The sequence below is a fragment of the Robiginitalea aestuariiviva genome (assembly GCF_029537735.1).
GTDB classification, from domain to species: domain Bacteria; phylum Bacteroidota; class Bacteroidia; order Flavobacteriales; family Flavobacteriaceae; genus Robiginitalea; species Robiginitalea aestuariiviva.
In genome coordinates, this window is the sequence record NZ_JARPUQ010000002.1 from 243,462 (window position 1) to 301,132 (window position 57,671).

Genomic DNA, 57,671 nt, shown 5'->3' on the forward strand with positions numbered 1-57,671 from the left:
ACGAGGACTTTATCCCCGGCGGGACCAACGATGAGATTGGGGTTATGAAATACCGCAAGGTGGGCCCGACTATCGCGGACGACATCAAGAAAAATGCCGTCTGGGCGGTATTAGGTTCCCTGGCAGTGGTGTTCCTGTACATCCTGTTGCGTTTCCGCAGGTGGCAGTTCTCCCTGGGTGCGGTGGTTGCCGTCTTCCACGACGTAATGATCGTGCTAGGGGTCTTTTCGGCTACCAGTGCGCTGATGCCGTTCAGCATGGAGATTGACCAGGCTTTTATTGCGGCCATCCTGACGGTGATCGGGTATTCCCTGAACGATACCGTGGTGGTGTTTGACCGTATCCGCGAGATTATAAACGAACGGGGCTGGCGTTCGGGCGAAAATGTGAACCTGGCGCTCAACAGCACCCTGAGCCGGACGCTGAACACCTCCCTGACCACGTTGGTGGTACTGCTGTCTATCTTCATCTTTGGAGGTGAAACCCTGCGCGGGTTTATGTTTGCTATGATTGTAGGGGTTATAGTGGGGACCTACTCCTCCCTGTTCATCGCCACCCCGGTGATGTTCGATACCCTGGAGCGCAAACTTTCCCGCGGGAAGAAGCAATAAAATTCCTATCGGAAATGAAAAAAGCTGCATCCCCCGGGGGTGCAGCTTTTTTTTATGCTGTACTCAGTCCTGCTCCTGCAGCCATTTACGCGCTGTGCGCCTGCTGCTAAAAACAGCAACTTCATAACCCAGGTGTACCATAAACGAGCGGACCAGTTGCAAGGTCATCTGGTTGTCCGAAGCGGTCACAAAGGCCAGTTTATAATTCGGACTCCACCCGGCCTTTTGGGCGTTGCGGGCAATATCCATACTGTATCGGATGGGGAGGGGATGCTGCAGCTGCATGCGGGCAAGCACCCGGTGCTGTTTTTCCTGCCGGCAGATGTGGTCCATCTGACCCCATAACTTCCGGCTTTCACTTACGACATATTCTGCCGTGCCTTTGCCGGAAATTTCCAGGTCCACATAGTTTTTAACAACCTTATACTTTACCTGTGTAGGCATATACCAAGAATAATACCGGCCAGCGGTGCATTTTGGTTAGAAGGTTGTTTGGCGCCTTATTAAGGCTATTAGAAATATACTAAATATTACGAATAAAAACCATAAAAAATTAAAGGTTAATTCATTATGATTAACATAAAAATATTTAATATGTTAAAATGATGAAAAAAACTTAAACGACAATGGCTTTAGATCCCAGGGGTCCGGGTTGAAGTTCCAGTACTTGCTCGGGCAATAGTCCAGGTTCCTTTCGGTGGGAGACAAAAACAATAGCTGTTTCACTCTGCGAAGCCATCTTGGCGATCAGGGCCGCCACGCCGCGTGCTGCCCGGGTATCCAGGCCGGCAGTAGGTTCATCCAGGATCAGCAAGGGGGGATGCTTGATCATGGCCCGAGCACAGAAGATCAGGCGCTTATCCCCTTCGGTAAGGTCGCTAAAGCGTTCCTGTCCGCGCGTTTCCATTCCCAGGAACTTCAGCCACTGCTGAGCCAGCAATTGCTGGGCATCGGTGGGTTGAACGTACAGACCTATGGAGTCCGTAAGGCCTGAAATCAGCATATTTTCCAGCGTATGATACCCCCGGAACCGATCTGACATGGCCGGCGTAAAATAACCCAACAGGGATTTGATGTCCCATACGCTCTCTCCGCTGCCTTTTCGTTTTCCGAAAAGGTACATGTTCTGCCCAAAGGCCTTGGGATTGTCGCCGCTGATCATGGTAATCAGGGAAGACTTCCCGCTGCCGTTTGGCCCGCGCAGTTCCCAGAAATCTCCCTTGCGGATTTCCCAGGTTATCTGATCCAGCACGGGGGTTTGGCCATACGTCAGGGTTACCTCCTGTAAGGATACCAGGGGATCCGGCAACTCTGGCCAGGACCTGGGCGGGGGAGGTACGGTGCCTGTAAACCGTTGCTTTCCATGAACTTCGGGCTCATAACCGGGAAACCCAACCAAGGCTAAGCCGTCCAGAAATGCACCCTGTCTGATGCAAGGCAATCGGTCTTCCGCCCGGCTGATCAGTTGTATAAAACAAACGGAATTTTCCTGCTCTGCCAGGAGGTTGTACAGGGCTTGCTGATATCCCTGGTCCAGGTTGTCGAATGGGTCGTCCAGGATCAGGTACTCCGGTTTCCCGGAAAGGAGATAGGCCAAAAGCGCCTTTTTGCGTTCGCCACTGGAAAGGGTGCGAAGGGGCCTTCCGGCGTATGGTGTTAAGGCAGAGGTTTCGTGCCGGGCCTCCTCCTCAAGGAATTCGGCTATTCGCGCATTGGAAAACCATCTGCCCTGCCGCCCTTTCAGGAAATTAAGTTCCTGGGGCGGGTCATCCGAAAGCAGGCGTTGAGCCAGGGCCGTCTTTCGGGAGGCATTGTCCGTGTAAATAGCGGTATGCAAACAAGGTGACATCGGCTTTTCTTTGCGAATTAGAGGTTTAAAATTATGGGAATCACGGCTTCGCGCCCCTGAAATATGACTTTTGTTACATTGGAATTAAATTCGAATTGGTACCTTGAAAGGCAATAATGCGCCACAAGATATTGAAATTCATCCTGGTTTGCCTGCTCTGCATAGGGCTGGTTTCCGGGTTGGTGTGGCTGATTATCGAATTAACAAAACACTAGACCAATGAAAAAAAACATGGGAATGGCGGACCGCGTGATCCGCTTTATTGTAGCGGCCATTTTTGCGGTCCTTTATTTTACAGGAACGGTAACCGGCACCCCTGGCATTATCCTGCTGGTACTGGCCGGCGTTTTTTTGCTAACCAGTTTTGTGAGCTTTTGCCCCTTGTATGCCCCCTTTGGCATCAATACCTGCCCAACAAAACACGAATAACCCGTATTTTGGATAAATGCGTTCAGGCGCCCCGGCAATACGTCCGGGGCTTATGCTTTCGCGTGATAGCAAAACACGCCCACAGGGTTGCCTTTGAAGATTGTCTGTGTTTCCAATTGCATACCCAGCCGGCGGGCTACCTGGATTGAAGGGGTGTTCTCAACGGCAATAATTGAGATCAGCCGGGTGGCCCATCCCTGCTGCAGGGCGGTGTCTCGGCAATGCAGGGCCGCCTCCGTGGCCAGACCCTTGCCACGGGCCTCCGGGAATAGCGCATATCCCAATTCCCATTCCATCCGGCCATCTACTTCCTGGCGGGTGATCCCGCACATCCCTTGGAGTTGTCCGGTTTTCAGGCATATCAGGGCATTCATGCCGCCCAACCCCGAGCGGTACCGTTCCAGATTTCGACCGTACAGGGCTTGCCAGGACGCCTCCGGCGTGGCCGGAGCCCCCTGCCAGTACTTACGACTTTCCGGGTCGTTAAAGAAAGCACGCCAGGCCATGGAGTCTTCGGCCTGCAACCGACGGTAAGCAAGTCTGGGGCTGCGCGTGCCTGCCAGCAATCCAAAACCAGGAGTACCCGGAGTCAGGTTCATGGCAGGCGTTCAAAACGGATGGCATCGCCTACGGCTATCCCCCAGCGGTCGGATAAACCACCTTTAATTTCCAACACGTATTGTACCGGCGCCCCGGAAGGGATACCGGATTCGTCCAGGGGTGCGGCGTTTTTTCGGATGGTTACGATTTTCAGGCTATCGTCTATAAAGAGGAGATCCAGTGGGATCAGCGTGTTTTTCATGTAGAAGGAATGCACGGCCGGGGCCTCGAAGATAAAGAGCATGCCCTGTCGGTCTTCCATGGTTTTCCGATACATGAGCCCGGTTTGGGTTTCGTATGCCGTTTCGGCAATTTCGATATCCAGGTTTACACGAATGGAATCCGTGCCGGCCTTCAGGATTTCCAGTGCCCCTTCGTGGGTAAAACCTACTTCCCGGGTTTGCAGCGGGATTTTGTCCCCGTCCTTACAGGCCCAACCCAGTAAGAGAAGCCCCAGGGCAAGGGCCGGGAGCCATGTTTTAGATTGTACCTTAAGCATGGCCCCTGGGTTTACGGAACATAAAGTACAAGCCCAGGAGAATGAACGGGATACTGAGCCACTGGCCTGTAGAGAGGTAGCCCAGGGCCTCTTCGAAGCCCCCCTGGCTTTTCTTGACAAACTCGACAAAGAAGCGGATGCCCCATAAAGCAATCAGGAACAGCCCGAAGAAATACCCGGGGCGGTCCTTTTTATCGGTCTTCTGATACAGCCAGAACAGGAGTAAAAAGAGCAGCAGGTACAGGGCCCCTTCGTAAAGTTGGGCGGGATGCCGGTAGGGGATGCCCTGGAGGTATTCCGAGAACTGGGGGTCTTGCGCCAGGGCCTTGTAAGCGGCATCCGGGTTGTTGATCCCGGTAATCTGCATGGCCCGGCCCGCTGGCATATCGTCTGAATCCCGGACAAAGCGTGTAGCCAGGAAAAAGGAAGACTCGGTTACTTTCCCGTTGATCTCGGAGTTGAAGAAATTCCCGAGGCGGACCATAAAAGCGCCCAGGGAAATGGGTATGACCAGCCGGTCCAGCACCCACAGCATTTTAAATTCTTTGTATTTCCGGGTGTAGAGATAGATCCCGATCAGGATGCCAATGGCCGCCCCGTGCGAGGCCAGGCCCAGGAAGCCGGTAAATTCGTATCCGTTGATCAGCCCGAAAAGACTGCTCCCGGCAGATTCCCGGATAGGCATCAAAATTTCCACCAGGTGTTCCCGGTAGTAGTCCCAATCGTAAAAGAATACATGCCCCAGACGGGCCCCGAGCATGGTGGAAAGCACCACATAGATGAACAGGGAATCCAGGTGCTCCCGCGTTTTGCCCTCCCTGGTGAAAAAGCCTTTCATCAGGTACCAACCAGCGGCAAAGGCGATGATCCAAAGCAGGTTGTAATACTTAATCTGCAGTACGCCCAGGCTAAAAAGGGTGTCGTCCGGATTCCAGGTAAATCCCAAAATAAACATAGGGTGAGTTTTGAGGCTAAGATACTAAATCCAGAGGCCAGGGCAGGCCCCGATGGTGGTAAAATGTCCGTGTGGAAATGTTGCCGCCAGGCGAAAGTGGGCGTTTGGTCTGGGGGTCACCCCCTTCCCCCGGTTAAAAGTTAAGGGGTAGTTCTTAAATCTTCTTTCAGCTTAAAAATTCTCGTGGATACCATCCTCAAACCCCGTCCGTAAAGCACGCCTTGCCTGGGGAAAGCAGCTTGCAGGGGCAATTCAATTCCCAGGCGCGAAAAGCCCGTACGCCAAAAATCAGGGTACCGGGTCATAGCCGGAACCGCCCCAGGGGTTGCAGCTCAGGATGCGTTTCAACGCCAGCCACCCGCCCTTAAAAACCCCGTGTTTGCGAAGGGCCGTAACGGTATATTCCGAACAGGTAGGGGTGTAGCGGCAGGTAGGCGGGGTAAGGGGCGAAATATAGCGTTGGTAGAACCGGACCAGGCCGATGAGGACACGCGACGGGAAGGCAGGTTTGGGAGGAGTCATGGCGAATAAAATCCCTCTAAGGTACGCCATTTGGAAAGGTTTTCCGAACCATACTGAGAGAGGAAAGCCGCCACGGCCGCTGGTACTAACGGAATCCAAGGGACGCAGATTCCCAAAACAACCAAACTAAGTAACGAAATTGCGGATGGCGTGACGGCTTTAATTTCCTCTTTCCAGTAGTTAATGGTATCGAATAAGTCTCGTGTTTATGTGTGCTTTCAGGTATGTGAAAACCGATTGACACCGGACACACACCACATCCCTAAATTAGGCGAAGAGGTTTCAAAGGGGTTGCAATATGCTGCCATAAGTGTGACCGATCCTATCACGAATCAGAATTTTCTGTATCTTGGAGTCATATACACTTGCGTTTCTTTTACCAAATCCTTGCTATGCAATTGCCACCCGAATTCCTGGAAACCCGTAAACTCCAAACCCTGGTCGAGAATCAGACCAGTTATACCTTTAAGGATGCCATCCTCCATATCTTCGAAACCTATGAGCGCGCCAGCCAGGTACAGGTGTCTTTTGAGCTGCCTGCCCTGCTCAGTATGATTGAAGGCCGAAAAACCGTCTTTTTAAGGGATTACGAACGCTTTCCCTTCCTGCCCGGGGAGACCCTGATCATTCCCAAAGGGGAACCGCTTACCATCGACTTCCCGGATGCCAGTATGACGCGCCCGGCCCGGTGCATGACCATAGAGATCGAACAGGCGAAGATTGGGGAGGTGCTCCTCTGGATGGACCGGAAGATGCCCCGGCCGGATGGGGAAGCCTGGGCCTTCCCCGGGGGCAACTTCCACTTCGTAAACGACCGGGCCTTCCATCAGATCCTGCAGCGGTTTTTATTCTTGCTCACCGAAGAGCACCCCAATCGGGAGTTATTCCTGGATAATATGCTGCAGGAGCTCATTGTGCGCATTGCACAGGCTCAGGAACAGCCCCACTATCGTCTGGGGTTTGTGCGTCTGCAGGAAGGGAGCCGGCTCACCGGCACAGTGCGCTATATCCAGCGCAATCTGGGGGAAAACCTGGACGTTCCGGCCCTGAGTGAAATGGCGTGTATGAGTGCTTCCCATTTTCACCGGGTCTTCCGGCAGGAGCTTGGGGTTTCGCCGGTGGAGTTTATCCGGAATGAGCGGTTGCGACTGGCCATGAGTTTATTGCAAAATCCCAAGGTGAGTATCAAGGAGGTCTACCTGAGAAGCGGCTTTGAAAGCCGGTCCTATTTTAACCGGGCATTCAAGAAGAAATACCACCTCACCCCGGGGGCCTACCGGAAGAAATACGTAACGCGGAGTTTGTGACTAATAGGTAAAGGAGGTGCCGTCCTTGCCGTCCTTCAATTGAATGCCCAGGTCTGTAAGGGCATCCCGGATCTGGTCGGCGGTGCCGTAATCCTTGTTGGCGCGGGCCTGGTTGCGCAGGTCCACCAGCAGTTCCAGGGTGCCGTCCAGTTTTCCCGTATCCCCGGATGCACCACGGGCTTTTTCCAGCCCCAGTACCTCATATACAAAGGCATCCAGGGTTTCCCCCAGGAGTTGCAGGTCGGCTGCATTAAGGTGCTGGCGTCCTTCCCGGATTTGGTGGATCCATTTTACGGCCTCAAACAGCTGTGCAATGAGTACCGGGCTGTTGAAATCGTCATTCATGGCATCATAGCACCGCTGCCTCCAGGCAGCCACGTCCAGGTCGCTGGCCTTGGCGGTGGGCAGGGTGGGCAGCAATTCCAGGGCGTCCATCAGGCGGTGATATCCCTTTTCGGCGGCCAGCAGGGCATCATCGCTAAGGTCCAGGATGCTGGTGTAATGGGCCTGCATCATAAAGAAGCGTACCACGGTTGGGGCAAAGGCCTTGCTCAGGATGGGGTTGTCCCCGCTGAAGATCTCATGCGGCAGGAGGTTGTTGCCGGTAGACTTGGCCATCTTGCGCCCATTCAGGGTCAGCATATTGGCGTGCAGCCAGTACCGTACCGGGGGCTTGTCATTGCTGGCTTCGGCCTGGGCAATTTCGCACTCGTGGTGGGGGAATTTCAGGTCCATCCCGCCCCCGTGTATATCGAAAGTTTCCCCCAGGTATTTGGTGCTCATTACCGTACACTCCAGGTGCCAGCCCGGAAAACCTTCACCCCAGGGGGAAGGCCAGCGCATGATGTGCTGGGGCTCCGCTTTTTTCCAAAGGGCAAAATCCTGCGGGTTGTTTTTTTCGTCCTGGGCGGTAAGCTCCCGGGTATTGGCAATCATGTCTTCCAGCTTGCGGCCGCTTAGCTTGCCGTACTCGTAATCCTCATTGAATTTCAGGACGTCAAAATACACCGAGCCGTTTTTCTCGTAGGCGTACCCCTTGTCCATGATCACCTTGATGATCTCGATCTGCTCCACAATGTGGCCTGTGGCCGTGGGTTCAATGCTGGGGGGGAGCAGGTTGAATTTCTGAAGGGTGTTGTGGAAATCCACGGTATAGCGCTGTACTACCTCCATGGGTTCAATCTTCTCCAGGCGCGCTTTCTTGGAAATCTTGTCTTCCCCCTGGTCGGCGTCGTCTTCCAGGTGGCCGGCATCGGTGATGTTGCGCACATAGCGCACTTTATAGCCCAGATGCTGCAGGTAACGGAAAATCAGGTCGAAGGACATAAAGGTCCGGCAATTTCCGAGGTGGACGTTGCTGTACACGGTAGGGCCGCAGACGTACATGCCCACATGGCCTTCGTGAAGGGGGGTAAAAACTTCTTTTTCCCCGCTCAGGGAATTTTGTAACCTCAGGGTTTGCTCCGTATACAATGCCATGGGCCTGTGCTTAGAATTCAGTCTCCAGGTTGATGTAATCCAGGAATTCGCGGCGGACGGCTTCTTCCTTGAAGCGCCCCCCATATTCGGCTGTTACCGTGCTGCTGTCTACATCGCGGATGCCGCGGGAATTCACGCAAAGGTGCTTTGCGTCAATCACGCAGGCCACGTCCTGCGTGCCCAGCACCTTTTGCAATTCCCGTACGATCTGGATGTTCATCCGTTCCTGTACCTGGGGCCTTTTGGCGTAGTAATCGACAATCCGGTTCATTTTGGACAACCCCACTACTGAGCCGTTCGAAATATAGGCGATATGGGCCCGGCCCACGATGGGCAGCAGGTGGTGTTCGCAGGTGCTGTATACCGTGATGTTTTTTTCCACCAGCATTTCGCCGTATTTGTACTTGTTGCTAAAGGTGGAAGACTTGGGCCTGCGGTCCGGGTGGAGCCCGCCGAAAATCTCACGGACAAACATCTTGGCAACCCGGTTGGGGGTGCCTTTCAGGCTGTCGTCGTCCAGGTCCATCCCCAGGGTCAGGAGGATGTCGCGCACATTGCTGCTGATGCGTTCGATTTTTTCTTCGTCGCTCAGCACGAAGGCATCGGGCCGGAGCGGTGTTTGCTCCGAGCTCGAAATGTGGTCGTCCCCGTAGAGGTCCTGAGAGGATTCCAGGGCAGAATCGGTATGAGCCATTTCGCTACTTTTCAAGTGGCAAAGATATACATAAAATAGCACTTAATGGCCCGAAGCCCGGGGTACACAACATAAATTCGTGTTAAGGCAAAGGCGCGTTTTACCTTTAGGGGAACCCATGGTTAACATGCGTATACCTAAGCCGATTGACCTCTTGCTAGCCGGCAGCCTATGGCTGTGCGGGGCGGTGCTTTGTGCCCAGGTGGCCCCGGACTGCGGGCAGGCGGTGCCTATATGCAGCAATACCCCGGTAAACGGGGGGACTACCGGTTATGGGATAGACGATTTCGGGGGCGCAGCAGCCTCCGGGTGCCTGGAACGAACCACCAGCGGGTACATCGAATCCAATTCGGCCTGGTACCGCTTCCGTACCGGGGCTTCGGGCCAGTTGGGCTTTAACATCGCCTTTGACGCCTCGGAAGACTGGGATTTTGCCCTGTATCGGGCATCGGATTGCAATACCCTGGGGGATCCGGTGCGATGCAACTTTTACGACAACCAGGAGGGAGCCAGCTATATGGGGGTAGGGGAAGACCCTACCGGCAATACGGAGAGTTATCAATACGAACCCTGGCTGGACGTGCAGGCCGGGGAGGACTACTACCTGCTGATCAACAACTTCAGTAATACCAATTCCGGGTTTTCCATTCAGTTTTCCGGCCAGATCTTTACGGATGCCCCGAATACGGCCCTGGATTGCTCCATAGTAAGCAACCTGCTGGGCCCGCCCGTGGCTGCTTGCCAGGGGGATACGGTGCCCCTGGATGCTTTTACGCCCACAGCTACGGCCTATGCCTGGTTCCTGGATGCCGGTTCCGGATTTTTGCCGTTGTCCGGGGAAACCAACCCGACACTTAACGCCACCCAGGCAGGGATGTATCGCGTACAGGTGTTTATGCCGGACGGATCCCAAATCATCAGCGATGTACAGGTGGGCTTCAGCCCCGTGCCCTATACCAACCCCCTTGCGGATCTTTTCTATTGTGACCAGGGGCAGGGTCTTAACCTGCACCAGTTGGATGCGGCTGCCCTGGGGGTGCAGGCGCCTTCCGAATTCCGCGTCAGTTATTACACCGATCCGTCAGATGCCGGGGCAGACCGCAACCCGCTGCCGGGGCTATGGGAGCCTGCGGCAGGGATGTATACCGTCTACGTCCGCACCACCTCGCTGGCCAATCCTATTTGCTATGATGTTTCCGTGTCCTTTCAGGTAACCAGCGCAGCCCAACCCTTGCTGGATTTTCCGGAAGAAGCTTTTATCTGCGGCGATGGCACCGCTGTGACCATAGGCCAGGCCACGGCCGAACCCGGGGTGGAATACCTCTGGGACCACGGGCCTACAGGCCCGGAAGTGCAGGTCAATGCCCCCGGCACCTATACCCTGACCGCCAGGGCGGGCGGCAGCGGGTCAGGATGCGAAACGGTGCGCAGCGTTCAGGTACAGGTCTCCACGCCCCCGGGGATAGGTTCCATCCTCCTGGAAGATGTGCAGGCCAACAACCGCATTACGGTGGTGCCGGTGGCGGAAGGAGATTTTCGCTATGCCCTGGATAACGGTCCGTTTCAGGAATCCCCCGTCTTTGAAGGGGTGACCCCGGGTACCCATCAGCTTACTATGCGCGACGCCCTGGGTTGCGGACAGGTCACAGAAACGATTACCGTGGTGGGTTTCCTTCCCTTTTTTACCCCCAATGGGGATGGCATCAACGACCTGTGGCATGTGCAGGGGCTGGAGCAGCTGGAAGCCCCTGTGGTTTTTATTTTCGACCGTTTCGGGAAGCTCCTCAAACAGTTGGACCAATCGAGCCCCGGCTGGGACGGTACCTTTAACGGGGTTAACCTGCCCGACAGTGATTACTGGTTCCGCCTGGAGTATACGGACCCCCGGGGGCAACGGATACAAGACCAGTTCCTGCAGGCCCATTTTGCCCTGAAACGCTGATTCCGGCAGGGTTTGCGGTTGGTCGAAATCCCTTCCGAAATTCCGGATAGAACATACTAAACCCAGGGGCTTCGAGTTATAGTAAGAGTAAAAAAGCACCCTGCTTTCCATGAAGTACGCCGTTTTGTTCTTTTTGGGCTGGTTGTTGCCCTTGCAACTGCTCCAAGCTCAGAATGCCCCGGATTGCCGTTCGGCTATCCCGGTTTGTGCGGATACCGTCATTACCACTTTTGCTGACGGGGGTGGGGATATAGACGACTTTGACCCGGATGTGATCCGGCAATCGGGCTGTCTGGAGAAGGGGTCTATTTCTTCGGCCAATATTGAACACAATACCTCCTGGTTTGTCTTTCGCGCGGGTACCGGGGGGCAGATCGGTTTCGATATTGAAGCCCTGAGCGATACGGCTGAGTGGGACTTTGCCCTGTATGGCCCGGATGTGGACTGTGGCTCCATTAGCAATGGAACCGCCCAACCCATTCGCTGCAATTATGAGGTAAATGATACCCGTTATACGGGGATAGGGGTAAACCCGGAGAACGGGCAGGTAGGCCAGCCCTTCGTGAAGGGGAGCCAGAATACTTACGACGAGTTCCTGGAGGTGCAGCCCGGGGAACTGTATTACCTGCTGATCAATAATTACAACACCAATTTTGACGGGGACCCGGAGCCCTTTTCCCTCACCTTTACCGGGAATTCGGTTAACCAGGACCAGAATACGGCCCTGGACTGTTCCCTGAGGGATGAATTTCTGGGGTTGGACATTGTGGCCTGCGAAGGGGACCCGGACATTACCCTGTCTGCCCTGAATTCCCCGGCCGGCCCGGATATTGCCAACGTGACCTGGATTGTGGATTACGAGGACGACGGGGTGGTGGACGCCATCCTGGCCAGTGGCCCGGCCCAAACTGAATGGGTGGTTTCCAGCCCGGATTCCGGCCGGTACTTTGTGGAGATTGAAACCAACCAGGCTACGATCATCACAGATGATGTCCTGATTACCTTTTACGGCCCCCCTGTGCTGGATCGGATTGACGTGCTGGAGGACCTTTCCGACAGCAATACCATAGAAATCTTTATGCAGGGGGACGGGGATTACGAATACGCCATTAACGGAGGCCCATTCCAGGATTCCCCCATTTTTACAGATGTTCCCCCGGGCCAGAATACGCTGGTCGTAAATGATACCAATGGCTGCGGCACCACAGAGCCCATTCCCTTCCTGATGGTGGGCTACCCCAAATTCTTTACTCCCAATGCCGACGGCATTCACGATACCTGGCATATCCTGGGGATCGAAACCCTGACCGACCCGGTGGTTTTTATCTTTGACCGGTATGGGAAACTCCTCAAACAAATCGACGAGACCAGCCTGGGGTGGGACGGCACCTTTAATGGCCGCCCCATGCCATCTTCGGATTACTGGTTCCGCCTGGAATACGAGCGGGACGAAGACGGGATTCTGGTGGCAAATCTGGTGCGTACGCACTTTACGCTGAAGCGGTAAGATGTTCCTTAAGGGACCCACCCGCCCGCCCGGCAACAATTTCGCTCATAGCCCTGCAATCCCATTGCGGCAGGGCATAAAAAAAGCCCCTGCAAAAGGGGCTTTTCTTCTTGTATAGGGGAAGCCTAAAAGTTCAGCGAATAACTCAGGGTCAGGTAATTCCGGATTCGATTAATCAGGGCGTCGTTCAGCCCCCCGTCGTAAAGCGCCTCGCTCACGTCCTGCTCGGTACGGGTGTAGGCCAGGTCCAGGCGGTTGGGTCCCCAGCTATACCCGATACCACCGGAATAACCCTGCAGGTCCCCCCAGGCACTGTTATTCTGGTAGGGGCTCTGGCGGAAGCGGTACCCGCCCCTCAGGCTCACCTGCTCAATGCGGTATTCCCCGCCCAGCCGAAAGCCGGAGGCCCCGCCCAGTTCCTGGGAAATAAACTCGTTTTCGGAGCTAAAGGACGGGTCGGATGTAGGCCTGAGCTGCGCCTTGGAGAAATCCTGATAGTCGTAATCAAAACTCACCAGGCCCTGTTTTCCAAAGACCAGGGCAACTGAACCGGTCCACTTGCCCGGGGTTTTTACAGTGTAGTCCTCAAAGAGGTTGACCACCCCAAAATCGATGTTGGTGATATTTGGGTTTTTGTCCGCAAAGTCGGTATTGGCCCGCTGGGCAAAATCATCCGCCAGGTTATACCAGGTGGGGGATTGGTAGCTGCCGCCCACCCGTACATTGTCATTGACACGGGCAATAGCCCCCAGGCTGAAGGATACTCCGGAGCCTTCTGTATGCAAGAAACTGTCGAAGGTGGAGGATTGTATGGCCGAACCGGCATCGTACCCGGTCTCATCCATGAAGGTTACACGTTCGTACAACACGGAATGCAGGTTCACAGAGGCGCCCAGGAAGAGGTTGTCTTCGTACTGGCCCGAAAAATTCACCGTAAAGCGGCTGTCATATCCGTTAGTCTGCTGCAGGTAATCCTGATTTACCGTAGCATAGGAAGCGTTCGAGAAATATTGGGTATTGCCATCGTCGTCCGGGTTTACCGGGTCAATAAACCCGGCCTGGAAGCCCAGGAAGGCCTGCTGATCTGCAAACCCCAGGCTGGACCCGATATCGAAATAGGCGTCTACAATGCTCTCGCCCTGTTGGACGCGCAGGGGCCCCAGGGGCACCCCCTGAGCAAAATTCAGGAAATAATTGTCTAATCCAACGCCCGTGGTCCCCACCACGCGGAATTCGTCATCAAAATTCTGGACCAGGTCGTAGTTCAGGGCCAGGGCCAGTTTTTTCCATCCGGACCCACCCAGGCTATTGAAGACAAAAACGCCCCCCACCTGGTTGAGTTCCACTCCACTAAAATTGGTGGCTGTTCCGTAACCGGAGAAACCGGCCCGGTTATCCCGGTTGTAGTGCCCCCCCGTTACGCTAAGGAAGCCGTTTTTGAAAACCGCAGAGCCGGCTGGGTTAATATTCAGGGCAGACAGGTCTCCGCCCAGGGCGCCAAAAGCGCCACCCATGGCCTGGAAACGGGCTGTGCCCATGGTTTCGTCCAGGCTGTAGCGAAGGGCATCCCCAATGGTTTGGGCACTGGCCCCTGCGCATAACCCGAGCAGGATGAAAGTGAAAATACGTTTCATAGAATAGGGTTTAAGTCCGAAAAGATTTTAGGCTGGATTAGCCGTTGGAACGCCCGCTGCGACCGCCGGAAGACCGTCCGCCACTACTGCGGCTGCCGCCCCCGCTGCTGCGCATACTGCCGCCTGAAGACCTGCCGCCGCCCCCGCTGCTGCGGAAGGAACCGGAAGACCTGCTGCTGCCGCCGCTGCTGCGGAAGGAGCCTGAAGACCTGCTGCTGCCGCCGCTGCTGCGATAGGAACCTGAGGAGCCTGAACTGCCCCGGTAACTGCCTGCAGACCGGGAGTTGCCGCGGTATACGCCACTACTTCTGCTGCCGCTGTATGAGCGGGAACTGCCGCTATAGGATCTGGTGGCGCGGCTGTTGCCGGAATAGGTGCGGTTTGAACTGCTCCGGTTCGGGGTTCCGTAGTTGCCGTAAGTGCGGTTACTGCTGCGGGAGGCCGAATTGTTGTAGCCCCGGTAGCTCCGGTTACTATACGACGGGCTGGTCCTGGAGCTCCTGCTGGAGCGATAGGCCTGGTTCCGGGCTACGGCATCGGAGTTGATCCGGCTACGGCTGTAACGGGAGGTAGCGTTGCGGTTGCTCCGAATACCTGTGTTAGACCGTCCGCTGTTGGTGCGGTATCTGGAATTGGTAATGTTGCTCCGGGCTGCCGTATACCGAATGCCCTGAGGGTTCAGGTTGCTGCGGGTATAATACCCGCGACGGCCAATGTTATATCCGGTGGCATACCCACGGTATCCGACATAGGGAGAATTCCAGCCCCAGCCGTAGTAGGGGTTATTCCAGCCCCATCCGTAGTTCCATGCCCAGCTGTTCCAACCCCAGTTGTTCCAACCCCAGCTGTTCCAACCCCAGTTACCCCAGCCCCAAAAGCCGGTTCTCCATGGGCGATACCATCCCCAACTGTTATACGGGTAATTCCATCCCCAGGGGTCGTACCATCCCCAGGTACCCCAGCCCCAGCCAGGATTGTTGTAAAAATTAATGGAGACGTTCTGCCCGCTGTCTCCCCATCCGGGGTAGCCGGCATAGTCGTTGTTGTAGTTGTTGAAGTAATCATCCGGGTTGCCGATCAGGCTGTCCCGCGCCATGGCCAGACTATCCTGGTACATCCGAATACTATCTTGTGCCGTACTGGAATATCCTTCGATGTCCGTAAAAACGTCGTCTTCCATGATCCGGTCCAGTTCCTGAGCGCGCTGGGCGAAATAATCCTGGTAAAAGGCATTGTCCTGGTTACGGGCCGGACGTTGCGCAGGCGCCTGGTAAGGACGTGCCGCTACCCGTTCGGTTCGGGGGGTATCGTCGGTGGCGTAAATGCCGTCGCGGTCGTAGTAGGAAGCCTGCTGGTAGGATCCACAGGAGGCGGTCAGGACCGCAAGCAGCCCGATCAACGGGGTAAACCGGAATTTCGGGAGGGGTGTGCTTGGATTCATGGCTGCAATTTTATTGTTGAACATACTAAAAATAGTTAGCTTTGGCGAATGATTTCCGTTAATATTTGCACAAGATTTGTGCCAAACTAGGGTGAATGGGAAAAAATCTAACGAAGCGCAGCGAAGACTATTCGAAATGGTATAACGAACTGGTCGTGAAAGCCGACCTGGCCGAAAACTCCGGTGTCCGCGGATGCATGGTGATCAAGCCCTATGGTTTTGCCATATGGGAAAAGATGCAGGCAGGCCTGGATAAGATGTTCAAGGATACGGGGCACCAGAATGCCTATTTTCCCTTGTTTATCCCGAAATCTTACCTGAGTAAGGAAGCCAGCCACGTAGAGGGTTTTGCCAAGGAATGTGCCGTTGTAACCCATTACCGCCTTAAGAATGCCGAGGACGGCAGTGGGATTGTGGTGGATGAAGACGCCAAGCTGGAAGAGGAGCTCATTGTGCGGCCTACCTCCGAAACCATTATCTGGGATACCTACCGCAAATGGATACAGTCCTACCGGGATCTGCCCCTGCTGATTAACCAGTGGGCCAATGTGGTGCGCTGGGAGATGCGGACGCGCCTGTTCCTCCGGACAGCCGAATTCCTCTGGCAGGAAGGGCATACCGCCCACGCCACCGAGGCAGAGGCCATTGCGGAGGCCGAAACCATCCTGGACATTTACGCCACCTTTGCTGAAGAACACATGGGCGTTCCGGTGATCCGCGGAACCAAGACCCCGGGCGAACGGTTTGCCGGGGCTGTGGAAACCTATTGTATCGAAGCGCTAATGCAGGACGGCAAAGCCTTACAAGCCGGGACATCCCACTTCCTGGGCCAGAATTTTGCCAAGGCTTTTGACGTGATGTTCGACAACAAGGAAGGCAAGCAGGATTATGTTTGGGCCACCTCCTGGGGCGTATCTACCCGCCTGATGGGCGCGCTGATCATGACCCACAGCGACGATAACGGCCTGGTGCTGCCCCCCATGCTGGCCCCTATACAGGTGGTGATTGTACCTATCTACCGCGGGGAGGAGCAACTGGAAACCCTGCGTGAAAAAATCAATCCCATTGCCAAAAGCCTCCGGGCCCGTGGCATTTCCGTGAAATTCGACGACCGGGACACCCACAAACCCGGGTTTAAGTTTAACGAATATGAGCTAAAGGGCGTTCCCGTACGCCTTGCGGTAGGGCCCAGGGACCTGGAAAACGGTACCCTTGAAGTGGCCCGCCGCGATACCCTGACCAAGGAAGTGGTGCCAATGGAGGGGATCGAAGCCCATGTAGAGGGCTTGCTGAAAGAGATCCAGGAGAATATATTTGAAAAAGCCCGCGCCTTCCGCGATGCCAACATCACCGAGGTGGATACCTATGAAGAGTTCAAGGCGGTGATTAAAGGGAAGGGTGGTTTTGTGAGCGCCCACTGGGACGGCACCCCCGAAACCGAAGAACGGATCAAGGAGGAGACCAAGGCCACCATCCGCTGCATTCCCCTGGACCCACAACCCGATCCGGGATCCTGCGTGCGCACGGGTAAACCCTCTCCTTACCGGGTACTTTTTGCGAAGGCTTATTAAGTGCGAAAAAATCGTTTGTACCTGTTGTTAGGGAAAAAAATAATTGTATTTTTGCAGGCGCCTAAATGGGAGGTGGGGTAACCCCTTCTCAGGTATGGCCCGTTCGTCTAGGGGTTAGGACGCCAGGTTTTCATCCTGGTAGCAGGGGTTCGAATCCCCTACGGGCTACAAGAATAACGGAGGATGCCAAACGGGCATCCGGAATTGAAATAACGGCCCGTTCGTCTAGGGGTTAGGACGCCAGGTTTTCATCCTGGTAGCAGGGGTTCGAATCCCCTACGGGCTACTAAGAATTGATTATACAGGAATCCGGGATTAATTGAGGAATCACCCGGTCTTTAAGTAAACAAATATGGCAAATCACAAGTCCGCACTGAAGAGAATCCGCAGAAACGAAGCCGTACGCCTGCGCAACCGTTACCAGCATAAAACCACGCGTAATGCTATCAAAAAGCTGCGTAATGAGACCGACAAGAAAAAGGCCGAAGCACTGCTGCCTTCCGTTGTGGGAATGATCGATAAGCTGGCCAAGCGCAATATCATCCACAGCAACAAGGCTTCCAACCTGAAGAGCAAGTTGATGAAACAGGTGGCCCACCTGTAAGCGCATTATTTGATATATAGAAAACCCGGCAGGTCATGCCGGGTTTTTTTATGTCCGATTCCCGGGTTACAGCCCGGGATTTTTCATGCGGTGTAACCTTAACAGTCCGATCAGGAAACAGCCGTACATAAAAAGGATCAATCCCAGATGCAGGGGCCGGATCAGTTCCGGCATACTAAACATCTCCAGATTGGCTACCGAAGCGCGAATGTATTTGATCGGGAGGTACCCTATATAAAAGACCAGGATCCCCAGGCTAATCCACACCAGCAGGTTGCCATGCAGCGGGATGCGTTGCCGCAACCGGAATTGCTGACGCAGGTAGGCCCAGGCCAAAACGATCATCAGAATTCCCCCTACGGTATAGGCATACAACTGGCTAAAGACCCGGAAATCTTCCAGAAAGGCATTCACCACGCTGCTTGCCAGAAAGAGCACCAGCCCTGCGCGGGCTGCTTTCTTCCACCCCGGAGCCGAGAGATACAGGCTGTAGACGTATCCGAAATACACGAAAAAGATCAGGTTATAGATGTTGAAAATCAACCAGTTGTTGTTGTAATAGAATTCGGAGAGGTTGATGCTGAAATTATTATCGTCCCGGATAATGGTCCCCATAACTTCAGTGAGCAGGGTATACATGAGCAGGATGGGCAGGTACCTCAAGGGGGTGTCGTAATACCTGGGATACTTCCACAGGGACGCTACCACCACCAGGAGGTACAGGAGCAGGAAAGGCTCCTGCCAGATGACTGCTAGGGACCCGCTTGGCATGAGCGCTTAATTATAAGGAGGTGGGGCGGAAGAGCCTTCGTTCAGGATCAGGCTGCCATCACCCTGCATCAGGAGGTTGAAGGCCGGGAGAAAACCGGCTTCTTCCCGTTGCTGGGTTTGTTGTTCTTTAGGATTGGTAGGTCTGAGATCCATACTCAGGTATCCCACCTGCCCGTTGTTGATATACAGGCCCCATTGTTCATTGCTCTGGGGGTCTGCCTTCACTGCGGGTACCAGCATCACGGTATTCTGGCGGGGGTGCATAGGCCCGGGGTTGGCTGCATTGTTGCCAAAATAGACCCGCAGGCTGGTGATATCTGCATTCACCTTGCCGGCTTCCTGTTCAATGTAGGCGATATAGTCCTTCAGGGTCTTATAGTCGAAGGCCACATAGCGGGCTGCGGTAAAGGGTTTTTCGGCTTCCATGGCCAGGTTTACGGAATCTTCGTATTTCCGGATGATGGGAACCCGGCGGGCGCTGTAGCGCCGGTAGGACTGCTGTGCCTGGTTCAGGGGAATAATGGTAGAAGGACGGGTTGCTTCCGTTTGTGCGGTTTGGGATTCCTGCTCCCCGTTTTTTCCGCCTTGTTGCCCGCAGCCGGACAACAAAAGGCTGCCGCTAAGCAGGGCAGCGCTAAGGATTACACTACGTTTCATAGGTGTAGATTTAAGGTTTAGAAGGTTATTGAACCGGGGAACGTACGTTAAAAGTAACATATTAATCCGTTTCCTTTCCCGCCAGGGGTGCATAAGGGGTGTCTGGAAAATAAAAAACCCGGCCACAGGGGCCGGGTTTATATTGCCTTAAGGAGGCGTTTTAATCGTTCATGGTCATGAGGAATTCCTCGTTGGAACGCGTCTGTTTGATGCGCTGCTCCAGGAATTCCATGGCTTCGATGGGGTTCATGTCCGCCAGGTATTTCCTCAAGATCCACATGCGCTGCAGGGTTTGCTCGTCCAGCAGCAGGTCGTCCCGGCGGGTACTGGAGGCCACCAGGTCGATGGCCGGGAAAATCCGGCGGTTTGCAATGCGTCGATCCAGTTGGAGTTCCATGTTGCCTGTACCTTTAAATTCCTCGAAGATCACCTCGTCCATTTTGGATCCGGTTTCGGTCAGGGCCGTGGCGATAATGGTCAGGGAACCACCGTTTTCGATGTTACGGGCCGCCCCGAAGAACCGTTTGGGTTTATGCAGGGCATTGGCATCCACACCCCCGCTCAAGACCTTCCCGGAGGCAGGCTGTACGGTGTTGTAGGCCCGTGCCAGACGGGTAATACTATCCAGCAGAATCACTACGTCGTGCCCGCATTCGGTCAGGCGCTTGGCCTTGTCGATCACAATATTGGCCACCCGTACGTGTTCGGAAGCTTCCTTGTCGAAGGTGGAGGCCACCACTTCCCCGCGTACGTTCCGCTGCATGTCGGTTACCTCTTCCGGGCGTTCGTCAATCAGCAAGATAATCTGGTATACCTCGGGGTGGTTGGCAGCAATGCCATTGGCAATGTCTTTCAGCAACATGGTTTTACCCGTTTTGGGCTGGGCCACGATCATCCCGCGCTGTCCTTTTCCGATGGGGGAGAACAGGTCGATAATGCGCGTGGAAATGTTACTGGATTTATCTGCCAGCTTGAATTTTTCCTTGGGAAACAAGGGGGTGAGGTGCTCAAAGGCCACGCGGTCCCGCACCACGGCCGGGTCCAGGCCATTAATCTTGTTCACCTTGATCAGCGGGAAATACTTTTCCCCTTCCTTCGGGGGGCGTACATTCCCCAAAACGGTGTCTCCGGATTTCAGGCCAAAAAGGCGAATCTGGGACTGGGAAACGTAAATATCGTCCGGGGAAGAGAGGTAATTGTAGTCCGAGGAACGCAGGAAGCCGTAGCCGTCGGACATGATGTCCAGTACGCCTTCACTCGCAATAATACTGTCGAATTCGTACTCCGGCTGCTTGTACTTGTTCTTCTGGTTGGAATCGAAATTGCCGTTCTTTTTATCGGCGTGTTGTTCTTTCTTGTGCGGTTTGCGCTTCTGGTGATCGGTACTTCCGGAATCCTTGCGCTGATGGGAACGGTCGTCTTTTTTCGGGCCGCGGTCGTCCTTGCGGGTGTTGCGGTCGTCTCGTTTCTGACTCCGGTCGTCCTCTTTTTTCGGGCTGCGGTTGCCTTCCTTGTTCTGGGAAGCCCCGGCCTCTTCGCGGGTATCCTTGTTGTCTTCGCCGTTTTGCTTGTGCCGCTGTTGTGTGTTGCGGTTGCTCGGGCGGCCCCGGCCGCGCTGGGGTTTGTTGTCTTTGCTGTCCTGCTCGAGCTTTTGCGGCTCGGACTCGCCGCTCTCCTTGATTTGTTCGCGTACTGCAGCAGGGTTGCTGGCCTGCAGGTCCAGGATTTGGTACACCAGGTCCAGTTTTTTCAGGGTGCGGTATTTCGGGACATTCAATTCTTTAGCAATGTCCTGAAGTTCAGGCAATTTCTTTGCCTTTAATTCGGAAATCTCAAACATGAAATGTTAGATAATACGTGTTAGAAGTAAGGCTGTGTGTTTCAGGGTCGGTCTTTAAACCAGTAAACTTGAAGAAATGTTATCGGGATAGCGCGTGGGAACGGAAACGCCCGTTTTTGGCAAGTGCTGCAACTAATAACGGTACAAGTATACGAATAAATTTCGAATTTGCTTTCGGGCACATGCTTAATTTTGGGGTGCAATCCTTTTGAAACCACCCGGTTGCGGCTGCCGGGACTAAAATGCGCGTAAGGGGTTGGGCGGTCCGCCTTTTTCTCATTATTTTTGCTTTCCGATTTTGGATAAATGATTCAGCGCATTCAAACCGTATACCTCCTGTTGGTGGCCCTGGCTGCCGGGGTCCTGCCGTTCTGGCTGGCCCTCTGGACCGACGCTTCCGGCGCCCCGGTTTACGCCAAACAAGAGCTGCTTATCTCTGCCGGCTTTTATGCCTCGGCCCTGTTGGCAGTACTTGCGGTGTTGCGCTATAAAGACCGTAAACAACAGTTCGTATTGAATCGCTTCAATATGCTGCTGCACCTTTTTATACTAGGATTTTTCGTGTATCGCTCCCTAAGTTTATCCGGAGAGGCGGGTGCCTCAGAGAAGGGTATTGGGATGCTCATTCCTGTTTTTTCTATCGTGTTTTTAGTGCTGGCCAATAAGGCCATTAAAAAGGATGAGGACCTCGTAAAATCTGTGGACCGATTGCGATAAGCCTTATATCTTAGTAGTATTAGTGCGATGAACCCCGGCCCAGGCCGGGGTTCTTGCATGAAAGGAATCTGCTTTTTCTTGTGCGTATATACAGAAATGTAAGAATGGATTTCAGTTGGGGACTGGTTTACACTGTAGTTGCCCCTCCAGAGCAACACAGGGAAATCTGAAGCCTTTTATCTTTGTGCAAATATAGAATTGGTATGACCCGCATCCTCCTGCTCTCCGATACCCATGGCCATATAGACGATCGTATCCTGGAATACGCCAGGCAGGCCGACGAGGTCTGGCATGCGGGGGATATCGGCACCCTGGAGGTGGCTGATGCCCTTGCAGCGATTAAGCCGCTGCGGGCGGTTTACGGGAATATTGACGGGCACCGGATCCGGCAGGAGTATCCGCTGGACCTGCGCTTTCGCTGCGAGAATGTGAGCGTTTGGATCACCCACATTGGGGGGTATCCCGGGCGATATGAAAAACGGGTGCGGGAGGCCTTTGAACAGTCGCGCCCGCGCCTGTTTATCTGCGGGCACTCCCACATCCTGAAGGTGATGTTCGACAAAAAGCACAACCTCCTGCACATGAACCCGGGTGCCGCCGGGAAACAGGGATTCCATAAGGTACGAACCATGCTGCGGTTTGCCGTAGACGGCTCGGATATCCAGGACCTGGAAGTAGTGGAATTAGGGCAAAGAGGATGAAGAAAAGGGTCTGCCGGCCTGTAGGGCTCGTTTTTACATTATGGGGAAACACCCCCCGGCTACCCCCGCGGTGAATACAGGCGTTGAATCGGCAAGGCATTTTCAGGATTTTCAGTCCCGGATTTTTTTATTCGCTACCATAAAGGGGAACCACCCCCTGCTACCCCAGTAGCCAAGATAGTCCTGCAACCTGCAATTCCTTTTCAGGCCAAACCTGGGGTAAAAAGCAAATTAGGGTCGGCTCCATAAAGGGGAACCACCCCCTGCTACCCCCACGGTCAAAATACCCCGCCAGCCCGCAACGGCATTTCAGGCATTCCCATCTCCCAAAACTCCGGATTCAGGACCTCCCGAAGGGCATACCCCTGGGGCCGCCGAACTTCTTATCTTTGCGGTTCAAAGTTCCGGCATGCGCTATTTTATTGAATTTTCCTACCTGGGAACCGCCTATCACGGGTGGCAGCGCCAACCCAATGCCCTGGGGATCCAACAGCTTATGGAGGAGCGCCTGGCCACCCTGCTGGGGGCGGATCACCTAGACCTGGTGGCTGCAGGGCGCACGGATGCCGGGGTGCATGCCCGCCAGATGTTTGCCCATTTTGACTGGGATGCGCCCCTGGCCGTAGACCTGGTGCACCGTCTGAACAGCTTCCTGCCGGACGATATTGGCATCCACAGCCTGCAGCAGGTTACAGCTTCCGCCCATGCCCGCTTCGATGCCCTGGGCCGGACCTATGAGTACCTGCTGATTCAGCAAAAGGACCCTTTTTGGCTGGAGCGGGCGCACTGGGTGCAGGCGCCCCTGGATTTTGAGGCGATGAATCAGGCGGCAGCCCTGATGCTGGACTTTGAGGATTTTAAATGCTTTTCCCGCTCCAAGACGGATGTAAAGACCTACACCTGCGACTTGAGGGAAGCCCGGTGGGATTACATGGATGGGCGTTGGGTATTTACCATAACCGCCAACCGCTTCCTCCGGAATATGGTGCGTGCGGTGGTGGGGACCCTCCTGCTGGTAGGTCGCGGGCAGCTGGACCCGGAGGATGTTAAGACTATTATAAAAAGCCGGGATCGGCGGCGTGCCGGGGCCTCTGTACCTGCAAAAGGGCTATATTTGACCCGGATTGAATACCCCCCTGGGATTTATGTCAATGGAGAAGGAAAACAGCGGTAAAGCATTCGACCTCTTTTTATTCCGACGGGTGATGGCCCATACCCGCCCGTACCGGATTACCTTTTACGGGACGGCCCTGGCGGCCATCCTGCTCACGGTTTTTGCGGTGCTCACCCCCGTGATTCTGCGGGAAACCATTGACAAGGCGATTACCCTTAAGGATGAGGCCTACCTGCTGGACCTTTCCCTGGCCATGCTGGGGGTGCTTATCGGGCAGGTGGTGTGCCAGCTCCTTTTTACCTATTACGCCAACTGGCTGGGCGAATCCGTGATCCGGGACCTGCGGACCAATTTGTTCCGCCGTATGATCGGGTTTCGGATGCAGTACTACAACAAATCCAGCATAGGGGTGCTGGTTACCCGTGCGGTTGCGGACCTGCAACGCATTGGGGAAATTTTTTCCCAGGGTTTCTTTACCATTGTAGCGGATCTGCTCAAAATGCTGGCGGCTTCGGCCATCATGCTGATCTGGAACTGGCGCCTGGCCCTGATTGTCTTTGCGATCCTTCCCCTGATCCTGTATGCCACCCGGGTATTCCAGCAGAAAATGAAAGTGGCCTTTACCGAGGTTCGCGCCCAGGTGGCCCAATTGAATTCCTTTGTACAGGAGCGGCTTACCGGGATGAAGATCGTGCAGTTGTTTACCCGCGAAGCTACTGAAAGCCGCAAATTCCGGGACATTAACGAAAAACACCAGAACGCCTGGCTTAAAACGGTCTGGTACAACTCCTTTTTCTTTCCCATTGCCGAAATCGTGACCTCCATTGCCATTGGCCTGGTGGTCTGGTACGGGGGGCTGCAGGATATTACCAGTTTGGGAACGGACAACAAAGGGGTAATCTTCGGATTTATCCTTTTGATCGAGATGTTGTTCCGCCCCCTGCGGCAGATCGCAGATAAGTTCAACACCCTGCAGATGGGGATGGTGGCTGCAGGCCGGGTCTTCCGGATCCTGGATACGGAAAGCCGCATTGAGGACGCAGGCAGCCTGGAAGTGCCCCATATGAATGGGGCTATTGCCTTCCGGGACGTACATTTCAGCTATACCCCGGAAGAGGAAGTCCTGCACGGGATCTCCTTTGCGGTGGAACCCGGGCAGAAAATTGCCATTGTGGGGGCCACCGGGGCCGGGAAGTCCACCATCATTAACCTGCTGAACCGTTTTTACGATATCGATTCCGGGCAGATTTTGCTGGACCAGACCGATATCCGGGAGTACCGCCTGGCCTCCCTGAGGCGTAATATTGCCGTTGTGCTGCAGGATGTTTTCCTGTTTGCGGACACCATTGCAGCCAACATTACCCTGCACGATCCCGAAATCCGGCAGGAAGATATAGAGGCTGCAGCCCGGGCCATTGGCGTACACGAATTTATCAGCAGCCTGCCCGGAGGGTATCAGTACAACGTTAAGGAACGGGGCACGATGCTCTCCAGCGGGCAGCGGCAGCTGATCGCTTTCCTGAGGGCCTATATGCGCAACCCCAGTATCCTGGTACTGGACGAAGCCACTTCCTCTGTGGACACCTATACCGAACAGCTGATTCAGGAGGCGACCGAGAAGGTTACTGAAGGCCGTACCTCCATCATCATTGCCCACCGCCTGGCCACGGTCAAAAAGGTGAATACCATCCTGGTGATGGACAAGGGCCATATCGTGGAAACCGGATCTCACCAGGAATTACTTCGCAAAAAAGGGTATTACCACAAACTGTACGAAGCCCAGTTTATGGCGGAGGAAGAACTCGCCTAGGCCTGGGGTCTGAAATCTTCCAGGTTAAAATATCCCAATGCCAACAGCAGTAGCATCAGCCCGATAATCAGCAGGAAGAAGCCCATTACCACCAGGATCAGATACACGGCAGACCGCCACGTAAAAGCCCATTTCCCGAAGCCGTTAATGCGGTACAGCACATAGAGCACATACACCAGGGTTACCGCCAGCAGGGGCTGGCTGTAGCTTACATACGCTTCCGGATACCCGAGAATGACGATCAGGCTGATCGGGAAGGTCACCAGGCTTACCTGGGCCATGGCGTAGAAGAGCGCTACAAAATACTCCGCCAGGTTATACCGGACCTTGTTGAGCAACAGAAAGGCGGGTACCACCAGCACGGGGAGGTACAGGAAAAAGAAAAAGGCGTTGTAATCAAAGACGAACTCGGACCACTTCCGGTTGAATTCGGGATTGACCGACTGGGAGGCCTGGGTAAAATCCACCGCCTCGCTCTGAAATTTCTGGATGATAAACATGATGATCCCGGACAGGGTCAGGGCAATTCCCAGGTAACTGATGGGGTTGAGATAGCGTTTGCGCAATCCTTTGATATACCCGTCAATAACGGCTTCGGGCCTGATCAGCAGGCCGGTAAAGGTCCGAACCACGGAATTGTCCAGGTTAAAGAGCCGGTCTACAAAATCCTTAAGCAGGGCCCTGAAGGTAATCCGGCGTACCTGGGTCTTGGCCCCGCAGGTGGGGCAGAACCGGTAATCTAGCCGGAGGGAGGTATCGCAGTTGGGGCACTTCACTGGCTCAGGTCCTTGCGGATCATCCGACCCAGTTCCTCCGCGTCTTTAAAGAGCACGAATTCCCCGTTTTTGATATAGGAAATCAGCCCGGTTTCCTCGCTGACCACCAGGGCCAGGGCGTCGCTACGCTCCGTAATGCCCACGGCTGCACGGTGCCGCAGCCCGAACCGCTGGGGGATGGAACGCTCCCGGGATACCGGCAGGATCACCCGGGTGGCTACAATATGGTTGCCTTTTATGATGGCCGCCCCGTCGTGCAGCGGGCTGTTCTTGAAAAATATACTTTCCAGGATGGGCTGGTTGACCTCAATCTGCATGCGGTCCCCGGATGATTTAATAAAGTCGAGGGAAGTATCCCGCTCAATAACCAGGATAGCGCCCGTACCGCTCTTGCCCATGTTCTGGCAGGCGCCCAGCAGGGCGTCAATATCCAGGGCCAGGCTAATACCTTCCTGCCGCAGGAATTTGAAGTGTTTGATAAACCGCCTTTTGTTGGCGATGTTGGTAGAGCCGATCACCAACAGGAATTTCCGGATCTCCTGCTGGAAAACGATGATCAGGGCAATCAGGCCCACCTGCATAAAGCCGCCCAGCATACTGCTGGTCATCCGCATGTCCAGCAACTGGGTCAGTTTCCAGAAGGCCCAGACAAAGACAATACCCAGGAAGATGTTAATAGCCACCGTGCCGCGTATCAGGCGGTAGAAATAAAACAGCAGGATGGCCACTAATAGGATGTCGATCAGGTCGGTTACGCCAAAATCCAGAAAATCGAGAAAGTCCAATCTGATCCGCTTTCTGTAAAAGTAGAAAAATTAACAGAATCCCGCCGGGTCCGTACCGGGAAACGCTTCCCAGAGCCGGATGCATTCCACGGCCTCACGCACATCGTGTACCCGGAGGATGTTGGCGCCCCGTTCCAGGGCCAGCATATGCAGGGCCGTAGTCCCGTTCAGGGCCTCCTGGGGGCGGATGTTCAGGGTTTTCCAGATCATGGATTTACGGCTCAGGCCAACGAGCAAAGGTGCTTCCAGCTCCCGAAATGCCGCCAGCCCGGCCAGGAGTTCAAAATTCTGTTCCCGGGTCTTTGCAAATCCGAAGCCGGGGTCGGCAATGCAATCGGCAATCCCGAGGTCCCGGGCTGCGGCCAGGCGTTCGGAAAAATATTTCAGGAGGTCTACCAGCAGGTTGTCGTACGCAGTCCGGGAGGTCATGTCCTGGGGGGTGCCCCGCATGTGCATCAGGACATAAGGCACACGCGCCTCAGCCACCAGGGGCAGCATTTTTGGGTCCAGCTGGCCGCCGCTGATATCGTTTACCAGGGCTGCCCCGGCCTTGAGGGCCGCCTCGGCCACCCCGGAGCGGAAGGTGTCTATTGAAATCCGGATTTCAGGGAATTCCTTTACCAGGTCTGCGATCAGGGGTACTACCCGCTGGTGTTCCTCGGCTTCGGGGATGTCGCTGGCCCCCGGTCGGGAGCTGTACCCGCCCACATCTATAAAATCGGCCCCGGCCCCCAGCATGCGGCGCACCTGCTCCACGGCTATCTCGCGGGCGTTGTACCGGCCGCCGTCGTAAAAGGAATCCGGCGTCACGTTCAGGATGCCCATCACCCTGGGGGTTGAGAGATCCACCAATTCGCCTTTGCAACAAATGGTCATAGGCTTGTGCTTTTTTGCAGGCCCCCCGGTAAAAATCCGTTTAAAACCCTACTTTTGACAGGGGAAATCCCGCGGGAAAATACGCAAATTCCACCACTCATGACGGACACTTCCAAAGCTTACGACGGCGTGATCGGCGAATGCCGGGAACTTTTCCGGCGCAAGATGAACGACTATGGGGCAGCCTGGCGCATCCTGAGGTTGCCGTCCCTGACGGACCAGATTTACATCAAGGCCCAGCGCATCCGCAGCCTGCAGCAAACCGGGCAGCGAAAAGTAGCGGAGGGGGAGCGCCCTGAGTTTGTCGGCATCATCAATTACGCCCTGATGGCCCTGATACAACTGGAACTGGGGGTGGCCGAAATGCCGGACCTGGATGCCGAGCGCGCCCTGGAGCACTACGACCGGGAAGTGGCGCAGACCAAGGCCCTGATGGAAGCCAAAAACCACGATTACGGGGAGGCCTGGCGCGATATGCGCATCAGTTCCCTGACGGACCTGATCCTGCAGAAACTGCTGCGGGTAAAGCAGATCGAAGACAACCAGGGCCGCACCGAAGTCAGTGAAGGGGTGGATGCCAATTACCGGGATATGATCAACTACGCCATCTTTGCCCTGATCCATATGGGGGAAGAGGTTAATTCGCAAGCCTCATGAAAATAGCCGTCCAACTCGCCCGTATCCTGGTAGGGGTACTCTTTATCATTTCAGGGTTCATAAAGCTGAACGATCCGGTAGGCTTTTCCTTTAAGTTGGAGGAGTACTTCAGCAGTACGGTGCTGAACCTCCCCCTGCTGGAACCCTATGCCCTGGCCATCGCCCTTTTTGTGGTGATCCTGGAGGTGATCCTGGGGGTAACCCTCCTGCTGGGCTACCGCATTCGGCTCACGCTCTGGACCCTGCTGGGTATGATTGTATTTTTCACCTTCCTGACCCTTTACTCCGCCGTAACCGGCAAGGTTACGGATTGCGGGTGTTTCGGGGATGCCCTGAAACTTACGCCCTGGCAATCCTTCTATAAAGATGTGGCCCTTTTGGTGCTGATCCTGGTATTGCTCTGGGGACAACGCCATTTAAACCCTCTGGGGCGTGCAGGCTTGCGCCTGGGTGCCACCCTGGCCAGTTTGCTGGCGTGCGTTTTGTTTGCACGCTATGTGCTGAACCATCTGCCCTGGATCGATTTCCGGCCCTACCATGTGGGGGCCAGTATTCCGGATGGGATGACCATCCCGGATGACGCCCCGGGCCCCATTATGGAATACGACTGGAAATTCCTCATAAACGGGGAAGAACGCATCCTTACCACGGACGGGGCCTACCCGGAGGTGGACGGAGAATTTATCGAAGTGGCCGAAATCCGCGAAATCCGGGCGGGGTATGAGCCGCCCATCCACGATTTCACCCTGGAGCGGGAAGGGCAGGATTACGCCAGCGCGATCCTGGAGCGCAAGCAATTGCTGATGGTGATCGCCTACGACCTGGGGCGCAGCTACCGGGAAGCCTTTGCCGCCATCAAACCCCTGACCGATACGGCCATGGCCCGCGGGTATTCCGTGATCGGCATGTCCGCTTCCTCCCCGGAGGAGGTGGCCCGCCTGAAGGCGGATTACGACCTGAATTTCCCGTTTTACTTCAGCGACCAGACCACCCTGAAGACCATTGTGCGGTCTAACCCCGGGGTGTTGCGCCTGGAAGCCGGCACTATTGCCCAGAAACTGCATTACAACGACCTGGACCAGCTGGACCTGCGGGAGCTGGCCCCTGAAGAACGGTATAACATGCCCCTGAAACAGGCCCTGGACAGCATCCTGGTCCTGGACCAGAAGTATCGGGGCCCGGATATGGACTGGAGCCAGTGGGGACTGCAGATGGAGTTGGACAGCGCCAACATTCGCTTTGTGGATTCCCTGGTGGCCCGCCACGGATACCCGGGTAAAAGCCTGGTGGGCGAGCCTGCCAATAAGGCTGCCTGGTATGTGATCCAGCATTCCAACCGGATTGACGACTTCCTTCCGGCTATTCGCGTTGCGGCCGAAACCGGGGAACTCCCGTACCGCCTGTACGCCATGATGCTGGACCGCTCCCTGATGCAACAGGGCAAGCCCCAGCTTTACGGCACCCAGGGCCAGTCCTTCTTTATGGGGAGTCCGGAGGAGGTTCACCTGATCTGGCCCATTGAGAACCCGGAAGCGGTGGATGCCCGCCGTAAGGCCGCCGGGTTTGCAGACAACCTGGAAACCTATGGCAAAGACCTGTTTGGCCCCGACTTTGAATATCGAACCTATACCCTGGAAGAGGTGAATGCCCTCCGGGATCAAATGAACTAAAGTAATCCTATCCTTATGAGAAAGCAGATAGTAGCTGGAAACTGGAAAATGAATAAAACGGCATCCGAGACGGAAAGCCTCCTTACTGAATTACAGGGTATGCTGCCGGATACCCATGCGGAAGTCCTGGTGGCCCCCACCTTTGTAAACCTGGCCCTGGCCTCGCGCCAGCTGGAGGGTTCTGCCATTGGGGTGTCTGCCCAGAACATGCACTTTGCGGACAGCGGCGCCTTTACGGGCGAGATTTCCGCCGATATGCTGCTGGCTATTGGGGTGGAAACCGTGATCCTGGGGCACTCCGAGCGCCGGGAGCATTTTGGGGAAGACGATGCCCTGCTGGCCAAAAAAGTACAGCAGGCCGTAAGCAAAGGCATGCGGATCATCTTTTGTTTTGGCGAATTGCTGGACCAGCGCAAAGCCGGAACCCATTTTGAAGTGGTGGCTTCCCAGCTGAAGCAGGCCTTGTTTGACCTGCCGGAGGCGGCCTGGAAACAACTGGTGCTGGCGTATGAACCTGTGTGGGCCATTGGGACAGGCGAAACCGCCACCCCCGAACAGGCCCAGGAGATGCACGCCCATATCCGTAATCTGGTGGCCAACGCCTATACCCCGGCCGTAGCCGATGCCGTGACCATCCTTTACGGGGGCAGCGTAAAGCCCGGAAATGCAGGCGATATCTTTTCTAAGCCGGATGTTGACGGCGGGCTTATTGGAGGTGCTTCCCTGAATGCCGCAGACTTTACGGCCATTGTAGCCGCTATCTGAGGCCATGTACCTTTGTTGTACCCTGGAGTTGCAACCCCTGCAGCCGGCCTCGGAAATCTTTATCGCGGCCCTGGGCGAGCTCGGTTTCGAGAGTTTTGAGGAAACCGAAACCGGCCTGAAAGCCTATATCCGCAAGGCCGAATTCAATCCCGAAGCGCTGGAGGCCCTGCCGTACCTGCAATCCGACCTTTGGGAGGCGCAGTACACGATGGAAGAACTGCCCCAGGAAAACTGGAATGCCCGCTGGGAATCGGACTATCACCCCATTCGGGTGGGAGATGCCTGTGTGGTGCGCGCCCCCTTCCACCCGGAACCGGACCCGCCTGTAGCGCACGTTCTGGTGATCGCCCCCAAAATGAGTTTTGGCACCGGGCACCACCAGACCACCTGGCTGATGCTTAACCGGATGCTGGACATGGATTTTGATGGCCGGGCGGTGCTGGACATGGGTTCAGGCACGGGGGTGCTGGCCATCCTGGCGGCCCGCAAGGGTGCCCGACCGGTCTGCGCCATAGACATTGACCCCTGGTGCTTCGAGAACTGTGAGGAGAATGCGGCCCGCAACCAGGTGCAGCTTCGGGCCGTGCTGGGTGACGCTGCCGCCATTGGCGAGGCCCGGTACGATGTGATCCTGGCCAACATCAATAAAAACATTTTGCTGCAGGACCTCCCTGCCTATGCCCGGGCCCTGAATCCTGGCGGTACCCTCTTGCTGAGCGGGTTTTATGAAGCAGACCTGGAAGACCTGAAAGCGGCAGCAGCCCGCGTTAACCTGGCTTATCAGGACCACCAGGTGCGGGACCAATGGGTGGCTGCTGCCTTTGTGCCTGCCTGAATTCACAAACCCAGACCCCATTGGCCCGGGGCATTCCCATTGGCACCCTGCCATTTTTGCAGCTTCCGCAATTGTAGGGGCTGCCGTGGGCGCTGCGTCAAAATTTTATTATATTCGTAACAAACCCTTTGACTATGAGTGGGAAGGAACGCTTACAGGAAGAGCTGCTGGTGGGGGAAGACCTCAAGGACCTGAGTGAGATTGTCCTGTTTAATGACGAGGTCAACACCTTTGACCATGTGATCCAAACCCTGATCGATGTGTGCGAGCACACCCCGGAACAGGCCCACCAATGTTCCCTGATTGTACACCACAACGGCAAGTGCACGGTAAAAACCGGGGAATACCACGACCTGAAGCCGCGCTGCACCCGCCTGTTACAGGCCGGGCTGAGCGCAGAGATTGTCTAGTTTCGGCCCTACAATCGCAATGGAACGGCCTTTCCAGGACCGGATCAAACCCATGCACCGCACCCACCGCATACTCCTATTTTTCTTTTGGCTTGGCATGCTGCTGTCTTCCCCCGCGCAGTACGGCCAGACCCTGCCTCCCATCCGAAATTTTGAGCCGGCCGCCTATGGGGCGGACAACCAGAACTGGGGCGTGGCCCAAACGGACCGCGGCTGGATGTACCTGGCCAACAACGGGGGGTTGCTGGAGTTTAACGGGGTAGACTGGAGGCGGTACCCGTCCCCAAACGGTTCCGAGATGCGTGCTGTTTTTGCCAGCGGGAACCGGGTGTATTCCGGTTGCTACATGGAATTTGGCTACTGGGAACCGGACGGCCTGGGCGGCCTGATTTACACTTCCCTGAGCCGGGAGCTGGAAGCCCCGCTCCTGCAGGATGAACAATTCTGGCGCATCCGGGCCCTTGGGGGCTGGGTGCTGTTTCAGTCGCTGCAGCGTATCTATGCCTACCGCCCGGAAAGTGGCCGCCTAACCGTGATTCCCTCCGAGGCCAGCCGGGCCCAGCTCTTTGAATTTGACGGCGCCCTGTATTTCCGAAAGGAAGCCGAAGGTTTGCTGCGGATGGAAAACGGCCAGGCCAGGGTGTTGCTGCCCCGATCGGATATCGGGACCCAGGTCTTTGTGGGGATGGTACGGGTGGGGCAGGAGCCTGCCCTGATTGGCGAGAACGGGGAATTTCTGGTTTTGGAGGCCTCAGGGGTTCGCCGGTGGGTGCCGCCCGGGCTTCAGGGCCAGCCGGGCGTAACCCTGTACAGCGCTTCCCAGCTCGCCGACGGCAGCCTGGCCCTGGGCACCATTTCGGAGGGGGTTATGCTCCTGCGGCCCGATGGTTCCCTGCTGGAGAAGATCGGGAAAGCCGAAGGCCTGAACAACAATACGGTGCTCTCCGTTTTTGAAGACCGGGACCAGAACCTGTGGCTTGCCCTGGACAATGGCATAAGCGTGGTTAACCGGGGGGCAGCGTTTAGCGAATATGTAGACCGGGCCGGTACCCTGGGTGTGGTTTACGCAGCCCGGGAACACCAGGGCCGCCGCTACCTGGGCACCAACCAGGGCCTTTTCCAGGCGCCGCTGGAGTCCGACGGCCCCTATACCCTGGTACCCGGAACCGAAGGCCAGGTCTGGTGTATACGGGAATACGACGGGGTGCTGCTTTGCGGCCACAACCAGGGAACCTTTCAGGTAGACGGAACCCGGGCCCGCCTGGTGGGCGATGCGCCCGGCACCTGGGACATCAAACCCGTTCCGGGCCAAAACAACCTTTTGCTACAAGGGGGGTACCAGGGCCTGAGCGTGCTGGAGCGCGGTCCTGAAGGATGGGCCTTGCGCAATACCCTGGAAGGCTTTGGCATCTCTTCCCGATTCTTTGAGTTCACCGCAGACGAGAAACTCCTGGTCAACCACGAGTACAAGGGGGTATACACCCTGCAAACCGACCCGGATTACCAGCGGGTTACGGACAGCCTGCACACCCCGGCTTTTGGTTTTGGGGCCAGCCTGTTCCGGTTCCGGAATGCCGTTTATTACGCTAACAGCAGCGGAGTTTTCCAGTACGAGCCCGGGCAGGGCTTTGTGGCCGATTCCACCCTGAATGCCCTCCTGTATTCCGGGGAGGACGACCCAGTAGGGTTGTTACTACCGGATGAACAGTCGGACCGGCTCTGGGGCCTTGGCAACCGGACCCTCTATAACGTAAAACCGGATCCGCTGGGGGCCGAACTCCGATTGCAGACCATCCATGTGCCGGAAGGGTTTCGGCGCAGCCTGGGCGTGGTGGGCTTTGAGTGCATTGCGCCCCTTTCGCCATCGCGGTACCTGTTCGGACGCTCGGACGGATACCTGCTGCTGGACCTGGATAAGTTGGAGGAAAAACGGCCGGCGGTTTACCTGCGGCAGGTACAGCAACAATTCTACAACAGGGATTCTACGGTAACCTTGCCACTAGACAACCCCGAAACCGCTTTACCCTATCGCCTGAACAACCTGCAGTTTACCTTTGGGGTGCCCCTCTATGACAAGTACCGGGAGGTGGAATACCAGTATTGGCTGGAAGGATACCAGGAGGCCTGGAGCAACTGGAGTACCCAGGCCGCAGTGCGCTTCGACAACCTGCCTTACGGTACTTATACATTCCACGTCCGTGCCCGGGTAGGGGATGCCCGCTCCGAGAATACCGTGCGGTACCCCTTTGAGATTGCCCGCCCCTGGTACTTCACCTACTGGGCCCTGGCCCTTTTTGCCCTGGCCCTGGCGGGCATGGCCTACCTGGTACACCACCGGTACCGGAGCCATTACCGAAGGCAGCAGGCCCTACTCCAGTTGAAGGCCCAGCGTAAACTCCGCCAGAAAAAGCGCAAGACGCGCCGCAAGATGATGGAGATGCGCAATGCCCACCTGCAACGGGAAATTGAAAGCAAAAACCGGGAACTGGCTGTTTCCACTATGAGCCTGATCAAGAAGAATGAATTCCTTAACGCCCTGAAGGAACAACTGCGCAAAGCAGAGACGCCCGGGCAGGTGAAGTCGGTCATTCGCACCATAGATCGCAATATCAACAACCAGGAAGACTGGGAGTTTTTTGAAACAGCTTTCAACAATGCAGATCAGGACTTTTTACACACCGTAAAGAAGCGCCACCCGGACCTCACCCCGAATGACCTGAAACTCTGCGCGTATTTACGGCTTAACCTGTCTTCGAAGGAGATTGCCCCCCTGTTGAATATTTCCGTGCGAAGCGTGGAAGTGAAACGTTACAGGTTGCGCAAAAAAATGAACCTGGAACACGATCAGAGCCTTACCAACTATATTTTGGAATTATAGGCGCTTCTACGCTGCCAAAATAATTTGAATAATACCACAACATTACCACAACATCAGCATTTTTCGCCATGGCTTCAAATGTTAAAATTGTATAGATTAACATGTTGAAATGGCAATATAGCAGCAGTTTTTCTGCCATTTGGGTAAAATAGCATCGATATATTGAGAGGTGTATATATTTTGTTGGGGTAAAAAATTCCCGATCTACCTATACATCTTCTATTTTGCTTCCTCCATCAAACGCCATGGAAATGAAGCAGACGCTATTTCTAATTTTCGCCTTTTTGACCTTCGGGTTACAGGCTCAGGAGATCCAGATCCAGGGAGTGGTTCTGGATGCCATTTCTTCCGAACCCCTGCCTGGGGTTAATGTTATTGTGAAAGGTACCACCCGCGGTACGGCCACGGATTTTGACGGGAATTTTTCCCTTTCCGGTTTGGCCCAGGGGGAGGTTGTGGTATTTACCTATCTGGGTTATCTGGAGCAGGAGTATACCGTATCCCGTTCCCAGGAGGTGACCATCCGCCTCTCCGAGGATGTAAGCGCCCTGGACGAAGTGGTCGTGATCGGGTATGGGACCCAGACCAAAAAGGAAATTACGGGGGCGGTTTCCGTGGTGGATGCGGAGTCCATTGAAGAGCTTAACCCCACCCGGATTGAACAGGCGCTGCAAGGGCAGGTAGCCGGGGTGCAGATTACCTCGGAATCCGGCTCCCCGGGTAGCGGGTCCAATATCCGCATCCGCGGGATTTCCACCAACGGGGATAACCGCCCCTTAATCCTGGTGGACGGCAACGTCATTGAGGACCTGAGTGTGATCAACCCCAGCGACATTGCCAGCATCAACATCCTTAAGGATGCCACTGCCGGTATTTACGGGGTACGCGCTGCCAACGGGGTCATCCTGATTACCACCAAAACCGGCCGCCGCAATACCGAGCTGAAATTCAGCTACGACGCCTGGGGCGGGCTGCAGCAGACCTCCCGCAAGATTCCCGTACTTAACGCCACAGAGTATGCGGTTATCGTCAATGAGGCTTTTGCTGCCGGCGGCAGCCCCAACCCCTATCCCAATCTGGCAGGGCTGGGCACCGGGACCGATTGGCAGGATGAAGTGTTTACCAATGCCCCGATCTTCAACCACAATTTCAGCGCCAATGGCGGGAGTGAAAAGTCTACCTATTCCTTCGGGGCTTCCTACCTGACCCAGGATGGGATCGTGGGCGGGCCCAAGGCCAACTTTAACCGGTCTACCGTACGCTTTAATTTCAATACGGAGCCCATTGAAAACCTGAAGTTGGTAGCCAACGCCCTCTACACCCGCACCAACCGGAAAACCCTTCCCGAAGGGACACTGGGATCCGTGTTGTTCAATGCCCTGAACAATGCCCCCACCTTTGCCGTGCGGGATGCCTCCGGGGCTTTTACCCTGGCCGAGGGCCTGGGGAACGAGGTGATCAACCCCCTGGCGCAGGTCGAAAACACTTTTAACAAGACGAAGGTAGACCGCATTTCCGGGAAAGTGGGCGCAGCCTACACCTTGCTGGAAGGCCTGTCTGCCGAATCGAATTTCCAGTTCAACTATGCGGAGGTAGCCGGCATCTTTTTTGCCCCTACCGTCTTCTACGGCTCCGGGAAGGTTTTTAATGTAGACCGCAATTTTGTCGTGGAGAGCAAGAACCTCTTTCGCGACTATACCTGGGACACTTTCCTGAAATACGACAAGGAATTGGGAGACCATACCTTGAATGGTACCCTGGGGATGTCCGTGTTCCGTACCAGCGGGCAATTTTCCGGCAGCACCGGCTTCGACATTCCGGGGAATTCCTTTACCAACGCCCGCATTGAGAACGCCTCGGACGTAATCGACAATTTTATCAACACGGTCGGGAAGTTCGATTCCCGCCTGCTGTCTTACTTCCTGCGGCTGCAGTACAACTACAAGGATCGCTACCTGCTCTCCGGCGTCCTGCGCCGGGATGGATCCACCGCCTTCGGGCCGCGGAACAAATTCGGCTACTTCCCCTCCGGATCCCTGGGGTGGATCGTAAGCGAGGAGGATTTCCTTGCCGAAAGCTCCTGGCTGAACTTTATGAAACTCCGCGCCTCTTACGGGATTGTGGGGAACGACCGGATCGCAGCCAATGCCTTCCGCTCCGTCCTCTCCGGCGAGGGTGCCTATGTATTTGACGATGAATTGCGCTTTGGTCAGGCGGTAGGGGCCCTGTCCAACCCTGAAATCCAGTGGGAAGAACAAAAAACCCTCGATATCGGGATTGACCTGCGTTTGTTTGACGACCACATCAGCCTTACCGCGGATTACTTCCAGAAGCGTACGGAAGACCTGCTGGTATCTCCTCCGGTTTCCGGGATTCTGGGTGCGGCGGCACCCGGCTCCGGTTCCCCGGTGGTCAATGCCGGTACCGTGGAGAACAAGGGGGTAGAATTAGCAGTGGGTTATCAAACCGCCCCTACCGCAGCCTTCAGCGCCAGCATTAATTATAATGTGACCCTTCTGCAGAACGAGGTCCTCTCCGTCAACAACGGGGTAGGCTTTATTCCCGGAGGCTCCTTCGGGGTAGGGCAGGACCCGCCCGCACGCATGGAGGACGGTAAACCCCTGGGATACTTCTATGGCCTGGAGACCGACGGGGTCTTCCAGACGCAGGCGGAAGTGGATGCCCACGCCACCCAGGCCAATGCCGCCCCCGGCGACCTCCGCTTCGTGGACCAGAACGGCGATGGCATTATCGACTCCAACGACCGGACCGATATCGGCAACCCCATCCCGGACGCCACCATGGGGCTGAATATTAGCCTGGGGTACCGCCAATGGGATTTCACAGCTTACGCCTTTGCCTCCCTGGGCAATGAGATTGTACGGAACTACGAGCGGAACCAGCCCCTGGTGAACCGTTCTGTCTATACCCTAGACCGCTGGACGGGCCCGGGTACCACCACTGAAGACCCGAGGGTAACTATCGGGGCCACCTCCAATACCCTGTTCTCGGATTACTTTGTGGAAGACGGTTCCTTCGTGCGGCTGCAAAATGCCCAGTTGGGGTACACCTTTACCGATGCCTTTAACGAAAACCTGGGGATTGACAAACTGCGGTTTTACCTGTCGGTTAACAACCTCTTTACCCTGACCAAGTATCGGGGATATGATCCGGCGGCTTCTTCGGGAGCCCCCATCGGCGCGGGGATAGACCCCGGCTTCTATCCGGTGGCCCGCACCTACCTCTTAGGGGTTAATTTCAAATTCTAATGCAAATGGTACTGAAAAATCACATCAAAGCCATCCTGGGAATGTTGCTGTTGCCCCTGTGGATTTCCTGCAGCGACGATTTTGTGGACGTGGATTCCTTCGACGAGGATTCGGAGAATTACTTCAACTCCGAGGAGGATTACGAACTGGCGCTGATTGCAGCCTACGACATGCTGCAGTCCACCTACCTGAATGCGATGCTGGGGGAAATTGCCTCGGACAACACCCTGGCCGGGGGCGAAAGCGCCACGGACGTGCCGGGCATTCAGGAAATAGACGACATGGTCCACACGCCGGTAAACCAGCAGCTCCGGGACATCTGGAGCTGGATGTACGCCGGGGTAAACCGGGCCAACTACATCCTGGAATTCCGCGACAAGACGGACTTTCCGGGTAAGGAACGCATCCTGGCCGAGGCCACTTTCCTGCGTGCCTACTACTACTTTGAACTCGTAAAATGGTTTGGGGATGTGCCCCTGGCCGTAGATCAGCGCCTGCTCTTTGGCGACCAGGACGTGGTACCCCGTACCTCGGCCAGTGAAGTCTACGATCAGATTGAGGCGGACCTGACCTACGCTGCGGCCAACCTGCCCTACACGGCTTTTGAAACGGGCCGGGTTACCAAGGGGGCGGCACAGGCCCTGCTGGGCAAGGTGCTGATCTACCGCGAGAAATTCCAGCCGGCTGCCCAGGTGCTGGAGGATCTGATCAACAATGGGCCCTATGAGCTGGTGGCAGACTACAGCACCCTGTTTGAGAACGACAATGAAAATAACGTTGAATCGGTTTTTGAGGTGCAGTACACGGATGTGGAAGGCGCCGGCTTTGGCTGCCTGCAATGCAGCGAGGGCAATGTAGCTGTCGGGTTTAACGGCATCCGGAATTACTCCGGGCCCTTATTCGAATCCGGGTTCAGTTTTAACGTGCCCACTGCAGAGGCCTATGCGGCCTTCGAGGACGGGGACCTGCGCCGGGATGTAGCCATCCTGGACATCGAAGCCTGGGCTGCCGCCAATGAAGGCGTTTCCTATGTGGAGGGCTATGAGCATACCGGGTATTACAACCGCAAGTATATCGCCCGCCAGGGCGACCTGAACACGGGCGACGCCAACCTGACCAACCCGAATAACTACCGGGCCATTCGCTATGCGGAGGTGCTGCTGCTGGCAGCCGAGGCCCTGAACCGGGGCGGGATTAACGACGGGCGTGCCCTGGGCTACCTGAACCAGGTGCGCAACCGGGCCGGCCTGGCCGATTTAAGCCTGGGGGGCGGCGCCCTTACCGAGGCCATCTACCAGGAGCGCCGGGTAGAACTCATGGGGGAAGGCCACCGCTTCTTCGACCTGGTCCGCACCGGGCGCGCGGCAGCAGCCATTCCCGGGTTCCAGGCCCCTAAAAACGAATTATTTCCTATTCCATCCATAGAAATTGAATTAGCCGGGAACCGCTGGGAGCAGAATCCGGGGTATTAAATCAAAATTGGCAACCATGAAACAGATCAGATTTATCGCAACAGTATGTATCGCTTTCCTGGCATTCTCCGGCTGTACGGAGGATGAGCAGATTTCCTACGTGCTGCAGAATATTTCGGCCCCCACCAATGTACAGGCGGTCTTCGACATTTCCCAGGACGACACGGGCACCGTATCGGTTACCCCTACTGCCGTTGGGGCAAGCGCTTTTGACATTTACTTCGGGGATTCCGACAATGAGACCCCTACCCAGGTGGGCCCGGGGGAAACCGTGACCCACGTGTACGGGGAAGGGACCTACAACCTGCGTATTGTAGCAGTTGGCCCCACCGGCCTCACCAGCGAACTGGTGCGGGTGGTAAACATATCCTTTACGCCTCCTTCCAACCTGGCGGTGGATATCTCCCTGTCCGCCTCCAATCCCTTTGAGGTAATTGTGGCGCCTACGGCCGATAACGTAACGGTATTCGATATTTACTACGGCGATGTAACCGACGAGGTGCCCCAGACTATCATGGCCGGGGAAACCGGGTCCCACATCTATGCGGAAACCGGCGATTACACCGTAAGGGTTGTGGCCCGCGGGGCCGGCGCAGCTACCGTGGAGTATTCCGAAGTGGTAACCATCAGCGGGGCCTCAGACCCCATCAGCCTGCCGATCACCTTCGATGCCCCCACCGTAAATTACGCCTTTGGCACCTTTAACGGGGCCAGCTACGAGGTGGTGGACAATCCGGACGCCTCCGGCGCGAACCCCGTAGCCTCCAAGGTAGGGGCCATCACCAACGCCGGCGTAAACTGGGAAGGCGGCGCTTTTACCCTGGGCACCCCGGTGGATTTCAGCGGCTCTGACAAAACCATTACCATGAAGTTCTGGTCTAACGTGGCCGTACCCCTGCTGCTGAAGTTTGAAGGCGGTGTCAATGGCGAGCGCGAGAATGAAGTGGTAGCCAACCACGGCGGTACCGGATGGGAAGAAATCAGTTTCGACTTTGCCACCAGCGCTGTAAAAAGCTATATCGATGGTACCCAGGGCGTGGGCGAAGCCTTTGTGCCCACCGGGCAGTACGCTACCCTGGTACTCTTTGTAGACGGCCCGGGCACCACAGCCGGCACCTTCTACATGGACGACATTGAACAAAGCGGCGGTACTGTAACTCCGCTGGAGCTGCCCATCAGCTTTGATGCTGCCGGCGTGGATTACGCCTTCGGCACCTTTAACGGGGCTTCCTTCAACATTGTGGACAACCCGGACCCCAGCGGGGCCAACGCCTCCGTTTCCAAGGTCGGGGCCATCACCAACTCCGGCAACAACTGGGAAGGCGGGGCCTTTAACCTGGATACCCCGGTGGATTTCAGCGGCAGTAACAAGACCATCCGCCTGAAGCTCTGGTCTACTGTTTCTGTTCCTGTCCTCCTGAAATTTGAAGGCGGGGTGAATGGGGAACGCCAGAACGAGGTAGTGGCCACCCACGGCGGTACGGGCTGGGAAGAACTCAGTTTCGATTTTGCCACCAGTGCCACGAAGAGTTATATTGACGGTACCCAGGGGGTAGGGGAACCCTTTGTCCCCACCGGGCAGTACGCCACCCTGGTTCTCTTTATTGATGGGCCCGGCAACACGGCCGGTACCTTTTACATGGACGACATCGCACAGGATGGTGCCACCCAACCCCTGGCGCTCCCGATGAGTTTTGACAACCCCGCGGTTGCCTACGATATGGGCACCTTTAACGGGGCCAGCTACGCGGTAGTAACCAACCCGGACCTCTCCGGCGTGAATACTTCCGCCAGTAACGTGGGCGCCCTGACCAATTCCGGCGTGAACTGGGAAGGAGGTGCCTTTTCCATGGGCACCCCGGTAGATTTCAGCGGCAATGATAAAATCATCCGCATGAAGTTCTGGTCCAACGCGGCCGTACCCGTATTGCTGAAGTTTGAAGGGGGCGTAAGCGGCGAACGTCAGAATGAGGTAGTGGCCAACCACGGGGGCACCGGGTGGGAAGAACTCACCTTCGATTTTGCGACCGATGCCACCAAGAGTTATATTGACGGTACCCAGGGGGTTGGGGAACCCTTTGTCCCCACCGGGCAATACGCGACCCTGGTGATCTTTGTGGATGGTCCCGGCACCACAGCCGGTACCTTCTACATGGACGATATAGAACAGGTAGCGCCCAGCACCGACCTGAAACTGCCTATCTCTTTTGACCAGGCGGGGGTAGCCTACGACATGACCACCTTTAACGGCGCCAGCTATGCCGTGGTGACCAACCCGGACCTTTCCGGCGCCAACACCGTAGCCAGCAACGTAGGGGCCGTGACCAATTCCGGTGTGAACTGGGAAGGCGGATACTTTGTCCTGGATGTACCGGTGGATTTTGCAGGCTCCAACAAGACCATTGCCATGAAATTCTGGTCCAACGCGGCCGTACCCGTCCTGCTGAAGTTTGAAGGCGGAGTAAGCGGGGAACGCCAATGCGAGGTGGTGGCCAACCATGGCGGCACCGGATGGGAGGTCCTGACTTTCGACTTCTCCACGGATGCTGTGAAGAGTTACATTGACGGTACCCAGGGGGTAGGAGAGGCCTTTGTACCTACCGGGCAATATGCCCAGATCACTTTCTTTGTGGACGGCCCCGGCACTGCTGCCGGTACCTTCTACATGGATGACATCGTACAACAATAAAGCAGATGCACATGTTTCGATTCCAAATAGCACTGATAGGGATTTTGGCCTTCCTGGCGGGTTGCCAGGAAGAACAACCCGAATTGCAGGAACTGGCCATCCCGGCCAACCTCACGGTAAACGTATCGGTGGCCCCGGACCAGTCCGGGAATGTAACGGTGACCCCCCAGGCAGACAACAGCCTGTACTACCACGTGGTCTTCCAGCCGGGGCAGGACCCGGTGGTGATCAGCCCCGGGCAGTCCGCCCAGTTCCGGTTTACGCGTTCCGGCCAGTACAGCGCCCCGGTAACGGTGGTGGCCTACAGCGCCGGGGGGCTTTCTTCCAGCACCACCGTGATGGTAGATCTGGATGTACGCCTCTTTATTGACCCGGCCACCCTGCAGGATATTGCCGGGGATGGGGAGAAACGCTGGGTGTGGAACCGCACCGAAGCCGGGCATTTTGGGGTGGGCCCCCTCACCAACGATTTCCCGGAATTCTTCAGCGCTGGCCCGGACCAGTTGAACCCCTGCCTGTATGACGATGTATTGGTTTTCAGTTACGATGCCAATGACAACTACAGCTTCCGGCTGGAGCCGGGCACGGATAACCAGGTCTTTATCAACTGGACGGAAGTAAACCGCTTCTTCCCGGATGCGACTCCCGGGCAGTTTGTGGACGAATGCCGGGACATTACGGACCAGGCTTCCTTCAGCAGCAATTTCGTAATTATCGACAATGCGGACGGTACCCGTACCCTGGATGTGGGCAGCAGCTTTCTGAGCTACTGGGCTATCATTTCAGGGCAGTACCAAATCGTGGAGCTTACGGCAGACCGCCTTACCGTAAGGGGCATCAGCCAGCCGTTTAACGGGGACGCCCCCCTGGCCTGGTATTATACCTTTGTTCCGGAAGGCGGCTCCGATGCCAAGAACGACATCTTCAATACCCTGGTCTTTGAAGAGGATTTCAATACAGATGGGGCCCCGGACCCTGCTGTCTGGAACTACGACCTGGGTACGGGCAGCAATGGCTGGGGCAACGGGGAATCCCAGTATTACACCGATCGCCCGGAGAACGTGATTGTCGAAGGCGGGATGCTTAAAATCACTGCCCGGACTGAAGCCTTCCAGGGGAGCGCCTATACCTCGGCCCGCCTGCAGAGTTACCAGAAATTTGATTTTCAGTACGGCAGGGTAGAGGTGCGCGCCAAACTGCCCACCGGGGGGGGGACCTGGCCGGCTATCTGGATGCTGGGCTCCGATTTTGAAACCAATACCTGGCCTGCGGCCGGGGAGATCGACATCATGGAACATGTGGGCAACCAGCAGGACCGAATCTTCGGTTCCACACACGACCCGAATAATTTTGCGGGGAATGCCCGTACGGGCTCTACGGTGGTTAGCGGGGTATCCGATGCCTTTCATACCTATGCCCTGGAGTGGACGGATACCGAAATTCGGTTCTATGTGGACGACCAGCAGTACCACGCCGTTTCTAACAATGCGGGCCTGCCGTTTAACAAGGACTTTTTCCTGATCCTGAACGTGGCTATGGGCGGCACCTTTGGGGGCGCTATAGACCCGGGCTTTACGGCATCCACTATGGAGGTGGATTACATTCGTATATATCAATAATTGTGTACTTTAAGGGCTGCATCGCGGGGCCCCGGCTAACCTCCGGGGCCCTCTGCATGCGCTAACAACCAACCTAAACCTTTTCAATATGCAAACCGATACAGCCATTAAAATGAACAAGTCCTACACCGTCCTGATCAGCCTGATTGTGGCCCTGGGCGGGTTTTTGCTGGGCTTTGACAGCGCCGTGATTTCCGGTGCCGTCCGCGGGATTACCGTGTATTTTGAAATGACCGATGCAATGCTCGGGTTTGCCGTGGGCTGCGTGATTTTCGGCGCCATGGCAGGCAACCTGGTTGCCGGCCCATTAAGCGATCGCTTCGGGCGCAAGAACGTGCTGCTGGTGGTAGCAGCCCTGTTTACCATCTCGGCTACCTGGTCTGCCCTGGCCACCGGGTACACCGAGTTTATCATTGCCCGTATCATTGGCGGGATAGGGATTGGCGGCGCCATCCTGATTGCCCCGGTCTACATCGCCGAAATTGCACCACCCAAATTGCGGGGCAGCCTGGTTTCCTTTAACCAGCTCAACATTGTGATCGGTATTTCCGTAGCTTATTTCTCCAATTATTTTCTGGTGAATTACGGGGAGGAAAGCTGGCGGTGGATGCTGGGGGTGGAGGCCATTCCGGCCTTTATCTATTTCCTGGCCCTGTTTACGGTACCCAAGAGCCCCCGCTGGCTGATCCAGAAGCTCAACAAGGTAGCCCTGGCCCGCAAAATCCTGGAGCGTATAGGCGGCGAGGCCTATGCCGAGGCCACCATTGTGGAGATCCAGCGCGGCCTGGCCAAAAAAGAATCCAAAGGCACCCTGTCCGACCTGCTGAGCAGCAAGTATGCCACCATTATGATCATTGCCATGGGGATTGCGTTTTTCCAGCAGATTACCGGGATCAATGCTATTTTCTACTATGCGCCCACCATTTTTGAACAGGCGGGCGGCAGCACGGATTCCTCCTTCCTGCAGGCCATTGTAGTGGGGCTTACCAACCTGGTGTTTACCCTGGTGGCCATCTGGCTGATCGACCGACTGGGGCGCAAGCCCCTGTTGCTTATTGGCACGACCAGTATGACCGTTGCGCTGCTGCTGGCTACCCTGGCCTTCAACAATGCCACCTACGACTTCAATGAAGCTACCCTGGCCAAGGTGAGTGACGTGCAAACCCGGGAGGTTTTGACGCAGCTTTCCGGCAACTCCTATGACGGGCAGGCCGCATTGTTCCAGGCCGTGCAGCCCATGATGGGCGAAGACCAGTTTTTGGATTTTAAACGCAACCAGATTACCAACTTCATCCAGATCAATGCCACCCTGGTACTGGTGGCCATCCTGCTTTATGTAGCGGCCTTTGCCATCTCCCTGGGGCCGGTAATGTGGGCCCTGATCTCGGAGATTTTCCCAAGCAAGATCAAGGGGATTGCTATTTCGGTCGTGGGCTTTTTCAACAGCCTGGTGAGTTTTTCCGTAACCCAGGTTTTTCCCTGGGAGCTCTCCAACCTGGGCCCCACTGCCACTTTTGCCATTTATGCCCTGCTCTCCTTCCTGGCCATCCTGTTCGTGAAACGCTTTGTGATCGAAACCAAGGGCCGCAGTCTGGAAGAGGTAGAGGAACTCCTGATACGAAACGATTAAACCCATGAAGCGTATACCCCTTTTTGTATTGAGCCTGGCCCTGTTGGCCGGCTGTAAAGAACAACCCAAAGCCGAACCAGCAGCAACCGCAGATGCAGACGGCCCCGCCAAGGTGACCGTACAGGAAACCGATGGTAAATTCACCTTGCAGGTGAATGGAGAGCCCTTCTATATCCGGGGTGCCGGCCTGGAATTCGGAAACGTACCTGCCCTGGCAGCCCACAACGGGAATTCCTTCCGTACCTGGCGCACCGAGAATGGCCAACGCACGGCTCAGGAAGTGCTTGATGAAGCCCATGCCAATGGCCTGATGGTTACCATGGGGATCGAGGTAGCCCGCGAGCGCCACGGTTTTGACTACGACGATTCCACGGCAGTAAAGGCTCAACTGGAGGATATCCGCCGGCAGGTGGTGGCCCTGAAGGATCACCCGGCCCTGCTGATCTGGGGTATCGGCAACGAGCTGAACCTGCATTACACCAACCCCAAGGTCTGGGATGCGGTCAATGAGATCTCCGAAATGATCCACGAAGAAGACCCCAACCACCTGACCACAACCAGCCTGGCCGGGATTTCCGAGCGTGAAATCGACTTTATCAAAACCCGATGTCCGGATTTGGACATCCTTGCCGTTCAGATGTACGGAGACCTGCCGGACCTGCCCCGTTTGGTGCGCGAATTTGGATGGGAAGGCCCGTATATGGTTACCGAATGGGGGGCTACCGGCCACTGGGAGGTGCCCAAGACGTCCTGGGGCGCCCCCATTGAAGAACACAGCTCCGTAAAGGCAGCCAACTACCTGAAACGCTACCAGGGCGGGATCGAGTCGGATTCCCTCCAATGCCTGGGGTCTTATGTCTTTTTATGGGGCAATAAACAGGAACGCACCCCTACCTGGTATGGGATTTTCCTGGAAGACGGGCAGGAGACCGAATCCGTGGATGTGATGCACTACATTTGGAACGGGGCATGGCCCGAAAACCGCACCCCCCAGATTGGTGCCTATACCCTGGACGGGAAAACCGCCTATGAAAGCGTAACCCTCAAAAGCGGGGTAGTGTACACGGCCTCTGCCGTGGTTACCGACCCTGAGGGCGATGGCCTTACCTACCGCTGGGAAGTGCTTCCCGAAAGCACAGACCTGGGCGAAGGCGGGGATTATGAGGAACGGCCCCATGCCGTTACCGGCCTGTTCCGCAAGGAGGCAGCGGGACAGCTGGAACTGGAAGCCCCCTCGCCCGGGGCCTACCGCCTGTTTGTATATGCTACGGACGGGAATAACCATTCGGCCACGGCCAATATCCCTTTCCTGGTGGAATAACCCGGATGGACCGAAGCGTTAGAACACATGCCTCTTTGGATTTCCGGAGAGGCTTGTCCATTTCATAAAAAACACAAAAATGCAGACCTATATCGGCACCAATCCCATTCAAGACGAACCCCTGAAAATCAGTGGGGAAATGGTAGACCTGTTGGGAGACCGTTACTATCGGATTTCGCATGTGGACCGCATGCGGCCTTTTTTCATGAGTCTGGTGAGCGATGCCAACCACTGGATGTTTATCTCCAGCAATGGGGGGCTGACTGCCGGCCGTAAAAACAGTGAGTATGCGCTTTTTCCGTACTATACGGACGACAAGATTACCGAAGCTGCCGGTACCACCGGATGCAAAACCATTTTCCGCGTCACAGACGGGGAGCAGCAACGCCTGTGGGAGCCGCTTAGCGAGCGCTATGCCGGGGTGTATCGCATCCGCCGGAACCTCTACAAAAACCAATTGGGAAATGCCCTGGTATTCGAGGAAGAGAATCTGGACCTGGGGCTCTGTTTCCGCTACCAGTGGCAAACCAGCAACCAGTACGGGTTTGTACGGAAGGCTTTTTTGCTGAATCGTTCCGGGAAGGCGGCCCGCGTGGCGGTACTGGACGGGTTCCTGAACCTGTTGCCCTACGGGGTAACCACGGACCTGCAGCAAACCCGAAGTAACCTGGTGGACGCCTACAAACGCAGCGAAATGCGCCCCGAAAGTGGCCTGGGTATCTATGCCCTGAGTGCGATTATCGTAGACCGGGCAGAACCCAGCGAAGCCCTGCGGGCCAATGTGGTCTGGTCCCATGGCCTGCCCAACCCCGTCCATGTCCTGGATGGCGGGCAGGTAGAGGCTTTCCGCCTGGGGCACCCGGTTACCGGGCAGGCAGAACACAAGGGCGAAAAGGGGGCTTACCTGCTGGCCTCCCACCTGGAACTCGAGCCCGGGCAGGAGCAATCCTGGACCCTGGTGGCCAACGTAAACCAGGGGCCGGCAGCGGTGGCCAACCTGGACCTGGCCCTGGCAAAACCCGAATCCCTGCTGGAAGAGGTAGAGGCCGACATCCGCGAGGGTACCCGCCGCCTGCAGGGGCTGGCCGCTGCCGCAGACGGCATGCAACTCACCCGGGACGAACTTCGGGGTACCCGGCATTTTGCCAACGTGATGTACAACATTATGCGGGGCGGAATCATGGACCACAACTACCAGCTGGAACGGTCGGACTTTACCGCCTATGTCCAAAGGGCCAGCCGCGCGGTATACGAACGGCAACGGGAAGCCCTGGCCCAATGGCCGGAAACTTTTACGATTTTCGACCTGACCCGGAGGGCCGCCCAGGCCGCAGACCCCGCCCTGCAGCGCCTGTGCTACGAATACCTGCCACTGAAATTCAGCCGTCGCCACGGAGACCCCAGCCGGCCATGGAACAAGTTTTCCATCAATACCCAGCGGGAATCGGATGGGGCCAAGATCCTGGATTACCAGGGTAACTGGAGGGACATTTTCCAGAATTGGGAAGCCCTGGCCCATTCCTATCCGGAGTTTATGGATGGCATGATCTGCAAATTCCTGAACGCCTCCACTGCGGATGGCTACAACCCCTACCGCATCACCAAACACGGAGTGGACTGGGAAGTTATCGAGCCGGACGATCCCTGGTCCTATATTGGGTACTGGGGCGACCACCAGGTGATCTACCTGTTGAAATTCCTGGAATTCTCCCGGGATTACTTTCCGGGCCGCCTGGGCGGATACTGGTCCCGGGACCTGTTTGTCTATGTGGATGTGCCCTACCGCATCAAGCCCTTCGACGACATTTTGAATAACCCCAAGGATACCATCGATTTCGATGCTGCCCAAGACAAGGTCTTGAGGCGGCGCATGGGTGAAATGGGGTCGGACGGGGTGTTGCTGCAGGATGCCAACGGGGCGCCCTACCGGGTAAACCTGCTGGAGAAACTCCTGGCCATGTTGCTGGCCAAGGTTTCCAATTTCATCCCGGAAGCGGGCATCTGGTTAAATACCCAGCGCCCGGAATGGAATGACGCCAACAATGCCCTGGTGGGTAATGGCGTATCTATGGTTACCCTGTATTACCTCCATCGGTTTTTGGAGTATTTCAGGGAAATGCTGGAGTCGGATGCCCCGGGGGAAGCCCCGGTATCCGAGGAGTTGGTTAATCTCCTGGACACGGTGGAAGCTGCCCTGGCGGCAGAGGAGGAAGGGCTTGCCGGCCCCTTTGGGGATGTGCGCCGCAGAACCCTGGCCGAAGCCCTGGGCCGTGCATCCGCTTCCTACCGGGAAGGTTTGTATGCGAAGGGGTTCAGCGGCCGGAAGAAACCAGTAGGCGCAGACCGGTTGCTGGCCTTCACCAGGCTCATGCTGCGGTACACTGCCCACTCTATTGAAGCGAACAGGCGCGAAGACCATTTATTCCACGCCTATAACCTGATAGACCTGGACCGTCCGGATGCCATAGGGGTTTCTTACCTGAGCCCGATGTTGGAAGGGCAGGTGGCCGTGCTGAGTTCCGGCTTCCTGGATGCCAAAGCCGCCCTTCGGCTGCTGGATGCCCTTCGGCAGAGCCCGCTTTACCGGGCAGACCAGAACAGTTATATCCTCTACCCGGACCGTGACCTACCGCCTTTTATGGAGAAAAACCTGGTTCCGCAGGCCGCTGTAGAAGGCTCGCAGTTAGTGCAGCGCCTGCTGGCAGACGGCAACCGACAGGTTGTCGTGCAGGACCGGGCCGGGCAAGTCCATTTTAGCGGGGACTTTAACAACGCCTCCCGCCTGGCCGAGGCCCTGGATGCCTTACCTGAGGCCTACCAGGGGCTGGTGGCCCGGGAGCGAAAGGCCCTTCTGGCGGCCTATGAAGCCGTATTCAACCACCGTTCGTTTACCGGGCGCAGCGGGACCTTTTTCGGCTATGAAGGCCTGGGGTCCATTTACTGGCATATGGTATCCAAACTGGCCCTGGCGGTACTGGAATGCGCCGCACAGGCAGAAGACGGGGGAGGGGAGCCCGGGGATGTCCGCCGCCTGGTGGCGCATTACCACCAGATCAATGATGGCATTGGGGTACACAAATCCCCTGAAGTTTACGGTGCTTTCCCCACCGATCCCTATTCCCATACCCCGGCCCACAGGGGCGCCCAGCAACCCGGGATGACCGGGCAGGTCAAGGAGGATGTCCTTACCCGCCGGATTGAACTGGGGGTTGGGGTAACCGGTGGTGTATTATCCTTTGGCCCTTTCTGGTTGGATGAAGCGGAATTCCTGGAGCAGCCAGGACAGTTTAGCTACCTGGATGTGAAAGGAACCCTGCAAAGCCTGAAGGTGCCGGCAGGTGGCCTCGCCTTTACCTGCTGCCAGGTGCCCGTGGTGTACCGCCGCCATGAAGCGGCCGGTGTGGCAGTGGAATTTGCAGACGGGGAAACCCGCACTTTTTCGGGGCATCGCCTGGATGAAGACGTCAGCCGGGAAATTTTCCACAGGACCGGGGCCGTACGCGCCCTTACGGTGGGGTTGGGCTTATAATTGGGTATACACCTCGGCCTGCAGGCCCGGTAATACTTCCCCGATCAGGTTGGTCAGGGTAGCGGCACTGCTGTCGAAGGTGAAGGTGGTGACCACGCCGGCCCCGTCGGCCAGGCGGACGGTATTGCCCTGGATGTCCCAGTTGCCGCCGCTGTTGCGGTTGTCTTCGGAGCAGAAGAACTTGAAGAGCCCGCCGGTGATGGTGGTGACCACCAGGTCATTCCCGTTAAAGGTCCAGGTATTGTCCGACCTCAGGGTAATCTGGGCGGCAATGCAATCCAGTTCATCCAGCACATTCGTAGTGGTGTTGCCGTCTTCGTTCACATCCTGAGGGGGGCTGATGCGCAGCTCGGTGAGGTTCCAGGTGCCCAGCACCAGGTCGGCATTGGGGTTGGGGGCCGGCCCCTCATCTTTGGAGCAGGACCACAGGGACAGGGCCACTAAGGCGATTACTAACTTTTTCATAGGCAATAGTAAGGCCGCTTGCGCGGGCCTCCCCAAGATAGTTTTTTTTTGGGAGTTGCCATATTGGTAAAAATGGGCTAGTCCATAACGCGATACGCTATCATCACTACCTTCCCGCCTTTTTCGCATCCTTTTCCCGATCTTTGTAAAAAAAGACCGCATGACCTTATTTGTGGACATGGACGAGGTAATTGCCGATACCTACGGGGCCCATATTGAACGTTTTAACCAGCGTCACGGGGCTTCCCTCACCCGTGAGCAGTGCATGGGGGGCGAAGTCTGGCAGCAGGTACCGGAACACCGGCAGACCCTCTGGAACCACTATCACGAGCCGGGGTTTTTCCGTGAGCTCAGGCCTATTGCCCACAGCCGTGAAGTGCTGGAACAGCTGGCCGGGAAATATCAGGTATACATCGCCTCGGCGGCGATGCAATTCCCGAATTCCCTGAAAGAGAAACACGAATGGCTGGATGAACATTTTCCGTTTATCCATTGGCGGAACCGCATCCTCTGCGGCGATAAACACATATTGCGCGGGGATATCCTCATTGACGACCGCAGCCATAACCTGGAGTATTTCCAGGGTAGGAGCATCCTTTTTACCTCCCCCCACAACATCCATACCCAGGGATACGAAAGGGTAAACGACTGGCTGGAGGCGGCAGATCTCCTGCTTTAAGTGCAGCAGCGCCGGCGGCAGGTCTTTTTTTTATACATTTAGGAAACCGCCAGACCTTCCTCCCGCTTATGAAAAACCCGATTCCGTTCCTGTTGCTGCTGGTCGCGGCATTTACCGGAAGCCCAGCCGTGCAGGGACAAAAAGTACGCTCGTTTCAGCCGGAATGGCTTCCCGAAACCGGCTCATTTCGATCGGGCATGCTTCAGGTGCCGGAAAACCACGAGCAGTCCGGGGGCAGCACCATCGATATTGCCTATGTGGTCGTTCCCGCCCAGGATACCCTGGCTGGCAAAACCAACCCCCCGCTTATCTTTTTTTCCGGGGGCCCCGGGGGCAACACCCTGGGCCCGGGCATGTTTCAATTCATACTGAAACACCCGTTCCGGGAGCAAAGGGACATCATCCTTTTTGACCAACGCGGCATTGGCTATTCCTCGCCCATGCCGGATATGTCCTTTGACTCCTGGGACATCCTGGCGCGGCACGCCGATGCAGACACCGAGCTGGCGCTAACGCGCCAGATGCTAAACGACTATCGCCAGCGCTGTGCCCGCCAGGGCATCCACCCGGAATACTACAATACGCAGCAGAACGCCCGGGATGTGGGGATGCTCTTTGACCATTTGGGCTACCCCACCTATGTGCTCTTTGGAGGTTCCTATGGCACCCGCCTGGCCCGGGTGGTACAGGACCTGTTCCCGGAGCGCATCCATTGTTCGGTCCTGGATTCCCCGGCCCCTATGAGCGGAGACTTCCTGTTGAGCCGCCTGGAGAGTTTCGATCTGGCGCTGAACCGGATTTTTGAGGCCACCCGCGATACCCTGCCCGGCCTGGAAGAAGACTATATGCATGCCATTTACGGCCTGGAGGCCGAGCCCATGCGAGTAGTCCTGGACGATTCCATTCCCTTTGTGGTCAATTCCCAGGACGGGGTGTACCTGATCCGGCGTGTACTCTACCAGGACAATGCCCGTCAAAAGGCACCGGCTCTGATCCGGGCTTTCCTGATCGGGGACCCCGGGCCGGTTCAGGACGTTCTGGCCTACGAATATGCCCTAACCGGGGGCTTGAACCTGACCATGCTACTCTCCGTGGAGAAATATGAGAATTATGATCCGGGTACCACGGGAGAAGCCATAAACCGGTACTATAGCCGTTATTCCCTCTTTCCTGTGCGCCTGGGCTTCTTTGATGCCTTTTACCGGGCCGGCATGGATTGGCACCCGGCCAGCCTTCCCATTGCCGAGCGGCACTTTGAGCCTTCGGCCGTGCCTACCCTGATCTTTGTAAACCGCTTTGACCCGGTAACTCCACCGGAAAACGGAGAGCTATTCATGAAGGACCTTAGCCGGGGCAGGTTGCTGATCCTGGACGAGGATGGTCATGGCGGGGGAAATTATGACTGTAAGGTAAATACGATTTTGTCCTTTATGGAAAACCCGCTGCAAGCCCCGGACACCTCCTGCTTGCGGCTCTACCAGCCCTAGACGGGTTTCTGAAATAACCAACCCAACCACCGATGAAAAAATTTCCGAATGCTTTTACCATCATGCTCGGGGTGATCCTTTTGGCATGGCTTTCTACTTTTTTGATCCCGGCCGGGGCCTATGTGCGCGAGCCGGATCCGGAAACCGGGCGCATGTCTGTGGTACCGGATTCATATACTGCACAATCGGCCGATTCCCTGGGGGTAATCGATTTGTTGCGGGCTATCCCGGAAGGCCTGGCCAGCCGGGCAGACCTCATTGCCCTGATCCTGCTGATCGGGGGGTGTTTTTATATCATTGAAAAGTCCGGGGTGCTGGGGCAGGGCCTGCAGCGGATTGTGGATCTGCTTCGGGGGCGGGAGGCCCTTGCCATTGTGGTAGTTTCCCTCCTTTTCGCCACAGCAGGCGCCACAATAGGGTTGCAGGAGGAGGTTATTGCCATGGCCCCGGTACTGGTCATGTTCAGCCGGTCCATGGGATATAACGCCCTGTTGGCCCTGGCCATGAGTTTCGGTTCCGCCATCCTGGGGGCAGCATTTTCGCCCATGAACCCCTTTGCCGTTTTGATGGCCCAGCAGGAAGCAGGCCTCCCCCTGATGTCCGGGGCGCTATTCCGGGTTGGGGTGCTGGCGGTGGCCCTTGCAGTATGGATTGCCTACCTCCTCAGATATGCCCGCCGCAATCCCGTGGAAAAGGTGCCTATGGATGGCAGTCACGCCACCCTGGGCCCGCGGGGTTTGCTCATATTCGGGCTGCTGGTGGCTACCTTCGGCCTGGTTACCTACGGCCTCCTGCAATGGGATTGGGGTTTTAACGAGCTTTCCGGCTGTTTCTTTGCCCTGGGAATCACGGCAGGCCTCCTTTCCGGGATGGGGATGGAGCGCACGGGGATGACCTATGCTGCGGGCTTTCGGGAAATGATATTTGCCGGGGTGATTATTGGCCTGGCGGGCAGTATTTCCCTCCTGCTGAAAAAAGGGGTAGTAATCGATACCCTGGTCTACGCCCTGTTCACCCCCATGGAATCCCTGCCCAATAGTCTTTCAGCCCTGGGGATGATGCTGGGGCAGTCCCTGCTCCATATCCCGGTGCCCAGCTATTCCGGCCAGGCCATCCTGACAATGCCTATCCTGACCCCGCTATCCGACCTGGCCGGAATCCCGCGACAGGTGTGCGTGCTGGCCTATCAGTACGGGTCGGTAAATATGGATTTACTGGCCCCCACCAATGGGGCGCTTATGGCCATCCTGGCCGTTTGCAACATCCCCTATAACGAGTGGCTGCGGTTTATCTGGAAACCGGCCCTGCTGCTGTTTGCTGTGGCCAGTGGGGCCATCCTCCTGGCCCTGCAGATAGGCCTGGCCTGAGGTTATCGGAAGCGCACCAGGCGGAGAAGGGTTTGTCCGGGGTTTTCCATATTGGTCCAGAGGGTATCTACCCGGGTGCTGTCCGGGCCGCCCCCACGGATTATGGTTCGGAGGTAGGTTTCCTCCCGCGATCCCTGCGGGGTTTCCAGGGTAATGACCAGGCTGCTGTCCATGGCATGCCACCGCCCCCTCAGGATTTCATCCAGGTGGTATTCCGAATAACGCCCGGCCCGGTTCAGAGTATGGCGCTCTGCCCGCCCGCCTGCGGCCAGGATGTAGCGTTCGGTACGGTTGGGAACGGCAGGGCCTTCCCCCCGCAAGAGGTATTGCCCGGCCAGCCCCGCCGTATCGGTTTTATCCCGTTTATAGGTTTCGGCCTCCTTGCAGCCCATGGCAAGGAATAGGAATAGAATTATTAAATACCGCATAGGATTTGGAATGATCCTCTAAAATACAATACTTGCACCGGATTTAGCCAATGTCGAATAAAGCTTCAATAGGCGCAGCGATGAGCATTGAAAGCAGGCAACCCAAAGGACGGTTACGCGAATGGGTTCGAGAAATGTATTTTTGTAGCCTGGGGCCGGAAGAGGCGATGGGCCGTCTCCCGGTACTGGACGATTGCTGCTATGATCTGATCTTCTATGAGGGGCCGGGTGCGTCTCTCATATACGGCCCACAGGGCAGGTCCATAGGCCTGCCCCCTATTTTCACCATACACCAGCTAAAGCCGCCGTACCGGTTGCATTTCGAAGGGGAATTGCGTTTTTTCACTATCAAGTTCCAGCCCTGGGCCAACCGGAGTTTCTTTGGGGAACTGCCGCACCCTGGGGTAATAGACCTGAGGTCGAAACACCCCGAATGGAACGGAAGGTATAGGGATTTCCTGGCGCATGATACGCTGGAATCCAAATGTTATGCGGTCGAAAAATGGCTGTTGGGAGAACAAGAACTTGGGGCGGACGCCCTCTGGATTCGGCAAGTGTGTGCACTGATCTATAAACGCCGGGCAGGGATTTCGGTGACGCAATTAAGCGAACAGTTTTCGGTTTCCCGCCAGCATTTAGGCAAGGTATTCCGGAAAGAGGTGCGATATAGCCTGAAGCATTTCATATTGACCCTGCGCATGCTGGAACTCGTTAAATACCGCATGAAGCATCCGCAATGCACCCTTACGGAAACAGCCCTGCAATTCGGGTATTTTGACCAGGCCCATTTCATTCGGGATTTCCGGAAGTTCAGTGGGATGACGCCGTCGGCATTTTTCCGTAACCCTCCTGCATTCCTCTTGCGCCACTAAGGTGTTTCCATTTGTACAATTTTATTGGCTGCGCCTTCCATTTCTTTGTCAAAAAAAAAGATGAAGACAGCCTTGTACTCCTTAATCCTGTTTGCCCTGTTGGGGTGTGCCCGCAACATAGGACAAAATAGCACCCAGGTATCGGGGCAGGCCGGGTCCCGGCTGGATCAGTACCTAAACGCCCTGACCGGTCTGGGGCAATTCAATGGGGTGGTACTGGCTCGCAGCCAAGGGAATTTAGTGCTTCACAAGGCTTATAACATGCAGGAAGATGCCCCGGCCACCTTACGCGTAGTACTGGGCAGTCAATTTGATCTGCGTTCCGTTTCAAAGCTCCTGGCCGGAATTTCCATGCTGCGTTTGGAATCTGAGGGTAAAATACGGTTGGACGCCCCCCTTTCAGCCTATCTCCCCGATTTTCCAAGGGGCTCAGAAATCCGGGTCAGCCACTTGCTGGAGCATCGTTCAGGGCTGCCACGTGATTTTGCCACAGACAGTGTCCTTTCCCTGGGGCCGGAACAGATTTACGATTTGGTCCGGAAGGAGCCCCTGGAATTCCAACCGGGGAAAGAAACGCGTTATTCCAATGTGGGCTACCAGCTAATCTATTACCTGATAGGTAAGGTAAGCGGTACCTCCTACCGGGGATACCTTCAAAAGGAGTTCTTTGGTCCTCTTAAAATGAAAGGGGCGGGGAGTAATTTCAATCCGGAGCAACAGCTTCCCCCGGGTTATGCTTACGGGCATTACCGCGACGCTGCCGAGGGTCTGGTATCCATTCCAGGGTTTTTGCCTGATGAAGCCCGTATGGGAAACCTCCATGCCACCGCTTCAGATATGGATATTTTTCTCCAGGCTCTGGAAAAAATGGAAGTACAGTCTTTTCTGGAGGACGGTCAATTAGCACATGCCGGCGGTACGCGCGGGAAAAGGGCCTATGTTTTTCGCGATTTCAATACAGGGACATCCTTCGTTTTTCTTGCCAATTATGACGGTCTCCCTTTTGAAAGGATGGTGAAGGACCTTCGCAATATCCTTGAAGGTGAAACGGTAGCCCTTCCGCGGGCAGTTCACCGGAAGGCGATTCGTTTGGACCCTGCCCGGTTGGCGCGCTACCAGGGTCGGTATGATTTTGTGGATGCAGGCCACCTGATACTCGACATCCGCCTGGAGCGGGATACCCTTTGGGTTTATCAAAAGGGAAAGAATAACGGCCCGATAATACCGGAATCTGAACGGGTATTTTTTGGAGATCCCACCTCTGAGGAATCCCTGGAGTTTCAGGAAGCATCCGATGGTGCCTACACCTTGTGGATGGATTTTCAGGGAGTCCGATGGAAGGGGCTTCCCCTTGACGTTTCCGGGGAATAACCGGAATTCCAGAAATTTTACTACCGCCTGGGCGGCTTGCAGGCTTTGCAGTAATCCGCCAGGGCCTGCAGTTGCTCCCGGACCCGTGCGTGCTCTTCTTCCAGGCGGGCGGTATCCTGTCCTAAACGGGTAGCGCTCGAGACCCGGCTGCTTTCGGCATTGAGTTCGGCCTGGAGTTTCTGGAAAAAGGGTTGGAAGAAGGATACGTCCGAGAAGGTTTTCTTGTTCTCAAACAGGGCCTTCCGGAATTTACGGGCATAGAGTTCGGTCAGGTCAAATTCAAACCGCGCCAGGTTCACCAGGGCGGCCGCCGTGGTGCTGTCCGGCGCGGTCAGAAAGGCGGCAGACGGCTGCAGGGTGCAGCTTACCTTAGGGTTGAAATTCCGCGTGAACAGGAAGGCAGCCGCATTCATTTTAAGTAAAAACCCCATGCGGATGCCGGATTGCATACTGCTGCCGGGCAGGTCCGGGTGGATGCGGGTAGCCGGGGAGCGAAAATCCTCCAGGGTAATACGGTATTCGGGGGACCAGTCTACCAAATCCTCGGAGTCCTGGGCTAAAGCCCCC

General features: G+C 56.0%; 48 protein-coding genes and 2 tRNA genes (2 of these 50 cut by a window edge). 31 read left to right on the forward strand and 19 right to left on the reverse strand.

Annotated elements, in window-relative coordinates:
• A protein-coding gene (gene secDF / locus OZ410_RS07775; RefSeq protein WP_277707386.1) for a protein translocase subunit SecDF crosses the window boundary here: on the forward strand, positions 1-611 show its 3' end. It extends 2,344 nt beyond the left edge of the window; only the last 611 of its 2,955 coding nucleotides appear in the window; the start codon falls outside the window, past its left edge; it ends in the stop codon at positions 609-611.
• 63 nt (positions 612-674) lie between these two features.
• Here the strand turns inward: secDF and OZ410_RS07780 are convergent, their stop codons facing one another.
• A complete protein-coding gene (locus OZ410_RS07780) occupies positions 675-1,055 on the reverse strand; it encodes a hypothetical protein (protein ID WP_277707387.1) in 381 nt (126 codons plus the stop codon).
• A gap of 172 nt (positions 1,056-1,227) precedes the next feature.
• Entirely contained in the window at positions 1,228-2,460 is a 1,233-nt protein-coding gene (locus OZ410_RS07785) for an ATP-binding cassette domain-containing protein (protein WP_277707388.1), read from the reverse strand.
• Between the two features lie 219 nt (positions 2,461-2,679).
• On the opposite strand from OZ410_RS07785, the gene OZ410_RS07790 reads away from it, so the two are divergent.
• A complete protein-coding gene (locus OZ410_RS07790; RefSeq protein WP_277707389.1) occupies positions 2,680-2,889 on the forward strand; it encodes a YgaP family membrane protein in 210 nt (69 codons plus the stop codon).
• A 50-nt stretch (positions 2,890-2,939) separates the two neighbouring features.
• On the opposite strand, the gene OZ410_RS07795 is transcribed toward OZ410_RS07790, so the two are convergent.
• The 4 genes from OZ410_RS07795 to yidD form a co-directional block, all read right to left on the reverse strand.
• Positions 2,940-3,488, reverse strand: coding sequence for a GNAT family N-acetyltransferase (locus OZ410_RS07795; protein ID WP_277707390.1), 549 nt, complete (start codon positions 3,486-3,488; stop codon positions 2,940-2,942).
• Positions 3,485-3,988, reverse strand: coding sequence for a DUF192 domain-containing protein (locus OZ410_RS07800; RefSeq protein ID WP_277707391.1), 504 nt, complete (start codon positions 3,986-3,988; stop codon positions 3,485-3,487). Before OZ410_RS07800 ends, OZ410_RS07795 begins: the two co-directional genes overlap by 4 nt.
• On the reverse strand, positions 3,981-4,943 hold the full coding sequence (gene lgt, locus OZ410_RS07805; RefSeq protein ID WP_277707392.1) for a prolipoprotein diacylglyceryl transferase: 963 nt from the start codon (positions 4,941-4,943) through the stop codon (positions 3,981-3,983). The genes OZ410_RS07800 and lgt overlap by 8 nt, the downstream gene beginning before the upstream one ends.
• Before the next feature lie 288 nt (positions 4,944-5,231).
• Positions 5,232-5,465 (reverse strand): membrane protein insertion efficiency factor YidD, encoded by a 234-nt coding sequence (gene yidD, locus OZ410_RS07810; RefSeq protein WP_277708350.1) that lies wholly within the window; start codon positions 5,463-5,465, stop codon positions 5,232-5,234.
• 392 nt (positions 5,466-5,857) lie between these two features.
• On the opposite strand from yidD, the gene OZ410_RS07815 reads away from it, so the two are divergent.
• The gene (locus OZ410_RS07815; protein WP_277707393.1) at positions 5,858-6,772 is read left to right on the forward strand and encodes an AraC family transcriptional regulator; all 915 of its coding nucleotides are present in this window, start codon (positions 5,858-5,860) and stop codon (positions 6,770-6,772) included.
• Here the strand turns inward: OZ410_RS07815 and cysS are convergent, their stop codons facing one another.
• Both cysS and folE read right to left on the reverse strand, forming a co-directional pair.
• On the reverse strand, positions 6,773-8,251 hold the full coding sequence (gene cysS / locus OZ410_RS07820) for a cysteine--tRNA ligase (protein ID WP_277707394.1): 1,479 nt from the start codon (positions 8,249-8,251) through the stop codon (positions 6,773-6,775).
• A gap of 10 nt (positions 8,252-8,261) precedes the next feature.
• Positions 8,262-8,945 carry a GTP cyclohydrolase I FolE gene (folE, locus tag OZ410_RS07825; protein WP_277707395.1) on the reverse strand — a complete coding sequence of 228 codons (684 nt, stop codon included), beginning with the start codon at positions 8,943-8,945 and terminating at the stop codon, positions 8,262-8,264.
• 127 nt (positions 8,946-9,072) lie between these two features.
• On the opposite strand from folE, the gene OZ410_RS07830 reads away from it, so the two are divergent.
• Positions 9,073-10,887, forward strand: coding sequence for a T9SS type B sorting domain-containing protein (locus OZ410_RS07830; RefSeq protein ID WP_277707396.1), 1,815 nt, complete (start codon positions 9,073-9,075; stop codon positions 10,885-10,887).
• A 109-nt stretch (positions 10,888-10,996) separates the two neighbouring features.
• On the forward strand, positions 10,997-12,394 hold the full coding sequence (locus tag OZ410_RS07835) for a T9SS type B sorting domain-containing protein (RefSeq protein WP_277707398.1): 1,398 nt from the start codon (positions 10,997-10,999) through the stop codon (positions 12,392-12,394).
• A 125-nt stretch (positions 12,395-12,519) separates the two neighbouring features.
• On the opposite strand, the gene OZ410_RS07840 is transcribed toward OZ410_RS07835, so the two are convergent.
• Both OZ410_RS07840 and OZ410_RS07845 read right to left on the reverse strand, forming a co-directional pair.
• Positions 12,520-14,028, reverse strand: coding sequence for an OmpP1/FadL family transporter (locus tag OZ410_RS07840; protein ID WP_277707399.1), 1,509 nt, complete (start codon positions 14,026-14,028; stop codon positions 12,520-12,522).
• A gap of 37 nt (positions 14,029-14,065) precedes the next feature.
• Positions 14,066-15,469: a hypothetical protein gene (locus tag OZ410_RS07845; protein ID WP_277707400.1), complete on the reverse strand. Its 1,404-nt coding sequence runs from the start codon at positions 15,467-15,469 to the stop codon at positions 14,066-14,068.
• A gap of 95 nt (positions 15,470-15,564) precedes the next feature.
• On the opposite strand from OZ410_RS07845, the gene proS reads away from it, so the two are divergent.
• From proS to rpsT, 4 genes are all read left to right on the forward strand, one after another.
• Positions 15,565-17,040, forward strand: coding sequence for a proline--tRNA ligase (proS, locus tag OZ410_RS07850; protein ID WP_277707401.1), 1,476 nt, complete (start codon positions 15,565-15,567; stop codon positions 17,038-17,040).
• Positions 17,041-17,136: 96 nt separating this feature from the next.
• Positions 17,137-17,208: transfer RNA gene (locus OZ410_RS07855), tRNA-Glu, on the forward strand.
• Positions 17,209-17,254: 46 nt separating this feature from the next.
• Positions 17,255-17,326: transfer RNA gene (locus OZ410_RS07860), tRNA-Glu, on the forward strand.
• 66 nt (positions 17,327-17,392) lie between these two features.
• Positions 17,393-17,644 (forward strand): 30S ribosomal protein S20, encoded by a 252-nt coding sequence (rpsT, locus tag OZ410_RS07865; protein ID WP_277707402.1) that lies wholly within the window; start codon positions 17,393-17,395, stop codon positions 17,642-17,644.
• A 66-nt stretch (positions 17,645-17,710) separates the two neighbouring features.
• Here rpsT and OZ410_RS07870 read toward each other — a convergent pair whose 3' ends face one another.
• From OZ410_RS07870 to rho, 3 genes are all read right to left on the reverse strand, one after another.
• Positions 17,711-18,415 carry a hypothetical protein gene (locus OZ410_RS07870; protein WP_277707403.1) on the reverse strand — a complete coding sequence of 235 codons (705 nt, stop codon included), beginning with the start codon at positions 18,413-18,415 and terminating at the stop codon, positions 17,711-17,713.
• A 6-nt stretch (positions 18,416-18,421) separates the two neighbouring features.
• Positions 18,422-19,072 carry a hypothetical protein gene (locus OZ410_RS07875; RefSeq protein WP_277707404.1) on the reverse strand — a complete coding sequence of 217 codons (651 nt, stop codon included), beginning with the start codon at positions 19,070-19,072 and terminating at the stop codon, positions 18,422-18,424.
• A gap of 160 nt (positions 19,073-19,232) precedes the next feature.
• Entirely contained in the window at positions 19,233-20,912 is a 1,680-nt protein-coding gene (rho, locus tag OZ410_RS07880; protein WP_277707405.1) for a transcription termination factor Rho, read from the reverse strand.
• Between the two features lie 306 nt (positions 20,913-21,218).
• Here rho and OZ410_RS07885 point away from each other — a divergent pair, with 306 nt between their 5' ends.
• The 4 genes from OZ410_RS07885 (at position 21,219) to OZ410_RS07900 (ending at position 25,254) form a co-directional block, all read left to right on the forward strand.
• Positions 21,219-21,629, forward strand: a complete 411-nt coding sequence (locus OZ410_RS07885) for a DUF4293 domain-containing protein (RefSeq protein ID WP_277707406.1) — start codon at positions 21,219-21,221, stop codon at positions 21,627-21,629.
• Positions 21,630-21,832: 203 nt separating this feature from the next.
• Entirely contained in the window at positions 21,833-22,330 is a 498-nt protein-coding gene (locus OZ410_RS07890) for a metallophosphoesterase family protein (protein WP_277707407.1), read from the forward strand.
• Positions 22,331-22,739: 409 nt separating this feature from the next.
• A complete protein-coding gene (gene truA / locus OZ410_RS07895; RefSeq protein WP_277707408.1) occupies positions 22,740-23,504 on the forward strand; it encodes a tRNA pseudouridine(38-40) synthase TruA in 765 nt (254 codons plus the stop codon).
• Positions 23,482-25,254, forward strand: a complete 1,773-nt coding sequence (locus OZ410_RS07900) for an ABC transporter ATP-binding protein (protein ID WP_277708351.1) — start codon at positions 23,482-23,484, stop codon at positions 25,252-25,254. Before truA ends, OZ410_RS07900 begins: the two co-directional genes overlap by 23 nt.
• Here the strand turns inward: OZ410_RS07900 and OZ410_RS07905 are convergent.
• The 3 genes from OZ410_RS07905 to folP are packed head-to-tail and all read right to left on the reverse strand — an operon-like array spanning position 25,251 to position 27,691.
• Entirely contained in the window at positions 25,251-26,030 is a 780-nt protein-coding gene (locus OZ410_RS07905) for a DUF3667 domain-containing protein (protein ID WP_277707409.1), read from the reverse strand. The genes OZ410_RS07900 and OZ410_RS07905 overlap by 4 nt on opposite strands.
• On the reverse strand, positions 26,027-26,815 hold the full coding sequence (locus tag OZ410_RS07910) for a diadenylate cyclase (protein WP_277707410.1): 789 nt from the start codon (positions 26,813-26,815) through the stop codon (positions 26,027-26,029). The genes OZ410_RS07905 and OZ410_RS07910 overlap by 4 nt, the downstream gene beginning before the upstream one ends.
• 30 nt (positions 26,816-26,845) lie before the next feature.
• Complete coding sequence (gene folP, locus OZ410_RS07915) at positions 26,846-27,691, reverse strand: dihydropteroate synthase (protein WP_277707411.1); 846 nt, start codon at positions 27,689-27,691, stop codon at positions 26,846-26,848.
• A gap of 99 nt (positions 27,692-27,790) precedes the next feature.
• On the opposite strand from folP, the gene OZ410_RS07920 reads away from it, so the two are divergent.
• The 13 genes from OZ410_RS07920 (at position 27,791) to OZ410_RS07980 (ending at position 50,435) form a co-directional block, all read left to right on the forward strand.
• Positions 27,791-28,348, forward strand: coding sequence for a DUF1599 domain-containing protein (locus tag OZ410_RS07920; RefSeq protein ID WP_277707412.1), 558 nt, complete (start codon positions 27,791-27,793; stop codon positions 28,346-28,348).
• Positions 28,345-30,018 (forward strand): BT_3928 family protein, encoded by a 1,674-nt coding sequence (locus OZ410_RS07925; protein ID WP_277707413.1) that lies wholly within the window; start codon positions 28,345-28,347, stop codon positions 30,016-30,018. The genes OZ410_RS07920 and OZ410_RS07925 overlap by 4 nt, the downstream gene beginning before the upstream one ends.
• Before the next feature lie 15 nt (positions 30,019-30,033).
• Entirely contained in the window at positions 30,034-30,783 is a 750-nt protein-coding gene (gene tpiA / locus OZ410_RS07930; RefSeq protein ID WP_277707414.1) for a triose-phosphate isomerase, read from the forward strand.
• A 4-nt stretch (positions 30,784-30,787) separates the two neighbouring features.
• Entirely contained in the window at positions 30,788-31,618 is an 831-nt protein-coding gene (gene prmA / locus OZ410_RS07935) for a 50S ribosomal protein L11 methyltransferase (RefSeq protein ID WP_277707415.1), read from the forward strand.
• 134 nt (positions 31,619-31,752) lie between these two features.
• Positions 31,753-32,028 (forward strand): ATP-dependent Clp protease adaptor ClpS, encoded by a 276-nt coding sequence (locus OZ410_RS07940; RefSeq protein WP_277707416.1) that lies wholly within the window; start codon positions 31,753-31,755, stop codon positions 32,026-32,028.
• 19 nt (positions 32,029-32,047) lie between these two features.
• Positions 32,048-34,906, forward strand: coding sequence for a helix-turn-helix and ligand-binding sensor domain-containing protein (locus OZ410_RS07945; protein ID WP_277707417.1), 2,859 nt, complete (start codon positions 32,048-32,050; stop codon positions 34,904-34,906).
• A gap of 251 nt (positions 34,907-35,157) precedes the next feature.
• On the forward strand, positions 35,158-38,175 hold the full coding sequence (locus tag OZ410_RS07950) for a SusC/RagA family TonB-linked outer membrane protein (protein WP_277707418.1): 3,018 nt from the start codon (positions 35,158-35,160) through the stop codon (positions 38,173-38,175).
• Positions 38,176-38,180: 5 nt separating this feature from the next.
• Positions 38,181-39,647, forward strand: coding sequence for a RagB/SusD family nutrient uptake outer membrane protein (locus tag OZ410_RS07955; RefSeq protein WP_277707419.1), 1,467 nt, complete (start codon positions 38,181-38,183; stop codon positions 39,645-39,647).
• A gap of 16 nt (positions 39,648-39,663) precedes the next feature.
• The gene (locus tag OZ410_RS07960; RefSeq protein WP_277707420.1) at positions 39,664-42,336 is read left to right on the forward strand and encodes a fibronectin type III domain-containing protein; all 2,673 of its coding nucleotides are present in this window, start codon (positions 39,664-39,666) and stop codon (positions 42,334-42,336) included.
• An 11-nt stretch (positions 42,337-42,347) separates the two neighbouring features.
• Positions 42,348-43,955 carry a glycoside hydrolase family 16 protein gene (locus OZ410_RS07965; RefSeq protein WP_277707421.1) on the forward strand — a complete coding sequence of 536 codons (1,608 nt, stop codon included), beginning with the start codon at positions 42,348-42,350 and terminating at the stop codon, positions 43,953-43,955.
• Positions 43,956-44,043: 88 nt separating this feature from the next.
• Positions 44,044-45,585 (forward strand): sugar porter family MFS transporter, encoded by a 1,542-nt coding sequence (locus OZ410_RS07970; RefSeq protein ID WP_277707422.1) that lies wholly within the window; start codon positions 44,044-44,046, stop codon positions 45,583-45,585.
• Between the two features lie 4 nt (positions 45,586-45,589).
• Positions 45,590-46,906 (forward strand): glycoside hydrolase family 2 TIM barrel-domain containing protein, encoded by a 1,317-nt coding sequence (locus OZ410_RS07975; RefSeq protein WP_277707423.1) that lies wholly within the window; start codon positions 45,590-45,592, stop codon positions 46,904-46,906.
• 79 nt (positions 46,907-46,985) lie between these two features.
• Positions 46,986-50,435 (forward strand): hypothetical protein, encoded by a 3,450-nt coding sequence (locus tag OZ410_RS07980; protein ID WP_277707424.1) that lies wholly within the window; start codon positions 46,986-46,988, stop codon positions 50,433-50,435.
• On the opposite strand, the gene OZ410_RS07985 is transcribed toward OZ410_RS07980, so the two are convergent.
• Positions 50,430-50,900 (reverse strand): hypothetical protein, encoded by a 471-nt coding sequence (locus OZ410_RS07985; RefSeq protein WP_277707425.1) that lies wholly within the window; start codon positions 50,898-50,900, stop codon positions 50,430-50,432. The two genes, OZ410_RS07980 and OZ410_RS07985, sit on opposite strands and share 6 nt — an antisense overlap.
• Before the next feature lie 160 nt (positions 50,901-51,060).
• Here OZ410_RS07985 and OZ410_RS07990 point away from each other — a divergent pair, with 160 nt between their 5' ends.
• From OZ410_RS07990 to OZ410_RS08000, 3 genes are all read left to right on the forward strand, one after another.
• The gene (locus tag OZ410_RS07990; protein WP_277707426.1) at positions 51,061-51,579 is read left to right on the forward strand and encodes a 5' nucleotidase, NT5C type; all 519 of its coding nucleotides are present in this window, start codon (positions 51,061-51,063) and stop codon (positions 51,577-51,579) included.
• A 68-nt stretch (positions 51,580-51,647) separates the two neighbouring features.
• Positions 51,648-53,066: an alpha/beta hydrolase gene (locus OZ410_RS07995; protein WP_277707427.1), complete on the forward strand. Its 1,419-nt coding sequence runs from the start codon at positions 51,648-51,650 to the stop codon at positions 53,064-53,066.
• Between the two features lie 32 nt (positions 53,067-53,098).
• Positions 53,099-54,433 (forward strand): YfcC family protein, encoded by a 1,335-nt coding sequence (locus OZ410_RS08000; RefSeq protein ID WP_277707428.1) that lies wholly within the window; start codon positions 53,099-53,101, stop codon positions 54,431-54,433.
• A gap of 2 nt (positions 54,434-54,435) precedes the next feature.
• Here the strand turns inward: OZ410_RS08000 and OZ410_RS08005 are convergent, their stop codons facing one another.
• Positions 54,436-54,861: a hypothetical protein gene (locus OZ410_RS08005; RefSeq protein WP_277707429.1), complete on the reverse strand. Its 426-nt coding sequence runs from the start codon at positions 54,859-54,861 to the stop codon at positions 54,436-54,438.
• Between the two features lie 134 nt (positions 54,862-54,995).
• Here OZ410_RS08005 and OZ410_RS08010 point away from each other — a divergent pair, with 134 nt between their 5' ends.
• Both OZ410_RS08010 and OZ410_RS08015 read left to right on the forward strand, forming a co-directional pair.
• The gene (locus tag OZ410_RS08010) at positions 54,996-55,733 is read left to right on the forward strand and encodes a helix-turn-helix transcriptional regulator (RefSeq protein ID WP_277707430.1); all 738 of its coding nucleotides are present in this window, start codon (positions 54,996-54,998) and stop codon (positions 55,731-55,733) included.
• A gap of 60 nt (positions 55,734-55,793) precedes the next feature.
• On the forward strand, positions 55,794-57,104 hold the full coding sequence (locus tag OZ410_RS08015; protein ID WP_277707431.1) for a serine hydrolase domain-containing protein: 1,311 nt from the start codon (positions 55,794-55,796) through the stop codon (positions 57,102-57,104).
• Between the two features lie 20 nt (positions 57,105-57,124).
• On the opposite strand, the gene OZ410_RS08020 is transcribed toward OZ410_RS08015, so the two are convergent.
• Positions 57,125-57,671, reverse strand: the 3' portion of a protein-coding gene (locus OZ410_RS08020) for a hypothetical protein (protein ID WP_277707432.1). 47 nt of this gene lie beyond the right edge of the window; the window shows 547 of its 594 coding nt (coding positions 48-594); its start codon lies beyond the right edge, outside the window; it ends in the stop codon at positions 57,125-57,127.

Bases quoted from the DNA above. Each gene is read 5' to 3' on its own strand.
- OZ410_RS07780 (WP_277707387.1), bottom strand. From the start codon at position 1,055: ATGCCTACACAGGTAAAGTATAAGGTTGTTAAAAACTATGTGGACCTG.
- OZ410_RS07785 (WP_277707388.1), bottom strand. From the start codon at position 2,460: ATGTCACCTTGTTTGCATACCGCTATTTACACGGACAATGCCTCCCGA.
- OZ410_RS07790 (WP_277707389.1), top strand. From the start codon at position 2,680: ATGAAAAAAAACATGGGAATGGCGGACCGCGTGATCCGCTTTATTGTA.
- OZ410_RS07795 (WP_277707390.1), bottom strand. From the start codon at position 3,488: ATGAACCTGACTCCGGGTACTCCTGGTTTTGGATTGCTGGCAGGCACG.
- OZ410_RS07800 (WP_277707391.1), bottom strand. From the start codon at position 3,988: ATGCTTAAGGTACAATCTAAAACATGGCTCCCGGCCCTTGCCCTGGGG.
- lgt (WP_277707392.1), bottom strand. From the start codon at position 4,943: ATGTTTATTTTGGGATTTACCTGGAATCCGGACGACACCCTTTTTAGC.
- yidD (WP_277708350.1), bottom strand. From the start codon at position 5,465: ATGACTCCTCCCAAACCTGCCTTCCCGTCGCGTGTCCTCATCGGCCTG.
- OZ410_RS07815 (WP_277707393.1), top strand. From the start codon at position 5,858: ATGCAATTGCCACCCGAATTCCTGGAAACCCGTAAACTCCAAACCCTG.
- cysS (WP_277707394.1), bottom strand. From the start codon at position 8,251: ATGGCATTGTATACGGAGCAAACCCTGAGGTTACAAAATTCCCTGAGC.
- folE (WP_277707395.1), bottom strand. From the start codon at position 8,945: ATGGCTCATACCGATTCTGCCCTGGAATCCTCTCAGGACCTCTACGGG.
- OZ410_RS07830 (WP_277707396.1), top strand. From the start codon at position 9,073: ATGCGTATACCTAAGCCGATTGACCTCTTGCTAGCCGGCAGCCTATGG.
- OZ410_RS07835 (WP_277707398.1), top strand. From the start codon at position 10,997: ATGAAGTACGCCGTTTTGTTCTTTTTGGGCTGGTTGTTGCCCTTGCAA.
- OZ410_RS07840 (WP_277707399.1), bottom strand. From the start codon at position 14,028: ATGAAACGTATTTTCACTTTCATCCTGCTCGGGTTATGCGCAGGGGCC.
- OZ410_RS07845 (WP_277707400.1), bottom strand. From the start codon at position 15,469: ATGAATCCAAGCACACCCCTCCCGAAATTCCGGTTTACCCCGTTGATC.
- proS (WP_277707401.1), top strand. From the start codon at position 15,565: ATGGGAAAAAATCTAACGAAGCGCAGCGAAGACTATTCGAAATGGTAT.
- rpsT (WP_277707402.1), top strand. From the start codon at position 17,393: ATGGCAAATCACAAGTCCGCACTGAAGAGAATCCGCAGAAACGAAGCC.
- OZ410_RS07870 (WP_277707403.1), bottom strand. From the start codon at position 18,415: ATGCCAAGCGGGTCCCTAGCAGTCATCTGGCAGGAGCCTTTCCTGCTC.
- OZ410_RS07875 (WP_277707404.1), bottom strand. From the start codon at position 19,072: ATGAAACGTAGTGTAATCCTTAGCGCTGCCCTGCTTAGCGGCAGCCTT.
- rho (WP_277707405.1), bottom strand. From the start codon at position 20,912: ATGTTTGAGATTTCCGAATTAAAGGCAAAGAAATTGCCTGAACTTCAG.
- OZ410_RS07885 (WP_277707406.1), top strand. From the start codon at position 21,219: ATGATTCAGCGCATTCAAACCGTATACCTCCTGTTGGTGGCCCTGGCT.
- OZ410_RS07890 (WP_277707407.1), top strand. From the start codon at position 21,833: ATGACCCGCATCCTCCTGCTCTCCGATACCCATGGCCATATAGACGAT.
- truA (WP_277707408.1), top strand. From the start codon at position 22,740: ATGCGCTATTTTATTGAATTTTCCTACCTGGGAACCGCCTATCACGGG.
- OZ410_RS07900 (WP_277708351.1), top strand. From the start codon at position 23,482: ATGGAGAAGGAAAACAGCGGTAAAGCATTCGACCTCTTTTTATTCCGA.
- folP (WP_277707411.1), bottom strand. From the start codon at position 27,691: ATGACCATTTGTTGCAAAGGCGAATTGGTGGATCTCTCAACCCCCAGG.
- OZ410_RS07920 (WP_277707412.1), top strand. From the start codon at position 27,791: ATGACGGACACTTCCAAAGCTTACGACGGCGTGATCGGCGAATGCCGG.
- OZ410_RS07925 (WP_277707413.1), top strand. From the start codon at position 28,345: ATGAAAATAGCCGTCCAACTCGCCCGTATCCTGGTAGGGGTACTCTTT.
- tpiA (WP_277707414.1), top strand. From the start codon at position 30,034: ATGAGAAAGCAGATAGTAGCTGGAAACTGGAAAATGAATAAAACGGCA.
- prmA (WP_277707415.1), top strand. From the start codon at position 30,788: ATGTACCTTTGTTGTACCCTGGAGTTGCAACCCCTGCAGCCGGCCTCG.
- OZ410_RS07940 (WP_277707416.1), top strand. From the start codon at position 31,753: ATGAGTGGGAAGGAACGCTTACAGGAAGAGCTGCTGGTGGGGGAAGAC.
- OZ410_RS07945 (WP_277707417.1), top strand. From the start codon at position 32,048: ATGGAACGGCCTTTCCAGGACCGGATCAAACCCATGCACCGCACCCAC.
- OZ410_RS07950 (WP_277707418.1), top strand. From the start codon at position 35,158: ATGAAGCAGACGCTATTTCTAATTTTCGCCTTTTTGACCTTCGGGTTA.
- OZ410_RS07955 (WP_277707419.1), top strand. From the start codon at position 38,181: ATGGTACTGAAAAATCACATCAAAGCCATCCTGGGAATGTTGCTGTTG.
- OZ410_RS07960 (WP_277707420.1), top strand. From the start codon at position 39,664: ATGAAACAGATCAGATTTATCGCAACAGTATGTATCGCTTTCCTGGCA.
- OZ410_RS07965 (WP_277707421.1), top strand. From the start codon at position 42,348: ATGTTTCGATTCCAAATAGCACTGATAGGGATTTTGGCCTTCCTGGCG.
- OZ410_RS07970 (WP_277707422.1), top strand. From the start codon at position 44,044: ATGCAAACCGATACAGCCATTAAAATGAACAAGTCCTACACCGTCCTG.
- OZ410_RS07975 (WP_277707423.1), top strand. From the start codon at position 45,590: ATGAAGCGTATACCCCTTTTTGTATTGAGCCTGGCCCTGTTGGCCGGC.
- OZ410_RS07980 (WP_277707424.1), top strand. From the start codon at position 46,986: ATGCAGACCTATATCGGCACCAATCCCATTCAAGACGAACCCCTGAAA.
- OZ410_RS07985 (WP_277707425.1), bottom strand. From the start codon at position 50,900: ATGAAAAAGTTAGTAATCGCCTTAGTGGCCCTGTCCCTGTGGTCCTGC.
- OZ410_RS07990 (WP_277707426.1), top strand. From the start codon at position 51,061: ATGACCTTATTTGTGGACATGGACGAGGTAATTGCCGATACCTACGGG.
- OZ410_RS07995 (WP_277707427.1), top strand. From the start codon at position 51,648: ATGAAAAACCCGATTCCGTTCCTGTTGCTGCTGGTCGCGGCATTTACC.
- OZ410_RS08000 (WP_277707428.1), top strand. From the start codon at position 53,099: ATGAAAAAATTTCCGAATGCTTTTACCATCATGCTCGGGGTGATCCTT.
- OZ410_RS08005 (WP_277707429.1), bottom strand. From the start codon at position 54,861: ATGCGGTATTTAATAATTCTATTCCTATTCCTTGCCATGGGCTGCAAG.
- OZ410_RS08010 (WP_277707430.1), top strand. From the start codon at position 54,996: ATGTATTTTTGTAGCCTGGGGCCGGAAGAGGCGATGGGCCGTCTCCCG.
- OZ410_RS08015 (WP_277707431.1), top strand. From the start codon at position 55,794: ATGAAGACAGCCTTGTACTCCTTAATCCTGTTTGCCCTGTTGGGGTGT.